This window comes from Pelagibacterium montanilacus (assembly GCF_003992665.1).
In the GTDB taxonomy this organism is placed as follows: Bacteria; Pseudomonadota; Alphaproteobacteria; order Rhizobiales; family Devosiaceae; genus Pelagibacterium; species Pelagibacterium montanilacus.
In genome coordinates this window covers 173,015-229,663 of sequence record NZ_RZMX01000059.1, presented here as the reverse complement: position 1 = coordinate 229,663, position 56,649 = coordinate 173,015, and the positions used below count along the sequence as shown (strand labels likewise).

The following is a 56,649-nucleotide window of genomic DNA, read 5'->3' as shown; positions in this document are numbered from 1 at the left end:
ATCATGATGTCCGCCCTCCCGCGCCAGACGGTGTTGGTCTATCTGAGCCGCCGGCTTGCGGTGCTGTCGGACTATCGGACCAATGTCGTCAGCGCCACCGGCAACGCCCGCTGGGCGGGCGAAAAGGCCCTCCCGCCCCATGTGGAGGCGCTGCTCAGCTACTGGATGCACCATTCGAGCTGTGCTTATGAATGGGTGTCGGACCTTTACGCGCGCATTGAAGGCGGGGCGTACGTCTTTGCGGACGAGACGTCCGACGCCTTCGGTGTGCCCGGGGCCTCAGTGTCGCGCGCCTGAGGCTCCCGCTCCCGGTGCCCTGTCGATCCTGTCGACGAGTGCGCAGGCCCGCATGCGGCAGGCTTCTGCGCCCTCGGACCGGCTGGCCACGACCTGATCCACCAGGGTGCGTGGCGTCACAGGCGGCCAGATGCGGATACGCCACTTGTCCTCGTAGACCGTGCGGATGCGATAACCCTTGTATTCGAATTCCGACATGATGGCCTCCCTGCCAGATCTGTCGAGCCCCTAAAGGGGCCTTGAGCGCCGTTGGGAAAAGTGGAAACACTTTTCCGGTTCCGCCTTAAAGCTCTTTTTCTGATTGGCTCAGAACGGGAGCTCCAGTGTGATGGATCGGCGCGACACTTCGATGTCCATGCCACGGCTCACCAAGGTTTTTTCGCCTTTTTTGGACCCGCCAGGGACCTGCCGACGCGCAGATCAGCGTGCGTTTGAATGAACGATCACGCCCTATCAACGCCGATCAGCGCCTCTTGGTCGCATATCGTTGCACCGATCTGTCGCAGGTTAATGAAAATCGCGTGATCGCGGCACGATGCGGGCATTGCGCGGGTGGTGCTCGCTGCGCGACCGTATGGGCCGCTTGACCTCGTCGGCGCGCGCCGGTTCGAAGGCCGCCTTGTGGGACATCGCCAGGCTTTCGATCCGGTCCGACAGGTCGTAAACCCCTGAGGCCATGACGTGAATCACCCCCTCGGGGCTTTTCTGGATCACTCCCTCGATCAGCGCCAGCCGCGCCGCCATCACCGCCCGGCGGTAGCGCTCGAACCTGTTGGCCCACAACAGCGCATTGGCCACCCCGGTTTCGTCCTCGAGGGTGATGAAGATCGCCTTGCCATTGCCCGGTCGCTGCCGGATCAGCACCACGCCCGCCACCTTCACCCTTGATCCGTCAGGCTTTTCCGCCAGTCCGGCGCAGGTGGCCACCCCTTCGCTGGCAAAGGTTTCGCGCAGGAAGGCCATGGGGTGCGCCTTGAGCGAGAGCCGCGTTGTCTGGTAATCGGCGATCACCTGCTCGGCCAGCGGCATCTCGGGCAGGTTCATGTCCGCTTCTTCCACGAATTCAGGGGCTTGGGCTGCGGCAAACAGCGGCAAGGGCTCGTCCTCGGGCAGGCGCCGTGCCGCCCAGGCCGCGGCCCTGCGGTCCAGCCCCACGGACCCGAACGCGTCCGCATCGGCCAGCAGCGCCATGGCGCGGCGCGGCAGGCCCGTGCGCTGCCAGAAATCCTCGAGACTGCTGTAAACCCTGGTTCTTCTGGCCACGATCCGGCTGGCCCATTCTTTCTTGAACCCGTCGATCTGGCGAAATCCCAGCCTCAGATCGCGATATTTGTCCCCGCCCGGCTCGAGCACATTATCCTGTGCGCTCGAATTGATGTCGACGGGCAGAACTCTCACATCGTGTTCGCGGGCATCGCGAACGATCTGGGCGGGGGCATAAAATCCCATCGGCTGGGAATTGAGCAGGGCGCAGGCAAAGACGTCGGGGTGGTGGCATTTGAGCCAGGCGGAGGCATAGACGAGCTTGGCAAAGCTCGCCGCGTGGCTTTCGGGAAACCCGTAATCGCCGAACCCCTTGATCTGGTCGAAGCACCGCTGGGCGAAATCGCGCCTGTAGCCGCGCGCCACCATGCGCTCGACCATCAGGGCCTCGAACCGGCCCATGGTCCCGTTGCGCCGGAAGGTTGCCATGGCCTTGCGCAACTGGTTGGCCTCCCCGGCGGTGAACTCGGCGGCGACCATGGCGATCTTCATGGCCTGCTCCTGAAAAAGCGGCACCCCGAGGGTGCGCAGCAGCACCTTTCTCAGTTCGTCCGGGTCATGGGGCGGCGCGGGCGAAGGCAGATCGACGGTTTCCTCGCCATTGCGACGGCGCAGATAGGGATGGACCATGTCCCCCTGGATCGGACCGGGCCGGACAATGGCGACCTGGATGACGAGGTCGTAGTACTCTTTTGGCTTGAGCCGGGGCAGCATGTTGATCTGGGCCCGGCTTTCCACCTGGAAGACCCCGATGGAATCGCCTTTCCGGAGCATGGCGTAAACCGCCGGATCGTCCCGCCCGATGCTCGCCAGATCATGGGCTTTTCCATAATGGGCGTAGAGCAGTTCGAAGCCCTTGCGGATGCAGGTGAGCATGCCGAGCGCCAGGATATCGACCTTCATCATCCCCAGCCGGTCGATGTCGTCCTTGTCCCATTCGATGAAGGTGCGGTCGGCCATGGCGGCGGGGGAAATGGGCACGTATTCGTCCAGCCGCCCCTGGGTGAGCACGAACCCGCCCACATGCTGGGAGAGGTGGCGCGGAAAGCCGATCAGCCGAGCTGCAAATTCCATGGCCTGGGTGATGCGGGGGTTGTCCGGATCGATGCCGGCCTGGCGCAGATGCCCGGCCAGCGGCTCTTTCCGGCTCCAGCTCCCCCACACGGTCGAGGCGATGCGCGAGGTGATGTCTTCTGAAAGCCCCAACGCCTTGCCCACTTCGCGAATGGCGCTTTTGGGCCGGTAGGTGATCACGGTCGCCGCGATTCCGGCCCGATGCCGGCCATAGACCTCGTAGATGTGCTGGATGACCTCCTCGCGGCGCTCGTGCTCGAAATCCACGTCGATATCGGGCGGCTCCCGGCGTTCCTTGGACAGGAACCGCTCGAACAGCAATTCGCTTTCCGCCGGGTTCACCGCGGTGATCCCCAGCGCATAGCAGACCGCCGAATTGGCCGCCGATCCCCTGCCCTGGCAAAGGATTCCCTTGTCTTCTGCAACCCGCACGATGTCGAAGATGGTGAGGAAATAGCAGGCGTAATCGAGCTCGGCGATCAGCCTGAGCTCGGCTTGGATCAACCCGCGGACCTTGTCGGGCACCCCGTCCGGGTAGCGCATTTCGGCCCGGCGCCAGGTCAGCTCCTCGAGCCAGGACTGGGGCGAAAGGCCCGGCGGGATGGGCTCTTCGGGATATTGGTAGCGCAACTGGGAGAGGGAGAAATCGATCTGGTCGAAGAACCGGCCGGTCTCCGCGATGGTTTCGGGCAGGTCGGCCAGAAGGTGCTCCATTTCCCGGGCCGATTTCAGGTGCCGCTCGGCATTGGCCTCGAGCAGCGGCCCCGCATTGCCGATGGTCACGCCCTCGCGGATGCAGGTGAGAATGTCCTGGAGGTCGCTCTGCCCGGCCGCGTGATAGAGCACGTCATTGGTGGCGATCAGCGGCACCCCGGTCGCAAGGCCCATCTGGTGGAGCAGCGCCAGCCGCCGACGGTCCGTGCCCCTCAGCCCCATCCTCGCGCCCAGCCAGACCGCCCCGCCCGTCCCGCTCCTGAGCCGGCCCATGATGGGGTCGAGCGATCCGATATCCTCGGGCGGCATCACGATCAGCGACAGCCCCGCGCACGAGAACAGCAGATCGGCAAACTCCAGGGTGCACCTGCCCTTGCCCGCCTTGAGCTTGCCCTTGGTCAGCAGGCGGCAGAGCCGCCCCCAGCCCGCCAGGTCCTGTGGATAGGCCACGATATCGGGCGTGCCGTCCGCAAAGACCAGCCGCGCGCCCACCGCCAGCCTGAAGGCCCTGGCCCGGGCCGCGATTTCCGCGGTCGAGACCGGAAGCGCGCTCCCGTCGTAGCGCTCGACGAGCACATATTCCCCCGGACCCGAGCCCTGGCGGAGCTTTTCGACCGGCATTATGCCCTCGCGCAGATCCTCGAGGGCCCCATGGGCCCTGACCACCCCCGCCACCGAATTGACGTCGGCGATCCCGATCCCCTCGAGCCCGAGCAGGATCGCGGACAACACCATATCCTCGGGATGGGAGGCGCCGCGCAGAAAGGAGAAATTGGTGGCCGCCACCGGCTCTGAAAACCCGCTCATGGAAAGAGCCCATGCATGAACCAGCGCCCGCTCTGGGGTTCCCGGTCATAAATCCCGTACCGGAACAGCCAGAAGCGATAGCCCTTTTGGTCCTCGACCCGAAAATAGTCCCGGCTCAGCCTGTCCCGGGTCTCGCGCCACCATTCGGGCGCTATGCGCTCAGGGCCTTCGACCAGCGCCACGTCATAGAGCACCTTGCGCCAGCGGAACCGCCGGGGCGGGCCGTGGGGGATCTCGGCGATCACCTCTATGGGTTCGGGCGGCGTAAGCAGCAGGAGCGGGCGCAGGCCGACTTTCGCGGTCGGGCTGTCCTTGCCCTTTTCGCGTCCCGGGGCCTCGATGGTCGAGGTGGTTTTTGCGGCACGCTCGGGAAGATGGCTGCCGGTAAAGACGAAGCTGCGCACCGCATCGGCCCCGAACCGGGCGCACAGCCGGTCGAGAAGATCCTGAACATCCTGCTCGGCGCTTCCCTCCCCGTCGAGCCGTTCCTGGGCCGGAGGCGCCCCGTCCCGTGAAAGGGCCGAGAGCCGGATCATGTCGAACCCGAAACCGGGATCGAGCGGGTCGGCAAGTGCGCCAAGGCGCATATCGATCAGCCGCGCGAGGGTGCCAGGCACCCGCAAGGGCTGGCCCGAGATCACCTCGAGCCGCCTTACCGCCCCGTCGGCCCGGAAGAAGCTGACCTCGAAGTGTCGGCCGCCCTGCCCTTGGTGCTCGAGCTTGCGGCAAAGCTCGGCGCACAGCGTCCCCAAAGCCGCATCGATGTCGTCCTTGAGCCCCAGCGGATCGGCAAACCGCATCTCGACGACGAAGTCGGGCGCAGGCCTGAGCGGGATGATGGGCTGATCCACCTCCCCAAGTACCTGGGCCAGCTTCCATGTCAGCGCGCTCGAGAACCGCGCGGCAAGGGGTTTGCGCGGCCGCTCTGCCAGATCGGCAAGGGTCGCGAGCCCGGCCCGGCCCATGGCCTGGGTGGTGTCCCGATCCATCTCGAGGGCCGACACCGGCAGCCCTGCCAGAAGCTCGCGCTCCTCTCCCGGCGGCACGATGCCGCCCGGCCCGAACCGACACAGTGCCCGTGCCGCCTGCGGCGTACCGGCAAGCGCTGTGCGCACCCGCAGCCCCGCCGCTTTCATGCGTCGGGCAAGATCGGCCATCAGGGCCTTCTCGCCCCCGAACAGATGGGTGCTGCCCGATATTTCAAGGATCAGCCCATGGTCCGGATCGGGCGCCAGGACAGGAGTATAGCGGTCGCACCACTCGGTCAGCTTGTCCATGAGCGCACCATCGGCTTCCGGGTCGTCCTCGACCACGTCGAGATCGGGAACGCGCGCACGGGCGTCGGCGAAGGCCAACCCGGGCAACAGCCCCAGCCTGCGGGCCCGCGGACAGGCCCCGGCAAGGCGCAATGCACCCCTGGTCCGCGCGACGGTGACGAGCGGGCGATCATCCGGCTTTTGCCCTTCCCTGATACGCAGGCCGGCCAAACGGTCGGTCGAAAGACAGGGGAACCACAGGGCCAGATAGCGCCTGCTCGAGGAACGCTTGTTCTTCATGATCCCATTCCACACGCCAGCGCCGCCCGGCCACGCCGAAGCGGTATTTGAGCAATTCGACTTCCACTGCAGGCGAACCGGGCAGCCCCAGGCCCGGAGAGCGCGAGGGCACGGCACGGATGCCCCACCGGGCCATCGCCGCACTCGCAGAAGGGCTTTCTCCGGTCCTGACCACGATCACCGGCGTGTTCTGCCGCCTTGCGGCCAGAGAAAGCCTGCGGGAGGCCTTGAGATCGAGCTCTTTTGCCTCCCCCATGGTTTCGAGCACGACCGCGGAAATGCTCCGTGTTCCCGCGCCCTCCTCGGCCGCCTTGAGCGCGGATTTGAGGTCGCGCACCGTGACCAGAAAGATGCGCGAAGGCTCCAGCCCCGCTGCGAAAAGCCCCTGTCCGTAAAGGGCGCCCGCTTCACGCCCCGAGCCCCGGCACCGGATCCAGATGCAGCTTTTCGCCCGCTTCCCCGAAGGCCCGGGCAGGAAAAGCGCAAAGCCGAGCGCTGCGGGAAGGTCGCGCACCGAGCGCGCGAAAACCTCCTGCACACCCCTTTGGGTGCGCACGGCTGCGAGAACCGAGCCGAGCTCGGTGGTGGACCCCGAGGGTCCGTTGATGACGGGCGCGCATGAGCCTTCCAGCCCGGAAAGCATCGTGCGCAACCTCTCGACTTGAGTGAGCGCCATGGGTCTGCACACCAAATGTTCCTATTTTGTTCTAAAGAAGCGTAGCTGGCTCCAAGAGTCAATTCACCTCTCGCAGAATCGGAAATCGGCTGCGGACAGGAGGGCACGGTGAATGGTGAGACCGGCTTGCACAGGCGCCCCGGTGAATGGCCGTTTACCTTAACCATTTACCACCGGAGTTGATTGCAAGCCGTCAATACCCTGTTAACCTTGTTGTCGCGCGTTACTCCGACCTATTAACGCCCTGTTAATCAGCGCAACGGGTGACGCGGCATGCCACCGAGCACGACCAGAGAGGAGAAACCGGACCAGACTCGCGCCAGCGAAGCTGTGGCCGCCCATAACGATGCCCCGGTTTTCTTCGATCCCACGCGCCGGCGCTGGTTCAGTTTCATCGGACTTTCCTTTCTGGCCCTGACGAGCCTTGCTCTCATGGGCACCACTCTGGGCATAGGCATCGTGCAGGCGCCGAACATGAAGGCGGTCACCCTCGCCCAGCCAGACGAAGTGATCCTGGTCACCCCGCTTCAGGACGATGGCTTCCAGATCGCCCAGACCGCTCCCCTTCCCGTGTCGGTTCCAGGGCCCGAGGACGCCGCCGAAAGCGCGCCGATCGAAATCGCCGAAGCTGGGCCCGTTGCACGCCCCCAGACGCAACCTCTCACCCCCGAACAACACGCGGCGCTGCGGGCCATGCCCGAGCCGCAGACGGTGGCGTCGGCCCCCTCTCCAAGCTCTGGGTACCCCGATCCGGTCGCGCGGACGGCCACATCGATCACCACGGCACCACCGCTTCCCCGCCCCCGCCCGGACCTGCCCGTCCAGCCCCAAGCCCCGGCCATGACCGCGGCGCATGACTATGTTGGCGGCATCCATGTGCTCAACGGACGCGCCCGCGGCCAGACGCGGATAGAGACCCTGACCGGCGCCCCGAGCATCCAGATCCTGACGACCGAGACCGATAGCTGGCAGACGCTCGGCGCCACATCCGTCCCGGGCCAGATGTCGGGCGCAGTGGAAGCCGGCCTTGCCGACCACCTGACTGCGCTTATCGGCCATCTGGGCGGGTTGCTGGTTTCTTCCGCGCATGCGCAGGAAGCGCCCGCGGCTCCGGAAACGCTTCCCACCTATGCTTTCCATGTGAACTGGAGCGGGGAAGCGATGTCCTCGCTGCACGAGAACATCCAGAAGATCGATGTCCTTCTGCCCCTTTGGGTCCATATCGCCGACGAGAGCGGGCGGCTGGGTTTCAACGACCCGCTCCAGACCGACGAAGTGCTGTCCCTCATCGATCGAGAACAGGCCGGGATGGAGATCGCCCCGGTCCTGTCGGATATGCAGGACGGGGAAAGCCAGAACCAGCGGCTGGCCAATCTGCTCACCTCCGCGTCCGCCCGCGACATGCTGGCGCGCAACCTTCTCGACTACGTGACCGGCAATGGCTTTCGCGGGATCACGATCGATTTCGGCGGCCTGACCGAGACGCTGGAAGAGGATCACTACGCCTTTCTTGAGACCCTCTCGCAGCTCTTTGGAGAGTCAGGCTTTTCGGTCCATCATGTCCTGCCCTTCTCTGGGGGCATCCTTGCACCCGAACAGGTATCCGAACGGGTGGATTCCATCATCGTGACCGGCATCGACCTGGCGCGGCTCGGTCAATCGGCAGGGCCTCTCGCGCCCCAGCCCTGGTTCGAGCAGCGCTGGAGCGAATGGACGGACGCGGTGGCGCCCGAGAAACTGATCTACAGCTTTTCCAACTCCGCAGTTCTATGGCAGGACGATGCGCCGGCCCGCAGACTGTCGGTTCTCGACGCCTTCAAGCGGGCCGGGCAGAACGATGCGGACGTGGTCTGGGACGCGGCCTCGGGCACTCCCACCTTCTCGATCACAACGGACGCCGGACGCGTCGAGACGGTCTGGATGCTGGACGCGACGACCGCATACAACCAATTGCAGGTGGTGCGGGATTCCGAACTCGCGGGCCTTGCGGTCAACCGGCTCGGCACCGAGGACCCTGCGGTGTGGAACCTGCTGTCCGCGCCCATGTCCGTGCTGCCCGAAACGCTAGAGCCAATCGACTACAGCTACCAGATCACCCGCGTGGGACAGGGCGAGATCACCCGGCTCGTCCACGAACCGCAACCGGGCCAGCGCGAAATCACCACCGCGCCCGAAAGCGGACGCATCACCGATGTCGCCATGACCACCTACCCCCAGGCCTACGAGATCGACCATTGGGGCGGCGGGGACCAACGGCGCGTCGTCCTGACCTTCGACGACGGGCCACACCCGGTCCATACCCCGCAGATCCTCGACATCCTCGCCAAATACGACGTGAAGGCCTCCTTTTTCGCGCTCGGCAGTGCGATGATGCGGCACCCCGAACTGGTCGAGCGGATCGTGGCCGAGGGTCACGAGATCGGCAATCACACCTTCTCCCATGTCAACGTGGCCAATGTCAGCCGGGACATGCTGCGGCTGGACCTCAACGCCACCCAGAGGGTCTTTGAATCGATCACCTCACGGAACATGGCGCTCTTTCGAGCGCCCTATGCGGCTGACGCCAATCCACGCACCCCCTCGGAGGTCGCACCGCTCGCGACGGTCGCCGAGCTGGGTTACCTCACCGTCAACATGAACATCGATCCCTTGGACTGGTGGGCCCCCAACGCCCAGCGGATCTCTTCGGCCGTGCTGCGCGGGGTGCGCTCCGGGCTGGGCAATGTGGTGCTTCTCCATGACGGCGGCGGAGATCGCAGCCAGACGGTCGAGGCGCTGCCGACGATCATCGAGACGATGCTCTCGGAAGGCTACGAGCTGGTTCCGGCCTCCGCGCTGGTGGGCCTTTCACCCGAGCAGGTCATGCCCGAAGCTCCGATCCAGTCGTCGGTCGGTTCCTCGCTGCAGGTCGCGGGATTTTCGACCCTGAGGGTCGGCGAGCAGGTGCTTGGCGCACTGTTCCTCGCGGCCATCGTGCTCGGGGTGAGCCGAGCGCTCCTGCTGATCGTTCTCTCGTGCCTGCGGCGCCCGCGCAGCTTTCTGCCCGCCTCCCAACGCGATCTCAAGGTCGGGGTCGTGGTGCCGGCCTATAACGAAGAAAAAGTCATTCTCAAGACGATTCATTCGCTGCTGGAATCCAACTACGCCAATATGACCATCGTGGTGGTCGACGATGGCTCCCGCGACAACACCTACGAGATCTGCGCCCGGCAATTTGCCGATCATCCGATGGTTTCGGTGTTCAGAAAACCCAATGGCGGCAAGGCAGCAGCGCTCAATTTCGGCTTCGAGAAACTCGACTGCGACGTGGTGGTGGCGCTCGATGCGGACACGGTCTTCCTGCCCGATACCGTGGCGCGTCTGGCCGCCCATTTCCGCGACCCGCGCGTGGCGGCGGTGGCCGGCAATGCCAAGGTGGGCAACCGGAACAATCTGCTCACTCGCTGGCAGGCGGTAGAATACATAACGGCGCAGAATCTGGACCGCAGGGCCTTCGAGATTCTGAACGCGATCACCGTGGTTCCCGGCGCGGTCGGCGCCTGGCGGCGCGATGCGGTCCTTGATGCGGGCGGGTTCACGACCGACACCCTGGCCGAAGATGCGGACCTCACGATCCGTCTGCTGCGCGCGGGATACCGGGTGTCCTACGAGCCGCGGGCGATCGCCCTGACCGAGGCCCCGGAGCGGACGGGACAGTTGTTCCGGCAGCGCTTCCGGTGGATGTTCGGGATGCTGCAGGTGGCCTTCAAGCACCGCAGCGCCATGAAGCTCCGGGATTCCAAAGGCGTGGGGCTGGCCGCCCTGCCCAACATCCTCATTTTCCAGATACTGTTCCCGCTCGTGGCTCCGGTCGCCGACCTGGTCGCCGTCCTCACCCTGGGCGACCTCATCTTCAAGGTCACGACGAACTCGGCCCTGCTGGACATGGAACGCACGCTGTTCGTGCTTGCTCTCTTCAGCGCCTTCATGCTGCTCGACTTCCTGTCCGCCGTGGTCGCGTTCGCGCATGAGCGCCGGGAGAACTGGTGGCTTCTGGCGCTGGTCATTCCCCAGCGCATCTACTACCGGCAGGTGCTCTACCTCGTCGCCATCAAGGCCACGCTGTCCGCAATCAGGGGATCGCTCGTCGGCTGGGGCACGCTTGCGCGGACCGATAGCGTCAAGCTCCCGGGCGTAAGCCGATAGATCAAGACGTGGCCGACGCGACGGCTACCGATCGTTGTTCTGGCCCAGGCCCAGGCGCACCGCGTGCCAGGAGGCCTCGGCCCGCGAGGAAATGCCAAGCTTGCGGTAGATGCTCTTGATGTATCCGGCCACAGTATTCTCGGTGAGCTCGAGCGCCTTGGCCACCTCGCCATTGCGCAAGCCCCGCCCGATCAGCGCCAGAACGTCCTTCTCGCGTGCCGTCAGGTCGACCTCGGGCGCCACGGGTCCGGTGAGCCGGAAATGGTTCATGATCCTGCGGGCAATCGAGGGCGAGAGGGCGGGAATGCCCTCCCCCATCTGGCGAAGCTGGCGCACGAGGACGTCGCGGGGCTGTTCCTTGAGAAGATAACCCTGCGCACCGGCCGACAAGGCCCCGACGATATGAGCGTCATCGCCCATCACGGTCGTCACCACGCAGATCGTCTCGGGCCTGAGAATCCGCAGGTTCCGCAAGACGTCGAGCCCTGTGCCGTCGGGCAGGCCGAGATCGATCAGCGCCACGTCGTAGTCGCGCGCCGCGGCCGCCGCCAGCCCGGCCCTCATACTGGCCGCTTCATGGGTCTGGGCGCCCTCCCCGAAGGCGTCGCGTGCAATGTCCACCAGCCAGCGGCGGGTTTCTGCAATGTCTTCGACGACCAGGATTTGGGTCATTGGGTTTCACCTCCGGCTGTGCCGGGAAACCGGCAGGACACGAGCGTACCTGTAGCACCGCTTGCAATCGCAAACTGCCCGCCGAGCGCTTCCACACGCGTTTGCATGTTGACCAGACCATTGCCCCTGTCCGCGGTCTCGGGGTCAAAGCCCCTGCCGTCATCGGTGATGGATACCGCGACATGACCATGGCGCGCTTCGATGCTCACCTTCACGCTGGCGGCGCCCGCATGACGCAGAACATTCTGGATCGCCTCGCGCACCATCGAACGCAGGGTGTGGGCCGCGCTGATTGAAATCACGATGTCCCCTTCCCCATCCAGGGCCCAGTGCAGGGCAATGTCTGCGGCGTCCAGATGCTCCGATATCTGGGATCGCAGGTCGGCCACCATGTCCTCGAGGCACAGTTCGGGACGCGATGCATTGTTGATGATGCCGCGCAGATCGGTCAGGGTTTCGCGGATCATCACGTCCTTGCGCTCGCTCTCCCGGCTGTGCAGAGCTCCGAGCAACTGCACCCCGATATTGTCGTGAATGTCACGTGCGATCCGTGCGCGTTCCTGTGCGACCCCCTTCTCGTAGGCACGCCGGCTTTCTATGGCGTTGGTCAGCATCGCATTGAGTTCGCCGGCCAGCCCCATGTCACGCGGGCCGAACAGCTTACGTCCCCCATGGGCATAGCCAAGCCGATAGCCGCTAAGACCATCAAAGCCAGGCACCGCCATTGCGATTCCATCTTCGATCAGTTCCAGTTTGCCGATGCCGGCTTGCGGCGCGATCTGTAGCGGCTCGAACACAGCGCGCAGCAAGGCCTCCCATCGCGCATTCTGATCCCTTCCCGGCGGCGTAAGCGCGACATCCACGACCTGCCCGAACAGCACGTCGCGGGGCGGCTCCCGCCGACGAAGGACCCGGCTGGCCAGAGTGTCGCGAAGCGGTAGATAGATCAAGGCCAGGATCACGAGAGACAAAGCAAAGGCGGGGGCCCGTTCATCGACGATGGTCATGACCAGAACCGCGTCGATGACCAGAAGCAGGAGAACGCCACCAACATAGAACAGCGTTCTGAAGGCCCAGTCCTCCAGTTGAAACAGCCGATAACGCGCCACGCCCAGCGCAACGCCGCCATAGATGAGCATGAAAAACAGGAAAGCCACGCCCTGAGGGATAACGGGGGTCATGCCGAAAAGGATGGGCCCGACAGTGGTGGCAACGAAGGCCCCCGTACCGACCAGAACAGACAGCCCCAGCCATTTGAGCGCGGCGCGGGCGCGCGGATCCGCCCTGGTTGCACCAAACTGCAGGGCGACCAGAACGGCGATCGTTGCCATCGCGGCGATCATGGGCAGGTGGGCGCCGAGGAGGGGGCCGGGCGCAAGATGCACGATGCCCGCGACTTGCCAAAGGGCCAGAACGGTCGCTGGAAACAGAGTCCAGATCGGGCCGGCGACCCGACGCGGATAGAGCATGAAAAGCCCGATCGTGCCTGCGGCGAAGACCGCGAGGCCGGCCTGCTTGAGCGCGTGAAGCGCGACGAACCAGTTGCCGTCGATGGCAAGTTCACGGGTGCTGTAGATAGCCGCAGGGAACGCGGCCAGCATCAGCCCCGTCCCGGCAACGGCGAGCAACCGGGTTTCGTAGGTGCTGGCCCGCATCGTCCAAACCCAAACCCCGGTCCAGAAGCCGGCAAGTCCCACCCCGAGCTGCACCCAGAATGCGGCAGGGAGCGAGGTGACCGCCCGCTGGTGCTCAGCCATCACCTCGAAGATTTCGGCGTCGCCGAAGGAGGTCTGCACCTCGAGCCTGACCGAATAGTTTTCCCGGATTATCCATGCAATGGCGCTCTGGCGCGCGAAGAACGCATTGAGGCTCTCGTAGCTGGCGAGGCCTGACGGATCCTCGATGAGATCCTCGGACACCAGCGATACCCGGTTGCCCGCGTCATCGGAGATCGCGGTGAGCATCAGCGGATAAGGCGGAAGGAACTCCGACGGCCCCGCGGGCGCAAAGCCGTTTATCCATACGCTTTCTACGCCCGCATCGAACCAATGATTGTCCGGCGTGCTGCTCAGATGCAGCCCGAGCCAGCGCTGGTCCATCGCGATGCCGATAACAAGCGCAGCCAGCACCACCCCCAGCGCAGCGGCAAGGGAGAGAACGATCGACGGTGCAAAGCGCGCTGCCAAATCCAACGACCTCCTCTCGCGATGCCGGCGCGACAAACCACAAGGGCAGCAAGCCGCAACCAAGCAGACCCTAGGCGCATCACCACGCCGGGTGAGCCCCCCGAACCGGGGGATGTTTGGGCCCGACAGCAGCGTCAGCATTGCGATGGACTTAAGGGAGTGCACGGGATGGCAATTGCAGCGAAAATCTCACTGGCCTGCGCGGCGCTGGCGCTCATCGTGACGCTGGTGCTGGCGGGCGATGCGCTCGTCCAGACGTGGGGCGACAAGACAGTGGATTGCGGTTCGGGTTGCCCGAGCCAGTTCTAGGCCGCCTGCCGGTCCCGTCCCCGGCCAAGGATCGCGTCGCACAGGGCAAGGCTGCCTAACGTGCCGAGCATCTGGGCCGCTAGCAGGCCCCACACCCAGGTCTGGCGGCCGATCTCGGTGGCGATCGTCGATCCTGAGAGGAGCGCCATAACTCCCCAGAGCACGACGGCGCATATCAGCGGCGCCACGAAGCGTGCCCTGCCGCTCCGGTGATGGGTGATCGCGGCCACCGTGCCGACGACGAGCGCGGGCCAAATGCCCAACATATAGGCAATGGGAAGACCGAAGACCGGACCGACCAGGAGGCCCGCGGACACGATCACTCGCAAATCCTGCCCGGTCGGGTTGTGCAACTCGACCGCAAGGGACACTGCGGTGATGATGGCCCAGACCCCGAAGAGGCCGAGCAGCGGCCCGAGAAGGGCAAACCGTGATGATCAGCACAGCAGAGGCCCAACCCGGCCGTGCCTGCGTCTGTTCGTGTCCCATAGTGCACCCCCGATCGTTTGCCAGGAGAGTGACAGGGACACATGAGAGCATCAGCCCCCGGAACGGGGGACTGTACCGCGGGTCAGGGAACGAATTTAAGCCCTTCGGAGATCTTGAGCAAATCTTCGCGGGCCGCCGGCGCGGCAGCGAAGACTTCATCGCCCTTGTGCAGATCGCCATGGGCCGCGAAATCGTTCACATAGCCACCGGCCTCCTCCACGATCAGGAGCGCGGCAAGGCAGTCCCAGGCGTTGATGTGGGATTCGTAATAGCCGGCCAGCTTGCCGGCGCCCACATAGGCGAGCATCAGAGCGCCGGAGCCATTGCGGTAGAACATGCCGCCAATGCCGATCAGCCGTTCCGCAAAGGTGGTGATCAGCGAAATGGGCAAGCGGTAATTGGCGCCCATGCCCGTCAATCCGTTGCGCAGCGACAGGTCGGGGTCCATCGCCAGCTTGCGCTCGTTGAGCCACGCCCCCTCCCCGCGCAGCGCGTGGTAGAGATCGTCCTGGCACGGAACGAAGATGGCACTGGCGACGGTGCGGGTCTCGTCGCGCACCGCAATGGAGACACACCAGTCCGGCAAACCGGCAACGAAGGGGCTGGTGCCGTCAATGGGATCGACGACCCAAGTATACCCGGACCGCGAAGGCACGTCGTCATGCTCCTCTCCGATCAAGCCGTCCTCGGGGAATGCGGCAAAGACGCGCTCGCGGATCAGCGTTTCCACATTCTTGTCTGCAATCGAAACCACGTCCTGCGCGTTCGCCTTGTTCTCGATGACGAGGGTGTCGCGGCGGTGGAAATAGTCCAGCGCCAGCGCACCGGCCTCCCGTGAGATAGAAACTGCGAGGTCATGCCTGGCGTTGTGATCTGATGGCGACACGTGAAGACTTCCTGATTGGCAAACTGGAACCGGGGCGGCGGGCCTGTCACCCGATGGGGGGCGAGCGCCTCATAGCAGAGAACCTGCCTGGGCGCGAACCTCCTCGGCGCGGGGGGGATTTGCCCCGTCCCGGCTGCAGGTGATCGCCGCCGCGGTGGCAGCGAACCGCCCGGCCCGCTCGAGTTCGTCACGACCGATGGACTCGAGCCACGATTTCCCGAGCAGGCCCATCTGATCGAGGGCATGGAGCAGCGCGCCATGGAAGCTGTCGCCCGCACCGATCGTGTCGCGCACCTCGCAAGGTGCGGCCATGATCTCTACATGCCCTGCCCGGCACCATATGATCGCGCCATCGGCACCGCGCGTGAGCGCGACGATGCTCGCGCCATTGCTCATGCAGTCTTCCGCGAACTGGTCTGGCGAGAGGCCTGGGTGGAGATAGGCCAGGTCTTCGTCGGAAAGCTTGACGATATCGCAGCACGCCATCATCGCGCCGATCCGCGCGCGATAATCATCCTCATCGACGACGAGGGAAGGTCGGCAATTGGGATCGAGCGAGATCACGGCGCCCGATCGCGTTGCAGCGATCAGGGCCATGGCCTGAGTAAACGCGCCCGGATCGATGAGTGCGATCGATCCCACATGCACTGCGGTCGGCAACTGGCTCCCGAGGGCCTCGGGATTGAACAACCAGTTCCGCATGGCGCTGTTCTCGTCGAAAAAGGCATAGCGCGACTTGCCCTCCTTGATCTGCGCGAAGGCCAGCGTCGTGCCGGCGGCCTGCCGCGTGACGAAGCGGACGTCGACCCCAGAGGCCGAAAGGTGCGTGAGGATCATGTCCCCGAAGAAATCGGCAGAGACGCCTCCCATGAACCCGACGGAGCTGCCCAGACGCCCGATCGCAACGGCAAAGTTGAGAACCGACCCGCCGGGATAGGGCTCGTAAACGGTATGCCCCTCGCTATCGCGCGTCACGAAATCGATTAGCGAATCTCCGCATGCAAGGATCATGCGCAACCTCCCCTTTGCGTCGCCATAGCGTACGGATGGCCTCACGGTCACCACCTACCAGTGAGCAACATTTGCTTATTCGGTTTGACAAATGTTGCAGCGTTTGACAAGGATTTTCAGAAATGCGCCGCAGGAGGATGCCATGCCCAAAACACTCGCAGTCGATCCCGAGAAGACAATGCAGCGGGGCGAAGTCGCCTTTGCGAGAGTCCCGGTCCATGCCTACGACACGCCTTTTGCCGACGAACGGCGCGCTTACGGCGACGAGGGCCTGCGCGCGGCGCTCCGGCACATGATCGTCATCCGCGAGTTCGAGACGATGCTGGGCACCTTCAAGGCGACTGGCGCCTATGAGGGCATCGCGTACACCTATAAGGGCCCGGCTCACCTCTCGCTCGGGCAGGAGGGCGCAGCAGTAGGGGCCGCCCTCGCGCTTGAACCGGACGATCACATTTTCGGCTCGCACCGCAGCCATGGCGAATTTCTCGCCAAGGGCCTGTCGGCCATCGACAAGATGGACGCTTCGCGGCTCGAGACGATCATGGACGAGCACAAGGGTGGCGCGCTCAAGCGGCTGGTCTCGGAACACGTCGGCGGCACGGGAAAGACGCTGGCCGAGAACTTCCTGCTGTTCGGTCTGCTGGCCGAAATCTTCATGCGCGAAAGCGGCTTCAATGGCGGCATGGGCGGCTCGATGCATGCCTTTTTCCCGCCCTTCGGGACCTATCCTAACAATGCGATCGTCGGCGCGTCGGCTGGTATCGCCACGGGGGCGGCGCTCCGTAAGAAACTCGCGGGCAATGGCGGAATCTGCGTCGCCAATGCCGGGGACGGTTCCACCGGGTGCGGGCCGGTCTGGGAGGCGATGAATTTTGCGGCCATGGCGCAGTACGACACGCTCTGGGACGACGCGGTAAAGGGTGGCCTGCCGGTCCTCTTTTTCTTCAATAACAATTTCTACGCGATGGGTGGCCAGACGAGCGGCGAAACCATGGGCTGGGAGCGCCTCTCCCGGATCGGGGCGGCGGTCAATCCCGCTTCGATGCATGCAGAGACGGTCGACGGCTCCAACCCGCTCGCGGTGGCCGATGCTGTACACCGCAAGCGAGCGCTTCTGCTCGAGGGCAAGGGCCCGGCCCTGCTAGACGTGGAATGCTACCGGATTTCCGGCCACTCCACGACCGATGCCAATGTCTACCGCACCCGCCAGGAACTCAAGGCCTGGGAGCGGTTCGATCCGATCTCGCGGTTCGGCACCCAGCTCGTCGAGGCCGGTGTGCTGGGCCAGGATGACGTCGAGCAGATGCGCGAAGAGGTTCGCCGCGCGATCACGGCCGTCACGCGCGCCGTAGTCGACCCCGAGATCGCACCGGTCATCGACATACCGGCCGATCCCACGGCGATCGGCAAGCTCATGTTCTCCAACACCGAGATCGATCTGCCTGAAGGCCAGGCACCGCTCCTCAAGCAACCCGAGGAATCCGCGCCCATCAGGCAAATTGCCCGCAAGGCAAGGACCGGCAAGGGCGAGGACGGCGAAGCGCTGTCTCCCATGCGGGCCGTGACGGTGCGCGATGGCCTCTTTGAGTCAGTGCTCGCTCATATGACCTGTGACGAACGGCTCGTGGCCTATGGCGAGGAATGCAGGGAATGGGGTGGCGCGTTCGGGGTCTATCGCGGCCTGTCCGACATCATGCCCTATCATCGGCTGTTCAACTCTCCGATTTCCGAAGCGGCGATCGTGGCCACGGCCGTGGGCTATGCGCTTGAAGGCGGGCGGGCGCTCGTGGAGTTGATGTATGGAGACTTCATCGGCCGCGCCGGCGACGAAATCTTCAACCAGATGGCCAAGTGGCAATCCATGTCGGCTGGCGAATTGCAGGTGCCGGTCGTCCTGCGTTGCTCGGTGGGCAGCAAGTACGGCGCCCAGCATTCCCAGGACTGGAGTGCGCTGATCTCGCACATGCCCGGCCTCAAGGTCCTCTATCCGGCCACCCCCTATGATGCCAAGGGGCTGATGGCCTCCGCGCTCGCAAGCAATGACCCGGTGGTCATGTTCGAGAGCCAGCGGCTCTACGATACGGTCGAACAGTTCCGCACCGACGGTGTCCCAGAGGACTATTACCGCATCCCCATGGGCGAGCCCGACATCAAGCGGCAAGGCAAGGACGTTACCGTTCTCACCATCGGCCCGGCGCTCTACACAGCCATCAAGGCGGCGGACACGCTCGAGGAAACCGCGAACCTTTCGTGCGAGGTCATCGACGTCCGCTCACTGGTGCCGTTCAACTACGAGAAGGTCCTGGAATCGGTCAAAAAGACCGGACATCTGCTGATCGTGACCGAGGCCTCCGAGCGCGGCAGCTTCGCGATGACGCTTTCAGCCAATGTCGCCCGGTTCGCCTTTGCCGACCTCAAGGCCGCACCGCGGGTTCTGGGCTCGCCGAACTGGATCGTGCCGGGCGCGGAAATGGAGCAGACCTACTTCCCTCAGCCCGCCGACATCATAGACATCGTGACCGGCGAGTTCTATCCCGAGCGCAGGTCCAACCGGCTCGGCATCCGAAACTGGGACGATATCGAACTCTCGAAACTGGGCATCTAATGCCTGTCCTGTCCTGATATGAACAAGAGCTCTACATCTTTTGATCTGTCGCACTTCCGACCCGGAATAGCCCTCAAGGAGGAGTCCCCGCATGAGCACGCCGATACTGGTGCCACAACTCGGCAATGAAATCACCGAAGCCGAAGTCACCGAATGGCTCAAATCGCCTGGCGATGCCATTGAACAGGGAGAGCTGATCGCCGTGATCACCACGACCAAGATGAGCATGGAAATCGAGGCTCCCGCCTCCGGCACACTGGGGGCGATCGTTGTGCCAGAGGGCGAGCTGGCTGAAGTCGGCGCGACCCTCGCGACCATCGAATAGGCTTGAAGGCAAGTTGATGAGCCAGCCCTCGGCGCTGCTGCACAGGCTGGGCGGCGACCTGTCCGCCCGCCCGGTCCTTTTCATCCACGGCTTCGGCGCAGACCGCTTCGGCTGGGCTGCAAATGCTCCCGCGCTGTTTGAGACCGCCAATGTCTTTGCGCTCGATCTGCCCGGTCACGGTGCGGCCCCGTCAGAGGTCGGCACCGGCGCGATCGCCGATTTGGTCGAGGCCGCCTACGAAGCTCTCGATCCGGCCATCGAGGGCTCGTGGCTTTTGGTTGGCCATTCGCTGGGCGGGGCCGTCACGCTCGGACTGGCAGCGCGCGTGCCGGACCGCGTCGGCTCGGTCGTGGCGATTGCTCCGGCCGGATATGGCACCGGTATAGACGAGAAATTCGTGGACTGCCTGCCCCGGCTCGAGAGCGAGGATGAGACCGAAGCTCTTCTCCAGACCCTTGTCTCCCGTCCGCGGCTCATCAACCGTCAAATGGCAGCCCATGTGCTCAACGGTCTCGAGACACCCGGGCGGCGTGAGGCCCTCTCGCGCATCGGCGATCAACTCAAGACCTTGCGAGCCCCGGCCCTTCCTGACTGCCCCGTTCTCTGGATCTGGGGGACGGACGATTCCATCAATCCGCCCTCGTCCGACTTCGCCGCGCGTTCGGGCGACAGTTACGAGCTGATCGAGGGTGCGCGGCACATGCCGCATGTGGAATATGCGAGCAAGGTCAACCGGCTGCTGGTGTCAGCCGCTGGCTCCGACTAGAGCGTTTTCAGAAAAAGTGGAATCACTTTTCCGGTTCGGAAACGCGATAAATCAAAGACTTAGAGCTCCCGTTCTGATTCAGTCAGAGCAGGATGTGCTCTAGGCCGAGGACGGGAGTACAGAACCCAATGGCTAGCATTCGTCCCGAGCCGGACCGGAAGTCGTCGCGGGCCGGTTCGCTGCGTCTGAGGGCCGCCTGGCTCTATTTCAACCAGAAGCTGACCCAGGTGGAGGTTGCCGAGCGGCTGGGTGTCTCCCGTGCAACCGTCATGCGCATGCTCGATGAGGCGCAGCGCCGTAATGAGGTTCGCGTCTGGGTCAGTGAAGGCATCGACGAGTGCATCGGACTGGCCATCGCGCTCGAAGAAGCCTTCGGGCTGGACGAGGCGATAGTGGTTCCCGCAAGCGTCGACCCGATGGGTGCGCATGTGCCGGTGGGCGCTGCGCTGGGGCGCTTCCTCTCGGAAACCCTGACAGACGAGATGACCGTGGGGGTGGGTTGGGGCCGGACCCTGACCGCATCTCTCGACACCTTCGTTCCGACGCGACGGCCCGATGTGCGCGTGGTGTCGCTGCTTGGCGGACTGATCCATCCCACCCACCTCAATCCCGTCGAATATTCCTGGCGGCTTGCCAGCCTGATGGACGCGGAGTGTTATCTGTTTCTCGCGCCGCTGATCGTGGATTCAACCGAAACCAAGGCGACCCTGTTCGAAAAGTGCGGGCTCGACAAACTGCTGGATATGGCCGGGCGGCTCGATCTGGCGGTGGTCAGTTGCGGCAACGTCCTGATCGAGGGCGCCTCGCTCGGCCGGGACTTTATCGACCCCGATGATCTCGATGCGCTGGTCGATGCCGGATGCATCTGCGACGTGATGTGCAATTTCCTCGATGCGGACGGGCGGTCGGTGGACCATCCGATCAATGCGCGGGTCATGTCGATCGATCTCGATACGGTGGCAAAGGCCAGGCATGTGGTGCTCGCAACTGGCGGGGCCGACCGCGCCCGGGCGATCCTGGCGTCCATGAAGCGGATGCATGTCGGCACGCTGATCACCGACGAGAGCGCAGCCAAAGCGATCCTCGAGATCGCAGGCGCCTGAAGCCATTTCGGTTCACCCGTCCTCGCCCATCCCCCCGGTCCAGGTCGGCTCATGTCCGTATTGGGCATCGCAGATATGGACGTCGCCGATCACATCCTCGATCGTCTCGGTGCCGTCCTCGAGAGCCTGCATGCGGGCGCGATAGCGCTCTTCGATTTCCTCGTCGATCCGATCGTTCGATAGCATCTCCTCCGGCGGCGTTTCCCGCCTGTACATGCGCTCCGCATAGCCTCCCCGGGGCGCAGCGACGAACATGACGAAAAAGCCCGGCAAGTAGGGCGAGCCCACGCTCAATGTCCGATAGGCCGCAGCGCAATCGAAATGGTTGATGGGCCCTCCCGGTTCTGTGGCCGCCTCATTTGCAAGACCGTGACCGACCGGCGCAATCGCCATAAGCACCATGGCCGCAATTCGGGGATGCCAACTGGAACTTTTCGACATCGGCATTCATTCCCTGCGCGAACAATGAGAAGACGCGGGGCAGTCTACTCTTTCGCCGCGCCTGCCTCATCCCCCGCTTCGGGGGAGTGCGAAACGCTTCTCACCCACGCGGCAACTTGCGTCGCTCGCCGGAATAGGGGACTATGGCCCCGACTGTTGAAGGTCTTGCCGATCATGGCATGGCGCCCTTGGCTTGGCCCCGTGATGGGGCTTGACGAGGGGCAACCGCCTTCGTACGGAAATGCGCATCCAGTGGCCGGAAAACGGCCATAACTTGTCCTCCAAGGAGAACGGACGATGAAAAGCTCTACCGTCATTACTGCCATTGTCGCCTTTATTGTCGGCGTGGCGGGGACCTATTTCTACATGCAAGGGTCCGTGGCGGATCTCGATGCGCAATACACGGAACTGAGCGGCCAGATCGAGAGTGAAGTGACCGCCCGCGAGACTGCGGAAGCCGACCGTGACACTGCCCAGACCGAACTCGAGGCTCTCCAGGAAGAAAACACCCAGCTGCAGGAAGAACTCGACACGGTTCGCACCGGACTGAACGAAGCGCAGACCACGATTTCCGAGCTTGAATCTGTTCTGACCAACTCGTCGTCTTCGAGCGCCTCCGCGGACGAGGAAGCCGCTGACGAGACCGATCCGTCCGCAGAGGCTGATGGTTCGGCCACCGAGGGCGAGGCAGAAGCCACCGATGCCGGGACCGAAGAACAGGCCGCAGATACCTCTGCTGCTGAAGACGAAACTGGCGAACAGCCTGGCGTGACAGTGATCGAACTCGACGAGCAGGCTGCCGACGAAGAGCCGGCAAACGGCGCCGCTCAGTAATTTCTGAGCCGCATCTTTCAAGGTAAAGGGCATGCCGATGGCGTGCCCTTTTTCTTTGTGCGCCGGCTCGCTCTGCCTTGCAGAACTTGTCCGGACAGGCATCTGCGCCTAAACCCCATTGGCGGGCCGCGGCCGAGTCGCCGACTGCGGAAACAGGAGGACCGATATGAACCAAAAAAGCGGACGTGAACGCGTTCTGGTCGTTGCCCTTGGGGGCACGATTTCGATGAAGCGCGATGCATCGGGCGGCATCGTGCCGGCCCTGTCGGGCGATGATCTCGTCGCGACCGTACCGGGTCTGGCCGAGGTCGCCGACATCATCGTGAACTCGCCCTTCCAGATTCCGGGCGCGTCGCTATCGCTGGGCCAGATCGCGGACGTCAGCCGTCTGATTGCCGACAGCCTCGCGGGAGATTTCTCCGGGGCCATCGTGGTGCAGGGCACCGACACCATCGAAGAGACCGCATTCCTCCTCGACTGCCTGCTCGACGCGGACAAGCCAGTCGTCGTGACAGGCGCCATGCGCGGTGCGGAGGCTGCCGGGGCCGACGGGCCTGCCAATCTGCTCGCGGCTGCTACAGTCGCGGCAAGCGGCGCCCGCGGCACAGGAACGATGGTCGTGCTCAACGACGAGGTGCATTCGGCCCGGTTCGTCCGGAAAGGCCATACCGGCCTGCCGTCTACCTTCACGTCCGCTCCGTATGGTCCCATCGGCCACGTTATGGAGGGCAGTTTCGTTCAGGGCATGCAGCCCCTGCCCGTTTCCCGAATTTCAGGACCCCATGCCGGGGACATTCCGCCGGTCGCACTGCTTCAGGTCGGGCTCGGCGATGATGGCCGCCTGATCGAGGCCGTGGAGCGCGCAGGGTTCAAGGGCGCGGTGGTGTCAGCGATGGGCGCGGGCCATGTCTCGAAAGACATGATCGTCCCCCTCGAGACGCTGGCCCGCACCATGCCGGTGATCCTGTCCACACGCGTTGTCACCGGACCGGTGTTTGAAAAGACCTATGGCTTTCCCGGCTCGGAGATCGACCTTCTGGGGCGCGGCCTGATCCGCGGCGGACGGCTGGGCCCGATCAAGGCACGCTTGCTGCTGCAGTTGCTTTTGGCGTCCGGCCAGACGGACACCGCCGAGATCGCTTCGGCGTTTGCGGCGCGGTAACCCCCGAGAACCAGCCGTCGATCATACGGTCAACGGCTGGTTCTCACTGCGCTTGTCTTCCACGGTGGTAAAACACAGCACCGTATCCCCGATATTTTCGAGATCATGGGTCATGAACTCGCCCTTGGCAAAGCTCATATGGCGGGTCATTCCGACTTCGTAGTCCATGTCCACGACCTTTCCATCCGCATAACGCGACCGGGCGCTGCCGGCCGTCGTCGCGACCCAGAAATAGTTCAGCACATGGGTGTGGAACGGCAGGCGTTCGCCCGGTGCCATCTCGATCAGCCAGACCCTGACGGTATCGGTCTCACTCACGAGCGAGGCGCCGACACGCCCGTTTGTGCGGGCCTCGGCCAGCTCATCGACCAGCTCGGGCGACCAGTGCGGCTGGGTGGCGAGGCGGCTCTTATCGATCGTTTCGGACATGGTTCTTCTCCTCCCGGGAACAGCTCGGTTGCGGCGATCATTATTTATAGTTCGATAAACAGGGTCAAGCCACCAATTGGGGGCCGTCGCCGCTCGGGCAAGATTGACGTTGCCGGCTTTACCTGAAAGATTAGCGGACGATAAACAGCCTGGTGCGTTGGGCCGGGCAGTCCAGCGAGCCTCTCCATGTCTCTATTCAATCCGGTTATTCTCGCTCTCCTGGCGGCGGTGTGCGCTGGTGCGCTGCTGGCCGTGCAGGCGCCCATAAACGCCACGCTCGCCCGCGCGACGGGAGACCCCGTTAGCGCTGCATGCCTGAACTTCCTCGTCGGATTTCTGGTGCTCGCCGTGATCTGGGCGTTCCGAGGCACGCCGCTGCCCAAGGGACTGTTCTCGAACACGCCGGTTTGGGTGTGGGTGGGCGGCACCATGGGGGCCTTCTACATCTCGGTGCTGATATGGAGCGTCCCGATCATCGGCGCGTTCACGGTCACCGCCGGCGTGGTGTTCGGCCAGCTCGTGGCGGCCCTGCTTCTTGACCGCTATGGCGCCATTGGCCTGCCAGTGCAGGAGATCACCTGGCCCCGGCTCGCCGGACTTGGCCTCGTCATGGCAGGGCTGTTCATGTCGAGGCTCTAGGGCACTTCGCTTGTCGCTTCTGAGGCGGAAAGCCGACGTAGCTTTCCTCCGGAGCGCTCGCGCACACGCAATTCATCTGGGAGGAGAAAAAGCGACATGTCGAATGCGCTGATTGGGTTGTGCGGCACCGGCCGCATGGGAAGTGCCATGGCCGAGCGGCTGATGGAGGCCGGCTACAGCATCATGGTGTGGAACCGCGACGGGGCCAAGGCTGCGCCGCTGGTCGAAAAGGGAGCAAAGCTGGCCGCGTCTCCCAAGGAACTGGCTGCCGCCTGCGATACCGTAATCACTATCCTTTTTGACCGCGCCGCGGTCGAGGCCGTATATCAGGGCTCCGATGGGCTTCTGGCTGGGGCAGGATCGCGCTCGCTCTTCGTCGAAATGTCGACCCTGGGCTCAGATGGGATCGGATGGCTCCAGGAAGCCATTGCCAGTAGCGGCGCGGCGCTCCTTGAGTGCCCGGTCGGTGGGTCTGTCGGACCGGCCCGCAAGGGACAGCTTCTTGCGCTTGTGGGCGGTGACGCGAAGGCCTTGGACCGAGCGCGTCCAGTGCTCGAAACCCTGTGCCGGCGCATTGAGCATGCCGGCCCCCTTGGGGCCGGAGCGCGGCTCAAGCTTGCGGTCAACCTGCCCTTGATGGTCTACTGGACAGCGCTCGGTGAGGCTCTCGCGCTGGTGTCCGACCTCGAGATCGCGCCCAATCGACTGATCGATCTCATGGCCGACACGTCCGGAACGGCGGCGGTCCTGCCGCGCAAGCAGGAGGCCGTGACCAGGCTGGTCGAGGGCGCGGATTTCCCGCCTGCAGAGTTCGAGATGCGCGGCGCCACCAAGGACCTCGCCTTCATGGTCGAGGCGGCTCGCGCACGGGGGATCGACCTCCCCGTCAGCAGCGCGGCCCGTTCGGTTTTCGAAGCCGCGGCGGCAGACGGCATGGCTGGCGAGGACGCTATCGTGATCGCAGCCCTCGCCTATCTAAAAAGCCGGAAGAGCTGATCGTCCTCGTATCCTGTTCTGATTGAACCAGAACAGGAGCTTTAAGCCCTTGATGCGTCGAACGGACAAGGGGCTCGCACCAACCGGTCCGAGCCCCTTATGTTTTCAAGAAACGCTGATCCTCAGGACGCTACCATGGAAAGTGGAAGCACTTATCCGGTTCGGGAGCGCCACTGAGCCAAGACCTGGGCGCCTGATCCGAGTGCATCAGATCAGGACAGGCTTTAGTCGATGCCAAGCAACTTGCGGGCGTTGCCGCCGGCAATCATCTCGCGCTGTTCGTCGGTCAGGTCCGAGCTGACGATGTGCTCTACCGGATCGTAGTCGCACATGTCGTAGGGGTAGTCGGTGCCGAGCATGATGTGGTCGGCGCCGAACACCTTCACGAGGTATTCGAGCTGGTGCGGCGTAAAGACCACGTTGTCGAAATAGACCTTCCGCAGATAGTGGGTCGGCGGCTTGGGCAGACCGGCATTGCTGTCCTTGCGTGCGCCCCAGGCATGGTCTATGCGGCCCGAATAGGCCGGCAAAAACCCGCCGCCGTGCACGGCGAGGATCTTGAGGTCGGGCATGCGCTCGAGCGTGCCCGAGAAGATCAGGTGATGCAGCGCAACCGAGGTGTCGAGCGGATTGCCGATGACGTTGGAGAAGTAATAGTCCTGGAAACGTTCGCCCTGCGTGTAGCCATTGGGGTGAATCATGACCAGGGCGCCCAGTTCTTCGGCCTTCTTCCAGAAGGGCTCAAAGGCCGGGTCGGCCAGTTCGGCGCCATTGACGTTGGTCAGGACCTGAACGCCCTTCATGCCGAGTTCGGTCATGCAGCGCTCGAGTTCACGCGCGGCTTCCTGCCCGCCCTGAAGCGGTACACTGCCCATGGCGGCAAGCCGATCAGGGCGCGCAGCCGCGAATGCAGCCATGCCGTCATTGACGAGTTGGGTTCCCTTGACGGCGATCTCGAGCGGCACGGTGTAGTAGCACTGCGGCGGGGGCGGTGCGACGACCTGAACGTCGATGCCCATGGCATCGAGAACGCGGATACGGTCCTCCACATCGACCATGGCCGTGGCGCGATCCTGCTCCTGAAGCCTGTTGATGCCGCGCGTCTCGTCATTGGAGTAGCGCATCATGGGGATATCCATGGCCTGGATATGCGGCCCCACAAAATCCTGGGCTTCCTTTACGAAGACGTGGGCGTGCACGTCCACGGTCTTGCTCTTGAGCCGCCGTGGCTCGCTGGGAAAGTCGCGGGCAGCGGTAGGGCCGTAGCGGTTGTGGCTGTCACCGCGCTCCCTTGTATCGATGACACTGTGATCCTTGATTGTCTGATCCATGTACGGCGTTCCTTGATGGTCTAATTGTCGTTGAGCTGAAAAACAGGGCCGACTGAGGCCGGCCCTGTTTCCGAATACTGAGCGCCGCAGGGACGCCACAGATGTTACATGTTGGATTCGCGCCAGGCAGCCACGTCGGCTTCCACGTCCTCACGGGTCCAGTCGTTGGCCGGCTCGATGAACGAGTTGTCGAGGAACTCGGCGGGATCGATCAACTCGTCGATCGCTCCAACCGACTGCATGCGGGGCTGGATTTCTTCCCACAAGCCTTCCTGCAGATCGCCGGCGTTTTCGGTGATCGACACGTTCATGGGGATCGAGGCGTCGAGGAATTCCTGACCGAACTCCTCATTCTCCCACTCCTCGGGAACCGCGCGCTTGGCCATCTCGGTCACGACGCCATGGTCCACTTCGGCCACGTACATGCCCTTGGACCAGGCGCGCAGGAAGCCTTCCACGATATCCGCGATCTCGTCCTTGCGGGCATTGCTGATCACGAAGTTATTGGCCGGGACCTGCGAGATTTCCGGGGGCGAGATCATCTTGATGTCGATGCCGATCGCCTGGACGGCAAGCCAGTCGGGAACCGACCCGACGATGGCCGAGACCGAGCCATTCTGAAGCGCGTTGGCCAGGGTCGGCCCGGCTTCGCCTACGATCACGGTCTGGACGTCGTCGAGCGTCATGTCGACGGTGCCCAACGCGATTGCGAGCGTGTTGGCGTCACGGTCCGAAACGAGGCCGACGGTGGTTCCGGCCAGATCGGCGACGTTTTCGACTTCGCTGTCACCGAGCACGGCAATGCCTTCGGGCGCGTTCTGCATCACTTCGTAGACCACCGAAATGCCGGCTCCGGCGGCGGTTGCGTTGATGACTTCGGAGTGGTCCAGCATGGCCACGTCGGCTTGGCCGTTCTGTACGAAGGCCACGTAGGGAACCGACGTCGCCGATGGCAGCAGATTGACCTCGATACCTTCTTCCTCGAAATAGCCGAGCGCTTCGCCGGCGATCAGGGGGTAGAAGTTGGCTGACCGGGGCAACGGCTTGATGACGTTGATGGTCTGCAGATCCTGGGCGTAGAGCGCCGAGGGCGACAGCAGTGCTGTTGCAATTAGAAGTGTCTTGAGATGTTTCACGGTATTCCTCCCTTTGTGAAACCGAATTCAGGCTTTGACGACCGAGCCCGCTTTGAGCGCACGGACCCTTGCGCTTCTCCGGCGCCCGACACGAGCCATGCCCGAGTCCTTGCGCCAGAAGATCAGCCGATCATCGAGAAGCTCCATTGCGTAATAGAGCGTCACCCCCATGATCGACATCGTGAGGAGCACGGCGACCGAAGACGCCATGTTGAGCTGGAAAGAGAACCGCTGCATGAGCACGCCCACCCCTTCGGTGGCCTGGGCGAACTCGGCCACAACCGCGCCGATCAGCGCCGTTGTCATGCCGATCTTGAGCCCGGCAAACGTTATCGGGAGGGCCGAGGGAACCTGCAACTTCCAGAACCGCTGGGACGCATTGGCTCCCAGCGAGCGGAACAACTCGTTGCGATCGGGATCGGAATTGGTCAGCCCCGAGAGCGTGTTCACAAAGATCGGAAAGAACGAGATCACGGCGGCAAGCGCGATCTTGGATCCGATGCCGAACCCGAACCATGCGATGATGATAGGGGTCAGTGCCAGGCCCGGAGTCACGTTCAGCACAATGGCGTAAGGCGACACATAGCGCCGGAACGTTTCGTTGACGGCAGAGGCGACAGCCAGCGAAATGCCGACCGAGGCACCGATCGCGAACCCGAAGACCGCCTCGGTCATGGTGATGGCGAAGTGCCGATAAATCGTCTGCTCGGTAACATAGAGCCGGATGAAGGAGTCGAAGACTGCCGTGGGACGGGGCACCATGAACGCATTGACCCAGCTCCGGGCGACAGCGACTTCCCAGAACACCAACACAAGGGCAAGCAGCACCATATGCGGAATGAAGCGCCCGAGCCTGTAGATGACAGGATATTTCATCACTTCGCTCCCTTCATTTGTACACGCTTGCGTGCGCTTATGCGCGCCATGGCATCATCGTTGCGCCAGTAGATCAGCTTGGCCTCCAGCCATTCCATGCTCTTGAAGATCGTGAAGCCCAGAAGTGTGAGGGACAGAAGCGTGGCGAACGCAGAGCCCATGTTGAGCGAGCCCGTGTAGCGATCGAGCAGCACGCCCATGCCTTCGTTTGACGAGATGAACTCCGCGACCAAAGCGCCGCTCAGCGCGGAGGCCATGGCCAGACGCAGGCCGGCCATGATGGTCGGCGCCGCATCGGGCAGCATCAGCTTTCTGAAGGTCTGCCACTTATTCGCCCGCAACGATCGGAAGAGCTCGAGTGCGGACCGATCGACATTGACCATTCCGGCCAGCGTGTTGACGAACGGCGCAAAGAAGCACACGAGCATGACAATCGCGATCTTGGCGGTGAACCCGAAACCGAGCGCGGCGATGATCAGTGGCCCGACCGCGATGCGGGGCGTGGCTTCCAGAACGATGATGTAGGGCTGCAGGAACCGCCGCACGATTGGATTGAGCCCGACCACCACCGCAAGGGAAATCCCGAGGATAGACCCGGCCAAGAAGCCGATGAACACTTCGGTCAGCGTGATGTAGAGGTGGTACCAGGCATTTCCGGTCCCGATATAGATCACGTAGAACGACTGCACGATCGCGCTGGGGCGCGGAAACATGAGGGGGTTGAGCCAGCCTGCGCGGGCGCTGATTTCCCAAAGGGCAATGAGCCCCACAAAGATCGCCAGGTGCTTGGCTACCCGGTCCATGTCCAGGCCCGCGCGCTTGGCGCCCGGCATCTGCACCGATATGTCTTCTGCCAGTGCCATCAATGGTCTCCGAGAACGGCGCGCACTTCGGCAACCAGAGCATTGAACTCCGGGGTGAGCTGCAGCTCTGCGGTGCGGGGACGCTCAAAGGGTACATCCACGATACGCGCCAGCCGCCCGGGCCTCGGTGTCATGACCATCACCTTGTCAGCCAGGAAGATCGCCTCACCGATATTGTGGGTGACAAACAGCGTCGTTGCGCCGACATCAGCCACAATGCGCATCAATTCGAGGTTGAGGTGCTCGCGGGTGAACTCGTCGAGAGCGCCGAACGGCTCATCGAGCAGAAGGATATCCGCGCCGGTCTTGAGAAGGCGCGCAAGCGCCACACGCTGCTGCATACCGCCCGAAAGCTGGCTGGGGAATGTGAAGGTGAAATCCTGTAGCCCCACCATGGCGAGCAATTCCTCGGCATGGTCGTAATCGGCCGAGGTCAGCTTGCGCGACAATTCGGTCGGCAGCAGCACGTTGTCCAGCGCGGTGCGCCATTCGAGAAGCGTCGCGCGCTGGAACATCAGGCCCACATCGCTGCGCGGGCCCTTGACCGTGTCTCCGTGGACCGCCAGCTTGCCCGAACTGCGCTCTATAAGGCCGGCCACCATGCGCAGAAGCGTCGATTTTCCGCACCCGCTCGGACCGACGAGAGAAACGAATTCTCCTCGCTTGATCTCGAAGTCCGCGCCTTCCAGGGCCACGACCGACCCATTACCGAACGTCTTGCCGACGCCCTCTCCCTTGATGACGATATCGCCTTGCTGCTGCGTATGCGCACCAGACCGCGCATTCGCATTGCTCATAGCGTTCATGACTGTCCTCTCCCATATTCCAGTCATTCCACCGCCCAACGATTTGGGCGACGTCAGTCGACGATTGGCCGCCTGTCCAGCCCACGCATGATCGAAGTCCGAGACTTCTCGATATGCTTGGACACCAGGACAGAAGCCTTTTTTCCATTGCGCGTCTGAAGCGCATCGATGATCGCCCTGTGGTCCTTGAGCGGACCGCTGAAACGGTCCCTGCCCGCCGGATTGTTGAGCGAAACAACGCAAAGCCGGTCGTAATTCTCCATGACGATCCGGATCTGCTCCTCGAGCCGCGCATTGCGCGACAGCTCGCTCACACGCTGGTGAAAGCTGTGATTGTACTTGGTGAAGGCAGCGATCGAGGTGGTATCGGCCTCCCGGAACGTATCCAGCTCAGCGAGGTCGGCATCGGTTGCCCGCTCTGCGACGCTCCGCAGTGCTCCACATTCCAGGATGATGCGCAGATCGATCAGGTCCTGCGCATCGGCAATCGAGATCGGCTTTACCCGATGTCCGCGACGCGGCTCGATCTCGATCAGGCCTTCGTACTCGAGCTTCTGCATGGCATCGCGGATCGGGGATTTGGATACGCCAAACCGCTGCGCGAGCTCGTTTTCGCGCAATTCCTCTCCCGGCATAAGCTGGCAGGCAAGTATCTCACGGCGCACCGTATTGAACACTCGCGTTCTGACCAGATCCATCCAGAACTCCTCCCTCTGATATCTCACCGATTACGTCACAGGATTCAGATTGGGTCAATACACCCGATTATCGAACGATAACGGTATGGGCACAATCATGCTTTAGAGTGCTGATTTTGCTGCATAAAAAAATGCAAGGAAAACTTCAGATCTGGCTCGCTGAGGCAGATCGGTGTGGCAGAGCAATCGTTACGAATGCGCAGAAAATCCACATTTTTGCATCCGCTTAAAAGGTCAATAATGCTTACTTTGGAGCCCAAAACGAATCTTAAGTTGGGCAGATTTGTGCCATTTTCGCGTAAAGAATGCGACGCGGAGGCCCCTTCGGCGGACCAACATCTTGGGTTGGAGCGCCGGAAGTGCGGGGCGCAGGGCGCGCCCTCGCAGCGATTATGCTCAAGAGTCTTGGCCGGACGCGCGGGCGACCGGCGGCTTGCAGCGCGGGCTCAGCCCTCGATGCGCATTTCTCGCTTGTACCATTCGGCGATTTCCTCGCCGGTCATCCAGGCGACGCCGGAATGGCCCTGGATATAATCGAGGATTTTCTCGAAATATCCGAACCGATGCGGCACCCCGGTGAGGTAAGGGTGAAGACTGATGGCCATCACCCGGGCATTGGTCTCGCCGTCCTTGTAGAGCTGATCGAACTGGTCGATGCAGCGCTTCATGAACGCGTCGGACGGGAGCTGCTGGACCGCGTGCACCACGATATCGTTGGTCTCCACGGTATAGGGCACCTGCAGCATGGTGCCTTCCCGGGTCTTGAGCACTGATGGCAGGTCGTCCATCGGCCAGTTTGCCACGTATTTGACCCCTTCTCTCTGCAGGAAGTCGAGGGTCGCCTCCGTCTCGGTCATGCCCGGACTTTCCCAGCCGCGAGGCCCCTGCCCTGTGAATTCCCGGATCGTCTCCACCGTCTTGCGGATGGCCGCGTGCTGGTCGTCGAGCTGGTGCATGGGACGCTGCACGAAACCATGGCCCATGAACTCCCAGCCGGCATCGAGCGCAGCTTGCGCGACGGGACGGTAGCTGTTGATGACATTGCCGTTGAGGGCGAACGTCGCCTTGAGATTTCTGGACTTGAGCGCCTCGAGTATGCGCCAGAAACCAACACGCATCCCGTACTCGTGCCAAGACCAATTCGGCAAATCCGGCTGAAGCGGCGCTCCCATGGGCGGGGTGATGACCGTGCGCGGCATGGCGCGGTCGATGCTCCACTCCTCGACATTTACGATGAACCACACCGCAACGCGGGCATCGCCCGGCAAATTCAGGCGGGGCCGATCAATGAAAGGCTCATAGGGTGCGCGATCGCTCAGACGTGACATGGCCGTTTCTCCAATCCCCAGGCATCGTGGAGCCTTTGGTATCGGCTCCTTTGATCCTGCCGTGCTTCGATACAATGACGTCGACCGCAAGACTATAGCTATCGATCGATAAACATGAAAACAGATTTGCTGATAACCGCGATCAGCGCTCGCGATAGGACGGGCAATGGGCTAGCGACGGGTCATCCAGTCACCGAGCTCGACCTCGGCCTGCTCAAGCGCACTCACGTTCAGGAGCTTGCGCAGCAGTGCAACCGAAACCGCCCGGGCCCTGAGATTGTAGGTCGCGGTATCGGCCTCGGGCGATGTTGCGCGGTAGATGTCGAGTTTTTCGTAAAGCTGCTGGAGCCGGTTCTGGACCGATCTCAGCGAGAGGTTCCGCCGCCGGGCGATGGCTCGATCGGTGAGGCCCAGGGCGATATCCACGAGCACCTCGTATTCGGAATCAGTGAACCCGCCGCGCTGGCCGAGGCTCTTTTGCTGCAGTCCGCGCACTTCCCGATCGATGACGCACTGACCTTCGATGAAGATGCCGCGCAGGGCCAGTTTCAGGCGGCCTTCCGATGCGGTCTTGAGCACATATCCATAGGCCGCACCCTCAGGGACGATCCGCGAAACGCCCCGGACATAGGCCTCGTCGGAGTAATTCGACCAGAACAGGATCGCCGTTTCGGGCCGCTCGCGCCAGATGGTGCGGGCAGCTTCGATGCCGGTGCGTGTGCTCATCTGGAGGTCCATGACGATGTGGGTCGCCGTATGCTCGCGCGCCAGCTTTTCCCCCGCCAGCCCGTTGTCGGCCTCGATGACGAGGTCGCATTCGGGCAGCGCTTCGGTGATGGCGTCGCGCAGGTAGACCCGGTGCAAGGGGTCGTCTTCAATAATGAGGATTTTCATCGTGCCCCCGCCTCCGATGCCGCTCGCACCTCCGCCTCATTGGAGACACCCATGCGCGGGACCTTTATGGTAACGGAGGTGCCCCGCCCCTCCATGCCTGCTGCCACGTCGAGGTCCGCGCCAATCAGGCGAGCCCGCGTGGCGATATTGTCGAGCCCACCTCCAGCTCGCGCGCGGGCCGAGACGAGGCCGCAACCGTCATCGCTCACCAGAGCGACCACACGCGTGTCCTCCAGGCGCAGGGTCACATGGATGGTGCGGCATCGCGAGTGCAGGACGGCGTTATTGATGGTTTCCTGAAGCATGCGGAAAAGCGCAATGCGCACGGTGGGCTCTAAGAGATCGACGGCGCCTGCCGTTTCATCCACGAGGTAAGACGCGATCCGTGCCCCGCTGTCACGGATCGAGCGTTCCAGATGGTTTTCCACCGCCGGAGCGAAGCCGAAAAGCTGCAGCACGGAGGGTGTCGCGTGCTCGATGATGCCGCGCAATTCCTGCATGCAGCGCTGGAGCGACCGCGAAATCGGCTCAAGGCTCTGGCCATCCACCTGCGGGCGTTCGGCAAGACGCTCCACCTGCCGGGTGAGCCGGGTCAGATCGGCCAGAGTCTGGTCGTGAAGGTCCATCCCTATACGCTGGCGCTCGCGTTCCAGGGCTTCGGTGAGGTTGAGGGCTCCCTGCCGCAGGCCTTCCTCCCGCGCCCTGGCCTCGGCTTCCACGATGGCCGAGTGCTGGGCGAGCTGGGCCGCGCGGAGCGAAAAGAAATAGGGTGAGAGCAGATCGGCAATCGCCTGGGCGTTGGCGACGTCTTCCCGGGTATAGACGTCGGCCTCATGGCACGAACAGCTCAGCGCCCCGATGATCTCGCCCTGCACGATCATCGGGACGTGCAGCCGGCTGCGCAAGATCTGATCGAAGATCGGCGTGTCGAAGGCGCCCTCGAAATGGAACCGCGGGTCGAGACTGGCGTCGGCGGTCAGGATGTAGGGGTCCTGACCCCAAAGGAGCGAGCGGATCGGACTGCGCGAGATCAGAGCCGAACTCAGGCTGCCCCAGGCGGTGACGAGGCCGGATTCAAAGGCGCTGTGGTATTTGCCGTCCACCATGGTGATGCAGACGTCGATGTGGTCGTGCGGCAGGAACTGGCCGATCTCGGCAGCGACGGCCTTGATCGCCGACGGGAAATCAAGCTGCCCGGCCAGGACGCGCGAAATCCCGGCATAGTGCTTGAGCAACTCGGCCGGCCGGATCCGTTTCCGCATAGTCACATCCTCCCAGCCCGATCATAGCTGCATGACCGAACAATTGCGACGCAGGGGACCCGCCACATATTGCGGTTTCCCGCACTTCATTGGTGCGGGCCCGCACGCGTGGTGCTTTTCACGTCCTACCGCATCGTGCAGCATGGCTTCAGTCTGGCAAAGGTTCGATTGTGCCTTGGTGCGCAGGCGGGCCGAATGGCCGCGACCGGGAGGGTCCGGCTCCAAAGGGAGAGAGAAATGAAATTCACCCAGATGCTCCTGGCATCTGCGGCGATTGCCGCCGCTGCCATCCCCACCGCGACATTCGCGCAGACCGAAGACGCGCGTATCGCGCTGTCGAACAATTATGCCGGCAATTCCTGGCGCCAGGCCATGCTCACGAGCTGGGAAACCGTGACCGCGCCCGCCGTCGATGAAGGCATTGTCGCTGCGGCGGACGCCTTTACCACCGCGGAAAACCAGGCCACAGAGCAGGCCGCCCAGATCCAGAACCTCATCTTGCAGGGCTATGATGCGATCGTGGTCAATGCCGCATCGCCCACCGCGCTCAATGGCGCCGTACGTGAAGCCTGCGATGCCGGGGTCACCGTCGTCTCGTTCGATGGCGTGGTCACCGAACCGTGTGCCTGGCGCATTGCGGTCGACTTCCAGCAGATGGGCCGCGACCAAGTGGCCTATCTCGCCCAGCGGCTGCCCGACGGCGGCAATCTTCTCGAAATCCGGGGACTGGCCGGTGTATTTGTCGATGACGAAATCCATGCTGGCATTACCGCGGGCGTTGAAGCCAATTCTCAGTTCGACGTCGTCGGGTCGGTGAACGGTGACTGGGCGCAGGACGTCGCGCAGCGCGCGGTGGCTGGGCTGCTTCCGAGCCTTCCCGAGATTGACGGTGTGGTGACGCAGGGCGGTGACGGCTACGGCGCCGCACAGGCCATCGAGGCTGCAGGCCGCGACATTCCCATCATCATCATGGGCAACCGTCAGGACGAAATGGCCTGGTGGCGCGACCAGCGCGACGCGAACGGATACGAGACCATCTCGCTTTCGATCGCACCGGGCGTATCGACCCTCGCCTTCTGGGTGGCCCAGCAGATCCTTGCCGGCGAAGAGGTTCCCCAAGACCTGGTGGTGCCGTTCCTGACGGTCACCCAGGACACGCTGGACGAAGCCCTTGAGACGACGCCAGAAGGCGGTGTCGCCAATGTCGAGTACAGCCTCGAGGACGCACAGGCCGTCATCGCCGCCGCCCAGTGAGTGATCGGACCTCCCAAGCATGAACGATGAATCGCAACTTCCGGCGGTCATCGCCGTCGACGGCGCCAGAAAGTCCTTTGGCGCCGTCAAGGCACTCGACGGCGTGGATTTCACGGTGGCTCCGGGCCAATGCATCGGCCTTGTGGGCCACAATGGCGCGGGCAAATCCACGCTCGTCAATGTCATCAATGGCGGCATCACGCTCGACCAAGGCACCATTGCGCTCGCGGGCCAGAACCACTCCTCCGGCCACTCGATCGCCAGGGCGCGGTCGGGCGGCATACGGTGCGTGTTCCAGGAGCTTTCGCTCTGCCCCAATCTCACCGTGCTCGAAAACGTGCGGATTGCGCACCGGACCCTGACGGGTTTCGGGTGGCGTACGCGGGCAGCAAAGCTGATATCCGCCCAGCTCGACACGATCTTTCCCGGGCACGGCATCTCGGCGGGCAGCGTTGTCGGTGACCTCTCGATCGCACAGCGCCAGATGGTGGAAATCGCCACCGCCTTTTCGCGCGACAGCGATCCGGTGGCGCTCGTCATTCTCGACGAGCCGACCTCTTCGCTCGATGCTTCGCGGGCCCATCAGCTGATCGAATACGTCAAGACGTTCACGGCCGAGGGTGGGGCGGTGATCTTCATCTCCCATATCCTGGGCGAAATTCTCGAGGCCGCGCACAGGGTGATCGTGATGCGGGACGGCAAGGTCGTGGGCGACCGGCCGGCCTCCGAATTCACCGTTCCGGGGCTCGTGCAGGCCATGGGAAGCGTGGCGGCCAAACGCCAGGCGCGCCGGGAAACCGACGCCCGCGCCTCGGGCGAGGCGCCCGTGGTCGCGCGCCCTCAGCACACCGACGCGGTGGCTTTCCGCGCGTTTCGCGGCGAACTGGTCGGACTGGCCGGGCTGAGCGGGCATGGCCAGACCGAGACGCTGGTCGATCTCTACAAATCCCTGTCCAGCGACTGGCGCGCCGCCCGCGACCCCAAGGCCGCGTTCGTAGCCGGGGACCGGTTGATCGACGGCATCTTTCCGATCTGGAGCATCCTGCGCAACATGAGCATCACCGTCCTTGCTGACTGGTCCCGGCGCGGCTTTGTGGATGTCGCGCGCGAGATCGGGTTCGGCGGGGACTGGAAGCAGCGGATCGGCATCCGGTCCGACGATCTGGAGAACCCGATCCTGTCTCTATCGGGCGGGAACCAACAAAAAGCGCTGTTTGCGCGGGCTCTTGGCTCCCGGGCCGAAGTTGTTCTCATGGACGATCCCATGCGCGGGGTCGATATCGGGACCAAGCAGGACGTCTATGCCATGCTCCGCCAGGAAGCCGACAAGGGGCGCACCTTTGTCTGGTACTCCACGGAAATGGACGAAGTGAGCGTCTGCGACCGGGTCTATGTGTTCCGCGACGGCCGGATCGTGGCCGAGCTGGCCGGGGACGCGGTAAGCGAGGACGCGATCCTCGCCGCATCGTTCGGGGAGCGGGCCGCATGAGACGACTGGTTTCTGCGGACGCCCTCCGGGTTCTCGTGCCGGCGATGTCGCTGGCCGTGCTGCTGGGGGCGGTGTTCTACCTCCAGCCCCGCACCATGAGCTATACCGGGCTGAACCTGTTGTTCAACCTGGCGGTGCCGATCGCGCTGGCTACGCTCGCCCAGATGCTGATCATGGCGGTGAACGACCTCGACCTGTCGATGGGCGCATTCGTGAGCTTTGCCGCGTGCGTGACCGCCACCTTCCTGCAATCGGCACCATTGCTGGGCCTTCTGATCCTTGCGGCGGCGGTGGCGGTCTATGCCGGGCTGGGGGTGATCATCCATCTGCGCAACTTGCCCGCGATCGTCGTGACGCTGGGCATGAGCTTTGTCTGGTCGGGCCTTGCGGTGCTGATCCTGCCCTCTCCGGGAGGGGCGGCGCCCGAGTGGATTCGGGCGATCATGACCGTGCGCCCGCCTTTCGCACCCATGGCAATTGTCGCCAGCGTGCTCATTGCGGTCATTGCCCATCTGATCGTCATGCGCTCTTCCCTTGGGGTGGTGTTGAGGGGTGTTGGGGGCAACCGACGCTCGGTCGAGCGGGCCGGGTGGTCGGTGGTGCGCGTGCGCGCTATGACCTATGCGCTTGCCGCGGTCTTTGCGATCCTTGCGGGCATATCGCTCGTGGGGCTGACCACGGCAGCCGACGCCAATATCGCCATGCGCTACACCCTTCTTTCGATCGCAGGAGTGATCCTGGGGGGCGGTGAGTTCGTCGGGGGGCGAGTATCGCCCATCGGCGCGGTGATCGGGGCCCTGACGCTGACGCTCGCGGCGTCCTTTCTCTCTTTTTTGCGCATCTCGCCCGATTGGCAGATCGGCGCCCAGGGGGCGATCCTGATCCTTGTTCTGGCCATAAGGCTGGTTCTCAACCGCCGCGAAAACAAGGAGAAGCGCGCATGACCGCCCTCTCCCGCATGCCCTGGATCTGGTCGTTCCTCGCCGCTGGCATCGTCTGGGTCATCACCTTGATGTTCACCGGCGGCGCGAGCATTGTCGGGCTGACCCAGGCAACCCTGACCTTCGCGGCGTTCTCGGTGATCGTGGGCACCGGCCAGATGTTCGTCATCACGCTGGGCCCAGGCAATATCGACCTGTCGATCCCCGCGACCATGACGCTGGCCGGGACCGTCGCGCTCAAGCTGATGGGCGGGGATTCCGGGCTGATCGTGCCCGGGTTCCTCGTTGCCATCGCCATCGGTCTCGGGGTCGGGGTGGCCAATTACGCCCTGATCAAGCTGCTGCGCATCCCGCCGATCATCGCGACGCTGGCCATGAGCTTCATCATCCAGTCGGCGGCGATCTGGTCCAATCGCGGGCTGCGCATCCGACCCCCCGAAATTCTGGGCGACTTCGCGATCGGCAGTGTGCTGGGCGTGCCCAATGTCGCGATCCTGGCGCTGGTCGTGACGGTGCTGGCCTATGTCGCGCTTGAGAAGAGCCTTTACGGGCGCTGGATCCTTGCAATCGGCCAGAACATCCGTGCGGCGCGCATGGCCGGGATACCGGTGGACGGGGTGCGGTGCGGCACCTATGTGCTGTGTGCGGTGCTCGCCTCGCTGGGCGGCTATTTCCTGGCGAGCTTTTCGGGGGGCGCGGCGCTGAACATGGGGGCCGAATATCTCCTGATGTCGATCGCAGTCGTCGTGATCGGGGGCACTTCGGTCGCCGGCGGGGATTCCAACGTCCCCGGCATCTGGGGCGCATCGCTGTTCATGTTCCTCGTGGTCTCGATGCTCAATACCTATGGGTTCGACGCCGGGTTCAGGATGATCATGACGGGGCTGATCATCATCGGGGTCATCGTGACCGCCGGTGGCCGGACCGTCAGGTTCTAGAGGTTCGTTTTTCCGGTTTCCGCAGCACGAGACCGGGCTTTTCGATGTTTTTTTTGCGCCTCCCGCGGGGGAAGCGCTGCGGGGGGACGGTGATGTTTTCCGACACACTCTATGAAGTTCACGACCGGCGGTTCCGCGACCTGCTGGTACTCAATGCCGAACTCGAGGAAATCCACTCTGGCTGCATGTGGGCCGAGGGCCCGGTCTGGTGCGGGGACTGGGGTCAGCTCCTCTGGAGCGACATTCCCAACCAGCGCATCCTGCGCTGGAGTCCCGATACCGGATCAGGGGTTTTCCGTACGGGCTCGAATTTCGCCAATGGCAACACGCGGGACCGGCAGGGGCGCATTCTGACCTGCGAGCATGGCACCCGCCGGGTGACGCGCACCGAGCCGGACGGGTCGATCACTGTGTTAGCCGACCAGTACAATGGCGGGCGTCTCAACTCTCCCAACGATCTCGTCGTGCATTCGGACGGCGCGGTTTGGTTCACCGACCCCACCTACGGTATCATCTCGGACTATGAGGGGTACAAGTCCGCGTCCGAGCAGGATCGCCAGCGGGTTTACCGCATTGCGCAGGACGGGACGATCGAGGCGATGGTGGAGGATTTCGCACAGCCCAACGGGCTGGCCTTCTCGCCCAATGAAAGCCGGCTTTATATCGCTGATTCCGGCGCCAGCCATGACGAAAGCGTGCCGCGCCATGTGCGCGTGTTCGACGTGGTGGACGGCAGGCGGCTGTCGGGCGGACGGGTTTTCGCGCAGATCGACAAGGGCGTGCCCGACGGGCTGCGCGTGGACACCGACGGCAGGGTGTGGTGCAGCGCGGCGGACGGCGTGCATTGCTTTGACAGCGACGGCACGCTGCTCGGCAAGATCCGCATTCCCCAGACGGTGGCGAACCTGACCTTTGGCGGGCCGCGGCGGAACAGGCTGTTCATCACCGCGACGCGCTCGGTCTATGCGCTTTATGTCAACGTCAACGGGGCGGCGCGGCCCTAGCAGCCTCCCCCCATCTATAGCGAGGCGGTGATGCCGCCATCCACAAAGAGGGTGTGGCCGTTCACGAAACTTGAAGCATCCGACGAGAGGAAGATGCACGCGCCTACCAGTTCGTCGACCTGCCCCCAACGGCCCGCCGGGGTGCGCTTTTCCAGCCAGGCGTTGAATTCGGGATCGGCGATCAGCGCGGCATTGAGCGGGGTTTCGAAATAGCCCGGGGCGATGGCGTTGCACTGCATGCCGTGGCGCGCCCAGTCGGTGGCCATGCCCTTGGTGAGGTTGGAGATGGCGCCCTTGCTGGCCACATAGGGCGCGATGCCGGGCCGCGCGAGGGCCGACTGCACCGAGGCGATGTTGATGATCTTGCCGCGCCCGCGGTCGATCATGTGCCTGGCCACGGCCTGGCCGACATAAAAGGCGCTGTGCAGATTGGTGCGGATGAGGGTGTCGAACATCTCGACGGGGAATTCCTCGAGCGGCGCACGGTGCTGCATGCCCGCATTGTTGACCAGAATATCGATGGGCCCGGTCTCGGCCTCGAAGGCGTCGATGGCCGTCCGGATCGCCGCGTGGTCGGTAGCGTCGAACACCAGCTCGTGGACGACTGCCCCCGCCTCGCGCAACTCGCGGGCCGCGAGCGCGAGCTTGTCGGCAGTGCGTCCGTTGACGACAACCTCGGCGCCCGCGCGGGCGAGGCCCGCGGCCAGCGCCTTGCCGATGCCCTGGGACGAGCCGGTTATGAGCGCGCGGCGGCCGGAGAGATCGAAAAGGTCCGTGCTCATGGCTTGCCCTTCCCCTTGGTTGCGGCGCGTTTGTCGAGCCAGAGATAATAGCCCGCGTGATCGATGTCGGCGCCCTCGTGATTGTCCACGAAGTCGGTGAAGGCGTCGGTGACCGTCTCTGCCAGCGGCAGGTCGGCGCCCGCTTCGCGCGCGGCGCTCATGACATTCCTCAGGTCCTTGAGCTGGGCCGATGACTTGCCGCCGGGGACGAAATTGCCCTCCACCATGCGCTGGCCGTGCAGATCGAGGATCCGGCTGTCGGCAAAGCCGCCGCGCAAGGCATTGCGCAGGGTGCCGATATCGCAGCCGCATTCCCGCGCGAGGTGGAACGCCTCGGCCACCGCGCCCACTGTGGTGGCGACGATGAGCTGGTTGGCGAGCTTGGCGACCTGGCCGGTGCCAACGGGCCCCATATGGCTGGGCCGGCCCATGGCCTCGAACACCGGGCGCATGGCCTCGGCATCCTCTGCCTCACCGCCCACAAAGATCGAAAGCGTGGCCTGCTCGGCGCCGACGGTGCCGCCCGAGACCGGGGCATCGAGATAGCGCAGGCCCCTGGCGCGCGCCATGCCCGCCATCTCGATATCGGACGCCGGTTCTACCGACGCCATGTCGATGATGGTGGCGCCGGACGCCAGCGCCTCGAGAACGCCGCCCTCCTCGAGCACCGCGCGGTTGGCGGTCGCGTCGAACATCATCATCACCACAACATCGGCGCCCGCTGCCGCTTGCGCCGGGCTTGCGGCGACCGAGGCGACATCGGCCAGCGCCTGGGCCTTGTCGGCAGACCGGTTCCACACCTTGACGTCGAACCGACCGGCGAGGTTGCGCGCCATGGGCGCCCCCATCAGGCCCGTACCAAGAAAAGCAATCTTCATCCCAGGTCTCTCCCATTGTTCTTGTTGTCCTGCTTAGCAGACTGGGCCGGAAACCGGAACGGCGCGGGAAGAATCGTTTGCTGGCGAGCGGTGCCTTGTCGCGCTAAGATGGCGGAACTGGCAGAGAAACCGGGGGAACGCAGGCGTTGAGGATATTGCAAACCATGTCCGTCTCTGCGCTGGCGATTGCGGCTCCGGGCGCGAGCCTTGCCATGGACCATTCTCTGCGGCTGGGCACGGTGGTGCAGTCGGGCGTTTTCGGGGTCAGCCACGATGCCTCGGACTATGACCCGCAGTACGGCGACCCCACGAGCGTCCTCGATTTCGCACCCGTCCAGAGCATGGCGCTCGAGCTCGGGCTTTCAGGGGTCTGGGGTGCGGGGAGCTGGTACGATCTGACCGCGCGCGCAGGGATCCTCAGCGGTGGGCAGTTCCGGGACAGCGACTATTATTCCGGGCAGGTGACGTTCTCGGACACGCTGAGCGATGTGGCCCTGGAGGGCAGTTTTTCGCTGGCGCTGCGAGGCGCGGATGGAGGCTGGGGGAGCTGGGCCGTGGGCAGTTTCCAGGCCAGCCCCTACGTTGTGGGAAGCCTTGGATACCGGCAGTTCGACGCGGTCGGCCTCGACTGTTCGGTGGGCTGCACCCAGCCCGATTTTTCGGTGTTCGACGACGTGGTCGTCATCACGCAGGATGTCTTTGACGTGCAGGCAGGGCCCGGGATCCGGCTGGTCCAGCAGATCGACGCCGACCAGCGGGTCGAGATCCATGGCGAGGTGATGGCCGGATATCGACATGTGGCCGACAGCCATCATTTCCGCAACGATCTGGGCCCCACGCCCAACATCCTTTTCGACTTCGCGGTGGCGAGCGCATCGATCGACGTGGCCTATATGCGGCAGATCAGCGAAGGGGCCGAAATCAGCCTGGGGGCCTTTGCCGATGGCGGGCTCGGATACGGACAGGCGACCTTCTGGGCGCAGTCCGACGAGCCGGTATCGGGCCTTCCGGCGTTGAACTGGCAGGGCAACGCCGGACTGCGGTTGGGGCTGGGCGTCGCCTTTTAGGTCAGCGAACGGTATCGACCGCCCGAGGCAGCTTTTCATTGCGTTCGTGGGCGAAGGTGGCCGGGGCGAGGGGATCGCGGCCGCGGATCATGTCGCTGGCCTTTTCGCCGACCATGATCGTCGGAGCGTTGGTGTTGCAACTGGGCACCCGGGGCATAACCGAGCTGTCACAGACGCGCAGGCCTTCCAGCCCGTGGACCTTGAGATCGAGCCCGACCACAGCATCCGGGCCGGTGCCCATGCGGCAGGTGCCGACCGGGTGGTGGTCGGTCTTGGCGTTGGCGCAGGCGTAGTCGAAAAGCTCCTCGTCGGTCTGGAGGGACGGTCCGGGCAGCCGCTCGGCCAGCACATAGGGCTTGAGGGCGTTCTGGGCCATGATCTCGCGCGCCAGCCGCAGGCCCTCGATGGACATCTGGCGGTCGTGGGGATCGGAGAAATAGTTGGGATCGATGAGCGGGGCTGCGGCAGGGTCGGACGAGCCCAGGCGCACCGTGCCCCGCGACCGTGGGTGGAGATAGGCGGAATTGAGCGTGACCCCGGCGTTCTTGAGGCGCTCCACGCCTGCCTCGATGCCCGAGCCGAGCCCGAGATGGAACTGGATATCGGGCGAGCGGGCCCCGGGATCGGCATACCAGAAGCCGCCGGTTTCAAAGAGGCTGGACGCGACCGGACCACTCCGGAAAAGCAAGTATTGAAGGCCCGCCCAGACGGTGCGGTGGAGCCTGGCGACGTTGTCGTAGGTGTGGTCGCCGGTGCACTCGCAGATGACGAAGAGATCGAGGTGGTCCGAGAGGTTCTCGCCCACCCCTTTGAGCTCGTGCCGGACGTCGATGCCGACGGCGCGCAGATGGTGTGCTGGTCCGATACCAGACTGCAACAAAAGTTTCGGCGATCCGATGGCGCCCGAGGTGACCAGAACCTCTCGGTCGGCGCGGATGATTTCGGTGCCGTTCCGGGTCGCGATCTCGACGCCGACGGCGCGTTTCCCCTCGAGAACCACCCGCAGGACTGTTGCGCCTTTGCGAACAGTGAGATTGGCGCGGTCGGCGATGGGCGCGAGATAGGCCATGGACGCCGAGGAGCGACGGCGGTCGCGCTGGGTGAGCTGGTAGAACCCGAGCCCGCCCTGCTGGCGGCCGTTGAAATCGTGATTGTAGGGGATGCCGAGCTCCTGGCCCGCGCGAATATAGGCGTCGCAGATCGGCAGGGCCGAGACGGGCATCGAGACCCCGAGCGGGCCGCCGTAGGAATGGTAATCGTCGGCAAAGCGCTGATTGTCCTCGGCCCTTTTGAAATAGGGAAGCACGGAGCGGTAGTCCCAGCCCGTGCCGCCCTCCTGGTTTGCCCAGAGATCATAATCGAGCGCGTTGCCGCGCGTATAAAGCTGGGCGTTTATGGTGGAGCCGCCGCCCAGGACCTTGGCCTGGGTATAGCGCAGGACGCGGTCCTTCATGTGCTTTTGGGGCACGGTCGACCAGCCCCAGCTCGCCACGCCCTTGGTCATTTTCGCAAACCCGGCGGGCATGTGAAACAGCGGGTGGCCGTCTCCGCCGCCCGCTTCGAGCAGGAGGACGCTTGTGTCGGGGTCCTCGGTCAGGCGGTTGGCGAGCACGCAGCCGGCAGGCCCGGCGCCGGTGATGATGTAGTCATAAGTCATTGGAATGCTTTTCTCCCGGGCCGGCAATAATCAGAGCCGGCCTATGCTGAGCCCGCCATCGGCATTGATGACCGAGCCCGTGGCGAAGGCGAACCGACCGCTGGCCAGATCGGCAACGATCGTCCCGATGTCCTCGGGCTCGCCCCAGCGGCGCATGGGCACGAGGCCGTCGGCAATCAGGGTGTCGTAGCGATCCGCTACGCCGGCGGTCATGCCCGTGCGGATGATGCCGGGCCGGACCTCGAAGACGGCAATGGCTTCGTCGGCAAGGCGCAGGGCGAGGCCTTTCGAGAAGCTCGCGAGGGCGGCCTTGGACATGCAATACTCCAGCCGCTCCGGCGAACTCAGGGTGGCCGAGACCGAGCCGATGGTGACGATGGTACGCGGGCCCGGGGCCCGATTGGCGAGCATTTCGCGAACAATGGCCTGGGTGAAGAACACGGTGCCGCGCAAATTGGTATCGAGCACCGCGTCGAAGCTTTCGACCGTGAGATCGAGCAGATCGCCACGCTTCACGGCGCCCCGTCCAGCGTTGTTGATAAGGCATGATATCGGTGTTGATCGGGCCCTGATCGCGTCCAGTACAGCCTCGTGGGAGGACTGATCGGAGAGGTCGAAGGGCACGAATGCCACATTTGCCCCCTCCCCTGCCACATTTGCCAGAGCGTGGGCGGCTTCGGCCTCCGATCCGAGGTCGGCGATGAGCAGATCGTGCCCGGCGCGGGCCAGCGCGGTGGCGATGGCCAGGCCGATGCCGCGCTTCGCCCCGGTGACGATGGCGAGGGGGCGTTCGGCGCTCATGACACACGCTCCGTGGTGGCGATGTGGTCGGCGACCCGCAAGGCCTGGGCGGCGATGGTGAGCGAGGGATTGACCGCCGCGGAGGTGGGTAGAAAGCTTGCGTCCATGACAAAGAGGTTCGGGTGGTCGTGGGCCCGGCACCAGATGTCGAGCGGGGATGTCGCGGGGTCGGACCCCATGCGCACCGTGCCGCATTGGTGCGAAGGGGTGCGCTTGTCGAAGGCCTGGGAGACGACCAGCGGGAAGCCGGCCCGGCGCAGGACAGATTTCAGCCGCGCGACGAGATCGAGATGGGCCTGCCAGTTGGTGCGGGTCCAGTGCAGGACGATGCGCTGGCCATCGAGTGTAACGCGGCTTTCGGGCGAGGGGATATCCTCGCTCATGGCGTAGAAATCGATACCGTGGCGCGAGATCTGGTCGAGCAGCCAGCCGGGCGCCGAGGGCATGGAGGATTTCAGGATCGGTCCGGAGACCCGGCCCAGAAGCTGGACATTGCCCAGCGGGGGACCGCCCTCCCCGTCCGAGAGGTAGAAATCGTTGAACCCGAAGGTCTTCTGGTAGACGGAATCATTGGTGTACCAGGGTGCGGTGGCGATGACGGCACTGGCGTTGTGGTTCATGAAATTGCGCCCGACCTGTCCCGAGCGGTTGGCAAGGCCATCGGGGTTGGCGTTGTCGGCGGAGGCCAGAAGCAAGGCTGCGGATTTGACCGCGCCCGCCGAGAGTACCACGAGCGCCGGGCGGACGACCTTGTCTTCCCCGTTCTGGCGATAGTGAACCGCGGCGATGGCCTTGCCGTCGGGCGCGGTCTCGAGCCGGGTGACGCGGGCGCCGGTCTCGAGTCGGACATTGTCGTGGGCGAGCGCTTTGGAAAGCGCGGCGGTCTCGGCGTCCATCTTGCCGTCATTGGACGAGGGATGGGCGTCCCACGGGGTCTGGCCGCCCGCAAGCCAGGCGTCGATATCGACCCCCAGCGGCAGGCTGTAGGGATGGAGCCCGAGCTCCGAGAGGCGGGCCCGCACCCGGGCGATGGCCGGCTCATCGGGCACGGGGGGATGGGCGTAGACGCCCGAATGGGACGGCTCGGTGGGATCCTCGCCCAGCATGCCGCGCACCGCGTAAAGCTGTTCGGCGCGGGTGTACCAGGGCTCGAGCGTCTCGTAGGGGAACGGCCAGGCCGGGGAGACGCCTTCCCGATGGACGATCTCGCCGAAATCCTCGGCACGGTAACGGGCGAGAACCGCGCCGTAGAATTTGGAATTGCCCCCGACATAGTAGTAATTGCCCGGGCTGAAGCCCTTGCCGGTGCTGTCGTACCAGAGCTCGCTGGAGTGGAAATGGCGGCGCTGGAAGATCGCCACCTGATCGCGATTGGCGGGCGATGCCGACAGGTGCCCACCGGCCTCCAGGATGAGGATCGAGGCCCCGCCCGGCGCAATGCCGGACGCCAGGGTCGCGCCCCCGATGCCCGAGCCGATGATGACGATATCGGGGGACGACGCCATGGCGCTCAGACGATCCGGGTCTGGGTCTTGGGATCGAAGAAGACCGCCTTGTCGAGGTTGAACGACAGGCGGGCCGTGGTGCCCGGATCGATGCTGGCATCGGCGCGCAGGCGCGCGACCACTTCCTTGCCGCCCAGCCGGGTGACCGCGAAAGTGTCGGACCCTGCGGGCTCGACCACGTCGATCAGGCAGTCTCCCTCCACCAGCATGCGGGCGTTGCGGTCCCCGCCATCGGGATCGGTGAGCGCTTCGGGGCGGATACCGAAGATGACCTGCTTGCCGTGATGGGCGGCGAGCGCATCGGAATGGGCCGCATAATTGAGCACCAGCGGTTCGCCCCCGGGCCGATCGAGCACGATGGAATGCCCGGTCTCGGCCTGCTCGATCCGGGCATCGAGCAGGTTCATGGCCGGCGAGCCCATGAAATCGGCGACAAAGAGATTGGCGGGATTGTTGTAGATTTCGGAGGGCGAGCCGAACTGCTGGAGCACGCCATCCTTGAGCACGGCGATCTTTGTGGCGAGCGTCATGGCCTCGATCTGGTCGTGGGTGACGTACACGATGGTGGTGCCCAGACGCTGGTGCAGGCGCTTGATCTCGGTGCGCATGTCGACGCGAAGCTTGGCATCAAGGTTCGAGAGCGGTTCGTCAAAGAGGAAGACCTGGGGCTTGCGCACCAGCGCCCGGCCCATGGCAACGCGCTGGCGCTGGCCGCCCGAAAGCTGGCTCGGCTTGCGCTTGAGGAGATGGCCGATCTGGAGCGTGTCGGCGACCTCGGCGATGGCCTTGTCGCGTTCGGGCTTGGGCACCCCCCGCACCTCCATGCCGAAGGCGATGTTTCCGGCCACGGTCATGTTGGGGTAGAGCGCGTAGGACTGGAACACCATGGCGATGTCGCGCTTGGAGGGGTGCAGGCCCTCGACCGAGCGCTCGCGAATCTCGATGGTGCCCGAGGTGATGGGCTCGAGCCCGGCGATGGTGTTGAGCAGGGTGGACTTGCCGCAGCCCGAGGGTCCGACGAGGACGAGAAAGCCCCCCTCCTCGATCTCGAGATTGATGTCCTTGAGCACTTCGACCGAGCCGAACGCCTTGTTGAGGTTCTTGATGGCGAGAAATGACATGGCTTACCCCTTGACCGCGCCCGACATCAGACCGCGCACGAAATAGCGGCCCGAGACGATGTAGACGATCAGCGTTGGAAGGGCGGCCAGAATGGCGCCCGCGAAATGGACGTTGTATTCCCGGACACCGGTCGAGGAACTCACGAGGTTGTTGAGCGCAACGGTCATCGGGGTCGAGGTGAAGCCCGAAAAGGAGGCCCCGAACAGGAAGTCGTTCCAGATGTTGGTGAACTGCCAGATGACCGACACCACGATGATGGGGCCCGATGACGGCAGCATGATCCTGAAGAATATCTGGAAGAACCCCGCCCCGTCGATCTGCGCGGCGCGCACCAGCTCGGTGGGGAACGCCGCGTAATAGTTGCGGAAGTAGAGCGTGGTGAAGCCCAGCCCGTAAACGATGTGGACGAGGATGAGCCCCTGGAGCGTGCCGGCCATGCCCAGCATGCCCAGGACGCGGGCCATGGGGATGAGCACGATCTGGAAGGGAATGAAGCAGGCCAGAAGCAGCATGCCGAAGACGATGTTGTGCCCGCGGAACTGCCATTTGGTCAGCACATAGCCGTTGAAGGCCCCGAGGATCGTCGAGATGGTGACGGCGGGCACCACCATCATGATCGAGTTGAGGAAATAGGGGCGCAGGCCGGTGGCCTCCACACCCACCTGGGCGGAGGACCACGCGGTGAGCCAGGGCGCAATCGTCCACTGCTCGGGCAGCGAGAGCATGCCCCCGCTCTGGATTTCGCTCAAGGGTTTGAGCGAGTTGACGACCATGACGTAGAGCGGCAGCAGGTAGAAGCTCGCAAACAGCAGCAGGGCCGCGTAGATGAGGCCCCGGGTCAGCCGGGAATGGGAAATCGCGACGCCGGAACTCATCGTTTGTCCTCCCCGCGCAGCTCGGCATAGAGGTAGGGGATGATGATGGAGAACACCATGATCATCATGATGATGGCCGAGGATGCGCCGATGCCCATCTGGTTGCGGGTGAATGTGTAGGAATACATGAAGGTCGCCGGCAATTCGGTTGCCTGGCCGGGGCCGCCGCCGGTGAGCGCGATCACAAGGTCATAGGACTTGATCGCGAGGTGGGCGAGCACCACGAAGGCCGAGAGGAACACGGGCCGCATCAGCGGGATGACGATGCGGCGATAGATGGTGAAACTGGACGCACCATCGATCTGGGCGGCCTTTATGATCTCGTTGTCGACCCCGCGCAGGCCAGCCAGGAACATGGCCATGACAAAGCCCGAGGACTGCCAGACCGCAGCAAGAACAACGGTGTAGATCGCAAAGGTGCGATCGTGAATCCAGTTGAACCGGAAGCTTTCCCAGCCCCACAGATGCATGGTGTTTTCCAGCCCCACGCCGGGATCGAGGAACCATTTCCAGGCGGTGCCGGTGACGATGAACGAAAGCGCCATGGGGTAGAGATAGATCGGGCGCAGGATGCCCTCGGCGCGGATCTTCTGGTCGAGCAGGATCGCGAGCCCCAGACCGATCACCGTGCACAGCCCGATATAGAGCGTGCCGAAGATGGCGAGATTCATGACCGCCCGGTTCCAGTGCGGCAGCGACCAGAGGCGGATGTAGTTGTCAAACCCCACCAGCCCGTTGGACGGCAGCATGCGGCTGTCGGTGAACGAGAGGTAAGCCGTGTAGGCGATAAAGCCGTACACAAAGAAAAGGATCAGAAAGAAGCTCGGACTCAAGACCAGCTTGGGCAGGAAGTCCTGTAGGCGGCTGCGCGTATCCATGCCGTGGGTTCCTCAACCATGCAGCGACCACGGCCGGCGAAAACGCTCTCGTCCGGACGGAGGGCGAGCGTGGCCACTGGGGCGTAGTCTGCGGGAGGGACGCCCGGAGGACCGGGCGCCCCGTGCCTGTCGATTACATTGCGAACTCGACGGCGTTGGCGAGTTCCTCGGCGGCTTCCTCGGACGTGTACTCACCGTTGAAGTGGGCGGTGATCACGTCGTACATGGCGTTCTTGACGCCGGCCGGGTTGGCGTGACCATGGGCCATGGAGCCAAGCAGGGTGCCGTTCTCGGAGGCTTCGGCGAGGTCGGCCATGGCCTTCTGGCCGCAGGCGTCGAACTCTTCGTCCGAGATGTCGGTGCGGGCCGGAGCCGAGCCCTTGACCGTGTTGAACGCGACCTGGAACTCAGGGCTCATGATCGAGGAGGCCATGGCGAGCTGGGCCGGGACCTGCTCTTCGGCGACAGAGAACATGGCGAACTGGTCGGCGTTGAACGTCACCGCGCCCTGGGTGCCGGGATAGCGGGCGCACTGGAAGTCCACGCCCGGCTCGAGGCCGGCATTGAGGAATTCACCCTTGGCCCAGTCACCCATGAACTGGACGCCGGCCTCCCCGTTGATGACCATGGCCGAAGCCAGGTTCCAGTCACGGCCCGAGAAGTTGTCGTCCACATAGCCGCGCAGGATTTCCATGCGGTCGAACACGTCGACCATGGTTTCGGACCGCAGCGCCTCGAGATCGAGGTCGATCATGGTCTGCTGGTAGAAATCGGTGCCCATGGACAGGACGACGGCGTCAAAGATGGTGGCATCCTGCCAGTCCTGGCCGCCATGGCCGATCGGGGTGATGCCCTGCTCGCGGAAATTGTCGAGCATGGCGATGAGGTCTTCCCAGGTTTCGGGAATCTCGCCGCCGGCCGCTTCGAGCGCGTCGTTGTTGATCCACATCCAGTTGGTGGAGTGCACATTGACCGGCGCGGCGATCCAGTGATCCTCATAGCGCGAGAAGGCTTGGAGCGCTTCGGGGACGACCTCGTCCCAGCCCTGCTCGCTGGCGATCTCGTCGAGATTGCCCAGCGAACCCTCGCGGGCCCAGTCGAGAATGTCAAAGCCGAGCATCTGGACGGCGGTGGGGGCGTTGCCGCCGGTGACACGGGCGCGCAGCACGGTCATGGCGTCCGAGCCGCCACCGCCGGCGACGGGCATGTCCTGCCAGCCGATGCCCTGGGTCTCGAGGTCGGCGCGCAGCACGTCGAGCGCGGCGGCTTCACCGCCGGACGTCCACCAGTGCAGAACCTCCACCTGACCGTTCTCCTGGGCAAAGCCGGGAGAGGCGATCATCAGCGCGGCGAGCGCCGTGCCTGCAAAAAGCTTATTCATAACAATGGTCCTCCCAATGGATCCATGACGAGACATTCGGTCCCGTCGCTTGCACCGCAGCGGCATGATTGCCGTGCGGAATTCCTCCTCACCCCCCGGGCCTTCCGGGCATTCCGCCAGTGCGGTCCTCCGCCCGATGCGCGGCCCTATTGGGGGGTACGACTATAGTCTAATCCGCCGTGCATTGGCTGCCCAGCGGGTATTGTCGGTGCGCGCTACCATTCCCCCCTGAAATCCGGCGCGCGCTTTCCGGTGAAAGCGGCGACGCCTTCCTTGAGATCAGCGGTGCCCGCAACCAGCATCGAGCCGAGCGCCTCGACAGCCGCTCCTGCATCCTCCCCGGAGGCGGCGGCGATCATGAGCTTGGCGGTTTCGGTGGCGGCAGGGCCGCGCGCGGCGATGGCCTCGGCGTAGGCGATCGCGGCAGAGCGCGCCTCTCCGGGCTCCACGACCTTGTCCACGATCCCCAGCGCCAGCGCCTCCTCGGCGGAAAAGACCTCCCCGCCCAGCGCCATGCGGCGCACGAGTCGGGCGCCGAAGCGCGTGACCAGCCGCTGGGTGCCCGACCAGCCCGGGACCATGCCCAACCCGGTTTCGGGCAGGCCGATCTTGATCCCGGTCTGGGCGATGCGGATATCGGCGGCCGCCGCGATCTCGAGGCCCCCGCCCAGAGCGTGGCCGTTGAGCGCGGCAACCACCGGCATGCGCAGGCCGGCGAGCCGGGAGAGCACACGGTGTCCCATGCGCACCCAGTCGTGGCCAAAGGCGTTGGGCGCCATGGCGGCCCAGGCGGTGATGTCCCCGCCCGCGGAAAACGCCTTGCCCGAGCCGGTGAGGACGAGCGCGCGGGCGGAGCTCGCTTCGGCCGCGTCGCAGGCCTCGGAAAGGGCGCGCAGCATGTCGAGGTCGAAGGCGTTGAGCTTGTCGGGGCGCGCGAAGGTGAGGATCGCGATGTGGCCCTCGAGGGAAAGCCCGATGCGGGGATCAGCCATTGACCACCCTCCGCGGCTTTTGCGGCAGGGAGAGGCCCATGGGCCCGGGCGCAAAGAGCGCCGCGTCCATGGTCTTGAGGTCGTCGGCGACCAGAAGCGGGAACGCGGCCTGATCGAGAATGTGGGTCTGGAGGTCTGCGCCCGGGGCGATCTCGGTGACAATGACGCCGGCGTCGGTCAGCTTCATCACGCAGCGTTCGGTGACATAGGTCACGTCCTGGCCCTGGCGCACGGCGCGGGGACCCGAAAAGGTGACGTGCTCGACCTCCTCGACCAGTTTTTTGAGCTTGCCTTCCTTGTCGATAACGAGCCTTCCGTCCTCGGCACGGACCTTGGCGCCGGCATTGAACAGCCCCGAAAAGACGATTTTGCGGGCCCGCGCGGTGATATCGACGAACCCGCCGGCGCCGGCGGTGACGTGGGGGCGGAAGGAAAGCCTCGAGACGTTGACCGAGCCGTCCCGGCCGATCTCAAGGAACGAGAGCAGCGCGGCGTCGAACCCGGCGCCCTGGAAATAGGTGAACTGGTGGGGCGAGGGCACGAAGGCCTCGGCGTTCGCTGCGCAGCCGAAGGCGAAATCGAGAAGCGGAACGCCACCCACCGGGCCCTGCTCGATGACCCAGGTGACCGCGCCGTGCAGCCCTTCCTCGATCAGGATGCGGGGGACGTTGGCGGAGATGCCAAAGCCCAGATTGACCGCCGAGCCGGCCTCGAGCTCCTGGGCGACGCGGCGGGCAATGACCTTCTGGATGGAAAATTCGGGCAGACGGAAGCTGTCCTCGGGCCGGAAGATTTCCCCGGAGATGGCGGGATCGTACTGGGTCTGGGTGGTCTGCTTCTGGTCGGGGTCGACCACGACATAATCGACCAGGATGCCGGGGATACGCACGTCGTGGGGCTTGAGGGTGCCGGCCCTGGCGACCCTTTTGACCTGGGCGATGACGATGCCGCCATTGTTGCGGGCCGCCAGCGCCTGATCGAAGCCGCCCAGATAGGCGCCTTCATGCTCATAGGTGAGATTGCCGCGCTCATCGGCGGAGGTGGCACGGATGATGGCGACCTTTGGCGCGATGGAGCGGAAATAGAGCCATTGCTCGCCATCGAAGGGGACCTTCTCGACAATGGGCCGGGCGGCGGCGGCGGCGTTCATGGCGCAGCCCTCCCGGTCGGGATCCACGAAGGTTTCCAGCCCCACCTTGGTGAGAACCCCGGGGCGCATGGCGGCGGCTTCCCGGTGCATGTCGAACAGGATGCCCGAGGGCACGTTGTAGGCCGCGACGCGGTTTTCGCCCAGCATGGTCCAGATGGCGGGAGGTTCCGCGCTCGAGGGGCCCGAGGGGTACGACCCCGCGATGATGGTGGAGAGCAGGCCATCGCGCGCGATGTGGTCGATGCCCTTGATCCCGCTCATGTCGCCGGCGGCGATGGGGTGCAGGGTGGTGAGGTCGCGCGGGTGGCCGCTCGTCTCGAAGCGTTCACCGATGGCCCTGAGCATGGCATCGGGACAGCCGAGCCCGCTCGAGGACGAGATGGTGACGACCGCCCCGTCGGGGATCAATTCGGCTGCCTGGGCGAGGGAAATCTGCTTGGTCATGGGTGCGGTCAAAGCTTGGGGTCTATTCTGACGGCACGGCCGGTGCGGGTGGATTGAAGCGCGGCGAGCCCCGAGGCGAGCGACCAGATGCCATCTTCGAGCGTGGCGGCGGGCTCGCCCTTGCCGGCAATGGCCGCGTGGAATCTGGCGACCCCGCGCTCATAGAGCCCGACCCGGTCGATCTCGATTGGGGCCTGCCCCTCCTCATTGCGCAGCACCACGTCACCGACGGCGCGCTGGGTCATGCAATCGCTGGCGATCAGCGAGCCCTCGGTGCCGTGGACCTCAAACCCTGTGCGCGCGTAGCGGATGGTGAAGGCGTCGTGGAACTGGGCGATGAGCCCGGAGCGGAAGCGGAAGGTGCCCATGACCCCGTCTTCGATACCTTCGGCACTCATGCCGCCGGACTGGGCAAAGGCGATGACCTCCTCGGGATCCTCACCCAGAACGAAGCGCAGGGTATCGAGATCGTGGACGGTGATATCGAGAATGACCCCGCCGCCGGCATCGGCGCGCTGGAGGCGCCAGCCCTGGAGATGCTCGGGGAGATAGACCGCGTGGAAAACCCGCGCGGCGAGCGGGCGCCCGATCCGGCCCTCGGCGATGGCGGCGCGCATGGCGCGGTGGGTGGCGGCGTTGCGCAGATGATGATTGGTGGCCATGACGACGCCGGTTTTCGCGGCCTCGTCGCGCATGGCGATGGCGTCCTCAAGCCGGGTGGCCAGCGGCTTTTCGCACAACACGTGCTTGCCGGCGCGGGCGGCGGCGACCGCCTGCTCGCGGTGAAGCTCATTGGTGGTCGAGATGTAGACCGCGTCGATATCGGGATCCGAGACGATCTCATCGAGGCTGGTGGTGGAGCGGGCGATGCCGTTTTCCGCCGTATAGGCCGCGCCGCGCGCCGCATCGGAACTCATGACCGCGGCGACCTCGCCGCTGTTGGCGCGGATGGCGCCGATGACCCATTCGCGCGCAATGGTGCTGGCTCCGATGAGGCCCCATCTGGTCATGCCGATATCTCCTGAATTCTGGTATTGGCCTGCCCTGCCCCGCAGCTTGCGCGGACCACGAGGCGGACGGGGGTAACGATGTGCTCGGGCGCAGGCGCGGACCCGATCTGGCGCAAAAGCAGTTGCGCGGCTTTCTGGCCCATGCCGTGGGGATCGACCGAAATGGTGGTGAGCGCGGGCACGGTTGACGCGGCCTCGATGACGTTGTCGAAGCCCGTGACGGCAACGTCACGGCCCGGTTCGAGCCCGGCAGCGCGCAGCCCGTCACAGACGCCGAAGGCCACCGCGTCGTTGAACGCGGCGATGGCCGTGGGGCGCTGGGCCGAGGCGAGCAGCGCGCCGACCGCTTCGCGCCCGCCGGCGCGCGAGGGCAGCGCGGGAAACACCCATTGATCGCGGACCGCAAGGCCAGCCTCGTCCATGCCCCGGCGGAACCCGCCGAGCCGTTCGGTGAAAATCGAGATGTCGGGGCGTCCGCCCACAAAGGCGATGTCGCGATGCCCCATCCCTGCAAGGTGGCGCACCACCATGGCAAGGCCCGCCGCATTGTCGGAAACCAGCGAGGAGAGGTGCGGGCCCGAGACGTAACGCGCGGCAAAGACCACGGGAATGCCCGCATCGACCAGCGGCTGGAAATCATCGGGGTCCGTGCCGTGCGCGGGCGAGACGATGAGTCCGGCGATGCCGTGTTCGTGCATGGTGGAGATGACGGCGCGCTGGCGGTCGAGGTTTTCCCCGGTGTGGGCCAGGAACTGGATGTAGCCCGCGGACTCCACGATGTTGTCCATGCCCACGGCCATTTCGGCGAAAAAGCTGTTGGTCAGATCGTTGACGACGATGCCGATGATCCGGGAGCGGGACTGGCGCAGATTGGCCGCGCCGCGGTTGTAGACATAGCCCAGCGAGCGGATGACCGAATTGACCTTGATGCGCGTGGCCTCGCTGACCAGCGGCGAGCCCTGGAGCACCAGCGACACCGTGGATTTGGACACCCCGGCGGCACGCGCAATGTCGATGACGGTCACCTTGCCCTTGCCAGCCATTGCCGAAATGACGCTCCTCCCGCCCCGCCTTTTCCGGGGGCTGTTGGGGCGCAATTTATTGGAACGATCCAAATTGTCAATGCGGGGCGACGTGGGGTTGAAGGGGATTCTGCCGGACAGTGGAAACGCGGGTTCCGGGGCCCAGATTATTAGATTGATTATATTGATTTTTCTACGAAGCCAATGGCACTCAAGTTTTGCCTGGACGGGGGCTGCAGGGGCTGCTGCTTCTGTTCCAGCGGGCACCTATAAATGGAACGTTCCAAATCTGATGGGTTTGCCCCATGTCAGTTTTGCCCGGCCTTGAAGGGGATCGGGAGCCTGTGCGAGGGTAAGGGCACCCTACCGATCCCGCCCGCTTTTGCCCCAGATGGACACCAAGGCCTCCCCATGACCGATGGACACCGCCCGCGACTCGGCATCGTGATGCCGGACGATCCGATCGCCTCGGAGTTGCATTCCCCATCCATATGGCTGGCCGGGCGCGGCCGGACCGACGTGGATGCGCTGACGCTGCTTTCGCCCATGTGCGGGGGGCATTTCGAGGACGATCTGCTGGCCACCGGGGACATCGAGCGGATCGGCCCGGTGGGACGTGAGCTGGCCGCGCAGGGGTGCGACGCGGTGATCTGGGCATGCACAAGCGGCAGCTTCATCGGCGGGCTCGACTGGGCCAAGCGCCAGCGCGACGACCTGGCGCGGTCGGCGGACCGGCCCGCGAGCTCGACGACGCTCGCCTTCATCGCAGCGCTCAAGGCGCTGGGAGCGACCCGCGCGCATCTTCTGGGCGCCTATCCCGAGCCGGTGACCTCGGCTTTC

51 protein-coding genes and 1 pseudogene (2 of these 52 only partly in view) are annotated in these 56,649 nt (G+C 64.3%); 19 read left to right on the top strand and 33 right to left on the bottom strand.

Annotated elements, in window-relative coordinates; all coding sequences use genetic code 11:
* A protein-coding gene (locus EO136_RS17085) for a PadR family transcriptional regulator (RefSeq protein WP_127145600.1) crosses the window boundary here: on the top strand, positions 1-297 show its 3' end. It extends 315 nt beyond the left edge of the window; only the last 297 of its 612 coding nucleotides appear in the window; the start codon falls outside the window, past its left edge; the stop codon is at positions 295-297.
* On the opposite strand, the gene EO136_RS17080 is transcribed toward EO136_RS17085, so the two are convergent.
* The 4 genes from EO136_RS17080 to EO136_RS17065 form a co-directional block, all read right to left on the bottom strand.
* Positions 280-495, bottom strand: a complete 216-nt coding sequence (locus tag EO136_RS17080; protein WP_127145599.1) for a hypothetical protein — start codon at positions 493-495, stop codon at positions 280-282. The genes EO136_RS17085 and EO136_RS17080 overlap by 18 nt on opposite strands.
* A gap of 309 nt (positions 496-804) precedes the next feature.
* Entirely contained in the window at positions 805-4,155 is a 3,351-nt protein-coding gene (locus EO136_RS17075) for an error-prone DNA polymerase (RefSeq protein WP_127145598.1), read from the bottom strand.
* A complete protein-coding gene (locus tag EO136_RS17070) occupies positions 4,152-5,711 on the bottom strand; it encodes a DUF6504 family protein (RefSeq protein WP_246018429.1) in 1,560 nt (519 codons plus the stop codon). Before EO136_RS17070 ends, EO136_RS17075 begins: the two co-directional genes overlap by 4 nt.
* Positions 5,602-6,387 carry an ImuA family protein gene (locus EO136_RS17065; protein WP_127145597.1) on the bottom strand — a complete coding sequence of 262 codons (786 nt, stop codon included), beginning with the start codon at positions 6,385-6,387 and terminating at the stop codon, positions 5,602-5,604. The genes EO136_RS17070 and EO136_RS17065 overlap by 110 nt, the downstream gene beginning before the upstream one ends.
* Before the next feature lie 273 nt (positions 6,388-6,660).
* On the opposite strand from EO136_RS17065, the gene EO136_RS17060 reads away from it, so the two are divergent.
* Positions 6,661-10,572 carry a trifunctional glycoside hydrolase family 18/polysaccharide deacetylase/glycosyltransferase family 2 protein gene (locus EO136_RS17060; protein WP_127145596.1) on the top strand — a complete coding sequence of 1,304 codons (3,912 nt, stop codon included), beginning with the start codon at positions 6,661-6,663 and terminating at the stop codon, positions 10,570-10,572.
* Positions 10,573-10,596: 24 nt separating this feature from the next.
* On the opposite strand, the gene EO136_RS17055 is transcribed toward EO136_RS17060, so the two are convergent.
* Positions 10,597-11,244, bottom strand: a complete 648-nt coding sequence (locus EO136_RS17055) for a response regulator transcription factor (RefSeq protein WP_127145595.1) — start codon at positions 11,242-11,244, stop codon at positions 10,597-10,599.
* A complete protein-coding gene (locus tag EO136_RS17050; protein ID WP_164730663.1) occupies positions 11,241-13,430 on the bottom strand; it encodes a sensor histidine kinase in 2,190 nt (729 codons plus the stop codon). The genes EO136_RS17055 and EO136_RS17050 overlap by 4 nt, the downstream gene beginning before the upstream one ends.
* A 168-nt stretch (positions 13,431-13,598) precedes the next feature.
* Here EO136_RS17050 and EO136_RS18675 point away from each other — a divergent pair, with 168 nt between their 5' ends.
* Positions 13,599-13,739 carry a hypothetical protein gene (locus EO136_RS18675; protein ID WP_164730662.1) on the top strand — a complete coding sequence of 47 codons (141 nt, stop codon included), beginning with the start codon at positions 13,599-13,601 and terminating at the stop codon, positions 13,737-13,739.
* Here EO136_RS18675 and EO136_RS17045 read toward each other — a convergent pair.
* The 3 genes from EO136_RS17045 to EO136_RS17035 form a co-directional block, all read right to left on the bottom strand.
* Positions 13,736-14,056: a hypothetical protein gene (locus EO136_RS17045; protein ID WP_127145593.1), complete on the bottom strand. Its 321-nt coding sequence runs from the start codon at positions 14,054-14,056 to the stop codon at positions 13,736-13,738. The genes EO136_RS18675 and EO136_RS17045 overlap by 4 nt on opposite strands.
* 254 nt (positions 14,057-14,310) lie before the next feature.
* Complete coding sequence (locus EO136_RS17040; RefSeq protein ID WP_127145592.1) at positions 14,311-15,114, bottom strand: inositol monophosphatase family protein; 804 nt, start codon at positions 15,112-15,114, stop codon at positions 14,311-14,313.
* 69 nt (positions 15,115-15,183) lie between these two features.
* Positions 15,184-16,125 (bottom strand): carbohydrate kinase family protein, encoded by a 942-nt coding sequence (locus EO136_RS17035; protein ID WP_127145591.1) that lies wholly within the window; start codon positions 16,123-16,125, stop codon positions 15,184-15,186.
* A 142-nt stretch (positions 16,126-16,267) separates the two neighbouring features.
* Between EO136_RS17035 and EO136_RS17030 the strand changes: the two genes are divergently transcribed.
* The 4 genes from EO136_RS17030 (at position 16,268) to EO136_RS17015 (ending at position 20,924) form a co-directional block, all read left to right on the top strand.
* On the top strand, positions 16,268-18,730 hold the full coding sequence (locus EO136_RS17030; protein WP_127145590.1) for an alpha-ketoacid dehydrogenase subunit alpha/beta: 2,463 nt from the start codon (positions 16,268-16,270) through the stop codon (positions 18,728-18,730).
* A 91-nt stretch (positions 18,731-18,821) separates the two neighbouring features.
* The gene (locus tag EO136_RS17025) at positions 18,822-19,055 is read left to right on the top strand and encodes a biotin/lipoyl-containing protein (protein WP_127145589.1); all 234 of its coding nucleotides are present in this window, start codon (positions 18,822-18,824) and stop codon (positions 19,053-19,055) included.
* Positions 19,056-19,071: 16 nt separating this feature from the next.
* Positions 19,072-19,821, top strand: a complete 750-nt coding sequence (locus EO136_RS17020) for an alpha/beta fold hydrolase (RefSeq protein ID WP_127145588.1) — start codon at positions 19,072-19,074, stop codon at positions 19,819-19,821.
* Positions 19,822-19,949: 128 nt separating this feature from the next.
* Positions 19,950-20,924, top strand: a complete 975-nt coding sequence (locus tag EO136_RS17015) for a sugar-binding transcriptional regulator (RefSeq protein ID WP_127145587.1) — start codon at positions 19,950-19,952, stop codon at positions 20,922-20,924.
* Positions 20,925-20,936: 12 nt separating this feature from the next.
* Here EO136_RS17015 and EO136_RS17010 read toward each other — a convergent pair whose 3' ends face one another.
* A complete protein-coding gene (locus EO136_RS17010) occupies positions 20,937-21,365 on the bottom strand; it encodes a hypothetical protein (RefSeq protein WP_127145586.1) in 429 nt (142 codons plus the stop codon).
* A gap of 297 nt (positions 21,366-21,662) precedes the next feature.
* Between EO136_RS17010 and EO136_RS17005 the strand changes: the two genes are divergently transcribed.
* Both EO136_RS17005 and EO136_RS17000 read left to right on the top strand, forming a co-directional pair.
* Positions 21,663-22,199 (top strand): hypothetical protein, encoded by a 537-nt coding sequence (locus EO136_RS17005; protein WP_127145585.1) that lies wholly within the window; start codon positions 21,663-21,665, stop codon positions 22,197-22,199.
* Between the two features lie 166 nt (positions 22,200-22,365).
* The gene (locus tag EO136_RS17000) at positions 22,366-23,361 is read left to right on the top strand and encodes an asparaginase (protein WP_127145584.1); all 996 of its coding nucleotides are present in this window, start codon (positions 22,366-22,368) and stop codon (positions 23,359-23,361) included.
* A 21-nt stretch (positions 23,362-23,382) separates the two neighbouring features.
* Here EO136_RS17000 and EO136_RS16995 read toward each other — a convergent pair whose 3' ends face one another.
* On the bottom strand, positions 23,383-23,790 hold the full coding sequence (locus EO136_RS16995; RefSeq protein WP_127145583.1) for a hypothetical protein: 408 nt from the start codon (positions 23,788-23,790) through the stop codon (positions 23,383-23,385).
* A gap of 186 nt (positions 23,791-23,976) precedes the next feature.
* On the opposite strand from EO136_RS16995, the gene EO136_RS16990 reads away from it, so the two are divergent.
* The 3 genes and pseudogenes from EO136_RS16990 (at position 23,977) to EO136_RS19005 (ending at position 25,425) form a co-directional block, all read left to right on the top strand.
* Positions 23,977-24,429, top strand: a complete 453-nt coding sequence (locus EO136_RS16990; RefSeq protein WP_127145582.1) for a DMT family transporter — start codon at positions 23,977-23,979, stop codon at positions 24,427-24,429.
* Between the two features lie 81 nt (positions 24,430-24,510).
* Positions 24,511-24,999 (top strand): annotated as a pseudogene (locus tag EO136_RS19010) (NAD(P)-dependent oxidoreductase); the annotation flags it as partial.
* Entirely contained in the window at positions 24,979-25,425 is a 447-nt protein-coding gene (locus tag EO136_RS19005; protein WP_281280389.1) for an NAD-binding protein, read from the top strand. The pseudogene EO136_RS19010 and the gene EO136_RS19005, both read left to right, overlap by 21 nt.
* 224 nt (positions 25,426-25,649) lie before the next feature.
* Here EO136_RS19005 and EO136_RS16980 read toward each other — a convergent pair whose 3' ends face one another.
* The 9 genes from EO136_RS16980 to EO136_RS16940 all read right to left on the bottom strand — a co-directional run bounded on the left by EO136_RS16980 (position 25,650) and on the right by EO136_RS16940 (position 34,619).
* Positions 25,650-26,756, bottom strand: a complete 1,107-nt coding sequence (locus EO136_RS16980) for an amidohydrolase family protein (protein ID WP_127145580.1) — start codon at positions 26,754-26,756, stop codon at positions 25,650-25,652.
* Between the two features lie 104 nt (positions 26,757-26,860).
* Positions 26,861-27,892, bottom strand: a complete 1,032-nt coding sequence (locus EO136_RS16975; protein ID WP_164730661.1) for an ABC transporter substrate-binding protein — start codon at positions 27,890-27,892, stop codon at positions 26,861-26,863.
* 27 nt (positions 27,893-27,919) lie between these two features.
* Positions 27,920-28,768, bottom strand: a complete 849-nt coding sequence (locus EO136_RS16970; RefSeq protein WP_127145578.1) for an ABC transporter permease — start codon at positions 28,766-28,768, stop codon at positions 27,920-27,922.
* A complete protein-coding gene (locus tag EO136_RS16965; protein WP_127145577.1) occupies positions 28,768-29,631 on the bottom strand; it encodes an ABC transporter permease in 864 nt (287 codons plus the stop codon). The genes EO136_RS16970 and EO136_RS16965 overlap by 1 nt, the downstream gene beginning before the upstream one ends.
* Positions 29,631-30,437: an ABC transporter ATP-binding protein gene (locus EO136_RS16960; protein WP_127145576.1), complete on the bottom strand. Its 807-nt coding sequence runs from the start codon at positions 30,435-30,437 to the stop codon at positions 29,631-29,633. Before EO136_RS16960 ends, EO136_RS16965 begins: the two co-directional genes overlap by 1 nt.
* Before the next feature lie 53 nt (positions 30,438-30,490).
* A complete protein-coding gene (locus EO136_RS16955; RefSeq protein ID WP_127145575.1) occupies positions 30,491-31,135 on the bottom strand; it encodes a GntR family transcriptional regulator in 645 nt (214 codons plus the stop codon).
* A gap of 446 nt (positions 31,136-31,581) precedes the next feature.
* Complete coding sequence (locus EO136_RS16950) at positions 31,582-32,463, bottom strand: polysaccharide deacetylase family protein (protein WP_127145574.1); 882 nt, start codon at positions 32,461-32,463, stop codon at positions 31,582-31,584.
* Positions 32,464-32,634: 171 nt separating this feature from the next.
* Entirely contained in the window at positions 32,635-33,357 is a 723-nt protein-coding gene (locus EO136_RS16945; protein ID WP_127145573.1) for a response regulator transcription factor, read from the bottom strand.
* Positions 33,354-34,619, bottom strand: a complete 1,266-nt coding sequence (locus tag EO136_RS16940; RefSeq protein ID WP_127145572.1) for a GAF domain-containing sensor histidine kinase — start codon at positions 34,617-34,619, stop codon at positions 33,354-33,356. The genes EO136_RS16945 and EO136_RS16940 overlap by 4 nt, the downstream gene beginning before the upstream one ends.
* A 237-nt stretch (positions 34,620-34,856) precedes the next feature.
* On the opposite strand from EO136_RS16940, the gene EO136_RS16935 reads away from it, so the two are divergent.
* The 5 genes from EO136_RS16935 (at position 34,857) to EO136_RS16915 (ending at position 40,245) form a co-directional block, all read left to right on the top strand.
* Positions 34,857-35,873 carry an ABC transporter substrate-binding protein gene (locus tag EO136_RS16935; RefSeq protein WP_127145571.1) on the top strand — a complete coding sequence of 339 codons (1,017 nt, stop codon included), beginning with the start codon at positions 34,857-34,859 and terminating at the stop codon, positions 35,871-35,873.
* A 19-nt stretch (positions 35,874-35,892) separates the two neighbouring features.
* Positions 35,893-37,362, top strand: coding sequence for a sugar ABC transporter ATP-binding protein (locus EO136_RS16930; protein ID WP_127145570.1), 1,470 nt, complete (start codon positions 35,893-35,895; stop codon positions 37,360-37,362).
* The gene (locus tag EO136_RS16925; RefSeq protein WP_127145569.1) at positions 37,359-38,306 is read left to right on the top strand and encodes an ABC transporter permease; all 948 of its coding nucleotides are present in this window, start codon (positions 37,359-37,361) and stop codon (positions 38,304-38,306) included. Before EO136_RS16930 ends, EO136_RS16925 begins: the two co-directional genes overlap by 4 nt.
* Complete coding sequence (locus tag EO136_RS16920; protein ID WP_127145568.1) at positions 38,303-39,241, top strand: ABC transporter permease; 939 nt, start codon at positions 38,303-38,305, stop codon at positions 39,239-39,241. Before EO136_RS16925 ends, EO136_RS16920 begins: the two co-directional genes overlap by 4 nt.
* Before the next feature lie 92 nt (positions 39,242-39,333).
* Positions 39,334-40,245 carry an SMP-30/gluconolactonase/LRE family protein gene (locus EO136_RS16915; RefSeq protein WP_127145567.1) on the top strand — a complete coding sequence of 304 codons (912 nt, stop codon included), beginning with the start codon at positions 39,334-39,336 and terminating at the stop codon, positions 40,243-40,245.
* Between the two features lie 14 nt (positions 40,246-40,259).
* On the opposite strand, the gene EO136_RS16910 is transcribed toward EO136_RS16915, so the two are convergent.
* Together EO136_RS16910 and EO136_RS16905 are read right to left on the bottom strand one after the other, a co-directional pair.
* Positions 40,260-41,027 carry an SDR family oxidoreductase gene (locus EO136_RS16910; protein ID WP_127145566.1) on the bottom strand — a complete coding sequence of 256 codons (768 nt, stop codon included), beginning with the start codon at positions 41,025-41,027 and terminating at the stop codon, positions 40,260-40,262.
* Positions 41,024-41,905, bottom strand: coding sequence for an NAD(P)-dependent oxidoreductase (locus tag EO136_RS16905; protein ID WP_127145565.1), 882 nt, complete (start codon positions 41,903-41,905; stop codon positions 41,024-41,026). The genes EO136_RS16910 and EO136_RS16905 overlap by 4 nt, the downstream gene beginning before the upstream one ends.
* A gap of 164 nt (positions 41,906-42,069) precedes the next feature.
* Here EO136_RS16905 and EO136_RS16900 point away from each other — a divergent pair, with 164 nt between their 5' ends.
* Positions 42,070-42,972, top strand: coding sequence for a hypothetical protein (locus EO136_RS16900; protein ID WP_127145564.1), 903 nt, complete (start codon positions 42,070-42,072; stop codon positions 42,970-42,972).
* A gap of 1 nt (position 42,973) precedes the next feature.
* Here EO136_RS16900 and EO136_RS16895 read toward each other — a convergent pair whose 3' ends face one another.
* The 11 genes from EO136_RS16895 to EO136_RS16845 form a co-directional block, all read right to left on the bottom strand.
* A complete protein-coding gene (locus tag EO136_RS16895; protein ID WP_127145563.1) occupies positions 42,974-44,629 on the bottom strand; it encodes a GMC family oxidoreductase in 1,656 nt (551 codons plus the stop codon).
* Positions 44,630-44,659: 30 nt separating this feature from the next.
* Positions 44,660-45,430: a 3-ketoacyl-ACP reductase gene (locus EO136_RS16890; RefSeq protein WP_127145562.1), complete on the bottom strand. Its 771-nt coding sequence runs from the start codon at positions 45,428-45,430 to the stop codon at positions 44,660-44,662.
* Complete coding sequence (locus EO136_RS16885; RefSeq protein WP_127145561.1) at positions 45,427-46,935, bottom strand: GMC oxidoreductase; 1,509 nt, start codon at positions 46,933-46,935, stop codon at positions 45,427-45,429. The genes EO136_RS16890 and EO136_RS16885 overlap by 4 nt, the downstream gene beginning before the upstream one ends.
* 5 nt (positions 46,936-46,940) lie before the next feature.
* Positions 46,941-48,056, bottom strand: a complete 1,116-nt coding sequence (locus tag EO136_RS16880) for an ABC transporter ATP-binding protein (RefSeq protein WP_127145560.1) — start codon at positions 48,054-48,056, stop codon at positions 46,941-46,943.
* Positions 48,057-48,059: 3 nt separating this feature from the next.
* Positions 48,060-48,932 (bottom strand): carbohydrate ABC transporter permease, encoded by an 873-nt coding sequence (locus EO136_RS16875; protein ID WP_127145559.1) that lies wholly within the window; start codon positions 48,930-48,932, stop codon positions 48,060-48,062.
* Positions 48,929-49,810 carry a carbohydrate ABC transporter permease gene (locus EO136_RS16870; RefSeq protein WP_127145558.1) on the bottom strand — a complete coding sequence of 294 codons (882 nt, stop codon included), beginning with the start codon at positions 49,808-49,810 and terminating at the stop codon, positions 48,929-48,931. Before EO136_RS16870 ends, EO136_RS16875 begins: the two co-directional genes overlap by 4 nt.
* A gap of 133 nt (positions 49,811-49,943) precedes the next feature.
* Positions 49,944-51,191 (bottom strand): ABC transporter substrate-binding protein, encoded by a 1,248-nt coding sequence (locus EO136_RS16865; protein WP_127145557.1) that lies wholly within the window; start codon positions 51,189-51,191, stop codon positions 49,944-49,946.
* A 215-nt stretch (positions 51,192-51,406) separates the two neighbouring features.
* The gene (locus EO136_RS16860; RefSeq protein WP_127145556.1) at positions 51,407-52,183 is read right to left on the bottom strand and encodes an enoyl-CoA hydratase/isomerase family protein; all 777 of its coding nucleotides are present in this window, start codon (positions 52,181-52,183) and stop codon (positions 51,407-51,409) included.
* Positions 52,176-53,777 carry an acyl CoA:acetate/3-ketoacid CoA transferase gene (locus EO136_RS16855; RefSeq protein WP_127145555.1) on the bottom strand — a complete coding sequence of 534 codons (1,602 nt, stop codon included), beginning with the start codon at positions 53,775-53,777 and terminating at the stop codon, positions 52,176-52,178. The genes EO136_RS16860 and EO136_RS16855 overlap by 8 nt, the downstream gene beginning before the upstream one ends.
* An 8-nt stretch (positions 53,778-53,785) precedes the next feature.
* Complete coding sequence (locus EO136_RS16850; RefSeq protein WP_127145554.1) at positions 53,786-54,787, bottom strand: Gfo/Idh/MocA family protein; 1,002 nt, start codon at positions 54,785-54,787, stop codon at positions 53,786-53,788.
* Positions 54,784-55,830, bottom strand: coding sequence for a LacI family DNA-binding transcriptional regulator (locus EO136_RS16845; RefSeq protein ID WP_127145553.1), 1,047 nt, complete (start codon positions 55,828-55,830; stop codon positions 54,784-54,786). Before EO136_RS16845 ends, EO136_RS16850 begins: the two co-directional genes overlap by 4 nt.
* Positions 55,831-56,220: 390 nt before the next feature.
* Between EO136_RS16845 and EO136_RS16840 the strand changes: the two genes are divergently transcribed.
* On the top strand, positions 56,221-56,649 hold the 5' portion of the coding sequence (locus EO136_RS16840) for a maleate cis-trans isomerase family protein (protein ID WP_127145552.1). 351 nt of this gene lie beyond the right edge of the window; the window shows 429 of its 780 coding nt (coding positions 1-429); the start codon lies at positions 56,221-56,223; the stop codon falls past the right edge of the window.

What these genes read in the sequence shown, in the direction of transcription:
- EO136_RS16990 (WP_127145582.1), top strand. Translation starts at nt 23,977, where the DNA reads ATGTCTCTATTCAATCCGGTTATTCTCGCTCTCCTGGCGGCGGTGTGC.
- EO136_RS16960 (WP_127145576.1), bottom strand. Translation starts at nt 30,437, where the DNA reads ATGAACGCTATGAGCAATGCGAATGCGCGGTCTGGTGCGCATACGCAG.
- EO136_RS17030 (WP_127145590.1), top strand. Translation starts at nt 16,268, where the DNA reads ATGCCCAAAACACTCGCAGTCGATCCCGAGAAGACAATGCAGCGGGGC.
- EO136_RS16955 (WP_127145575.1), bottom strand. Translation starts at nt 31,135, where the DNA reads ATGGATCTGGTCAGAACGCGAGTGTTCAATACGGTGCGCCGTGAGATA.
- EO136_RS16870 (WP_127145558.1), bottom strand. Translation starts at nt 49,810, where the DNA reads ATGGATACGCGCAGCCGCCTACAGGACTTCCTGCCCAAGCTGGTCTTG.
- EO136_RS17015 (WP_127145587.1), top strand. Translation starts at nt 19,950, where the DNA reads ATGGCTAGCATTCGTCCCGAGCCGGACCGGAAGTCGTCGCGGGCCGGT.
- EO136_RS16880 (WP_127145560.1), bottom strand. Translation starts at nt 48,056, where the DNA reads ATGTCATTTCTCGCCATCAAGAACCTCAACAAGGCGTTCGGCTCGGTC.
- EO136_RS16925 (WP_127145569.1), top strand. Translation starts at nt 37,359, where the DNA reads ATGAGACGACTGGTTTCTGCGGACGCCCTCCGGGTTCTCGTGCCGGCG.
- EO136_RS17055 (WP_127145595.1), bottom strand. Translation starts at nt 11,244, where the DNA reads ATGACCCAAATCCTGGTCGTCGAAGACATTGCAGAAACCCGCCGCTGG.
- EO136_RS16850 (WP_127145554.1), bottom strand. Translation starts at nt 54,787, where the DNA reads ATGACCAGATGGGGCCTCATCGGAGCCAGCACCATTGCGCGCGAATGG.
- EO136_RS16875 (WP_127145559.1), bottom strand. Translation starts at nt 48,932, where the DNA reads ATGAGTTCCGGCGTCGCGATTTCCCATTCCCGGCTGACCCGGGGCCTC.
- EO136_RS16895 (WP_127145563.1), bottom strand. Translation starts at nt 44,629, where the DNA reads ATGACTTATGACTACATCATCACCGGCGCCGGGCCTGCCGGCTGCGTG.
- EO136_RS17065 (WP_127145597.1), bottom strand. Translation starts at nt 6,387, where the DNA reads ATGGCGCTCACTCAAGTCGAGAGGTTGCGCACGATGCTTTCCGGGCTG.
- EO136_RS17075 (WP_127145598.1), bottom strand. Translation starts at nt 4,155, where the DNA reads ATGAGCGGGTTTTCAGAGCCGGTGGCGGCCACCAATTTCTCCTTTCTG.
- EO136_RS16890 (WP_127145562.1), bottom strand. Translation starts at nt 45,430, where the DNA reads ATGAGCGCCGAACGCCCCCTCGCCATCGTCACCGGGGCGAAGCGCGGC.
- EO136_RS17070 (WP_246018429.1), bottom strand. Translation starts at nt 5,711, where the DNA reads ATGAAGAACAAGCGTTCCTCGAGCAGGCGCTATCTGGCCCTGTGGTTC.
- EO136_RS16855 (WP_127145555.1), bottom strand. Translation starts at nt 53,777, where the DNA reads ATGACCAAGCAGATTTCCCTCGCCCAGGCAGCCGAATTGATCCCCGAC.
- EO136_RS16915 (WP_127145567.1), top strand. Translation starts at nt 39,334, where the DNA reads ATGTTTTCCGACACACTCTATGAAGTTCACGACCGGCGGTTCCGCGAC.
- EO136_RS16930 (WP_127145570.1), top strand. Translation starts at nt 35,893, where the DNA reads ATGAACGATGAATCGCAACTTCCGGCGGTCATCGCCGTCGACGGCGCC.
- EO136_RS16980 (WP_127145580.1), bottom strand. Translation starts at nt 26,756, where the DNA reads ATGGATCAGACAATCAAGGATCACAGTGTCATCGATACAAGGGAGCGC.
- EO136_RS16935 (WP_127145571.1), top strand. Translation starts at nt 34,857, where the DNA reads ATGAAATTCACCCAGATGCTCCTGGCATCTGCGGCGATTGCCGCCGCT.
- EO136_RS17080 (WP_127145599.1), bottom strand. Translation starts at nt 495, where the DNA reads ATGTCGGAATTCGAATACAAGGGTTATCGCATCCGCACGGTCTACGAG.
- EO136_RS17020 (WP_127145588.1), top strand. Translation starts at nt 19,072, where the DNA reads ATGAGCCAGCCCTCGGCGCTGCTGCACAGGCTGGGCGGCGACCTGTCC.
- EO136_RS16995 (WP_127145583.1), bottom strand. Translation starts at nt 23,790, where the DNA reads ATGTCCGAAACGATCGATAAGAGCCGCCTCGCCACCCAGCCGCACTGG.
- EO136_RS16865 (WP_127145557.1), bottom strand. Translation starts at nt 51,191, where the DNA reads ATGAATAAGCTTTTTGCAGGCACGGCGCTCGCCGCGCTGATGATCGCC.
- EO136_RS16885 (WP_127145561.1), bottom strand. Translation starts at nt 46,935, where the DNA reads ATGGCGTCGTCCCCCGATATCGTCATCATCGGCTCGGGCATCGGGGGC.
- EO136_RS16970 (WP_127145578.1), bottom strand. Translation starts at nt 28,768, where the DNA reads ATGAAATATCCTGTCATCTACAGGCTCGGGCGCTTCATTCCGCATATG.
- EO136_RS16940 (WP_127145572.1), bottom strand. Translation starts at nt 34,619, where the DNA reads ATGCGGAAACGGATCCGGCCGGCCGAGTTGCTCAAGCACTATGCCGGG.
- EO136_RS16900 (WP_127145564.1), top strand. Translation starts at nt 42,070, where the DNA reads ATGTCCGTCTCTGCGCTGGCGATTGCGGCTCCGGGCGCGAGCCTTGCC.
- EO136_RS16845 (WP_127145553.1), bottom strand. Translation starts at nt 55,830, where the DNA reads ATGGCTGGCAAGGGCAAGGTGACCGTCATCGACATTGCGCGTGCCGCC.
- EO136_RS16950 (WP_127145574.1), bottom strand. Translation starts at nt 32,463, where the DNA reads ATGTCACGTCTGAGCGATCGCGCACCCTATGAGCCTTTCATTGATCGG.
- EO136_RS16860 (WP_127145556.1), bottom strand. Translation starts at nt 52,183, where the DNA reads ATGGCTGATCCCCGCATCGGGCTTTCCCTCGAGGGCCACATCGCGATC.
- EO136_RS16920 (WP_127145568.1), top strand. Translation starts at nt 38,303, where the DNA reads ATGACCGCCCTCTCCCGCATGCCCTGGATCTGGTCGTTCCTCGCCGCT.
- EO136_RS17000 (WP_127145584.1), top strand. Translation starts at nt 22,366, where the DNA reads ATGAACCAAAAAAGCGGACGTGAACGCGTTCTGGTCGTTGCCCTTGGG.
- EO136_RS16910 (WP_127145566.1), bottom strand. Translation starts at nt 41,027, where the DNA reads ATGAGCACGGACCTTTTCGATCTCTCCGGCCGCCGCGCGCTCATAACC.
- EO136_RS18675 (WP_164730662.1), top strand. Translation starts at nt 13,599, where the DNA reads ATGGCAATTGCAGCGAAAATCTCACTGGCCTGCGCGGCGCTGGCGCTC.
- EO136_RS17060 (WP_127145596.1), top strand. Translation starts at nt 6,661, where the DNA reads ATGCCACCGAGCACGACCAGAGAGGAGAAACCGGACCAGACTCGCGCC.
- EO136_RS17005 (WP_127145585.1), top strand. Translation starts at nt 21,663, where the DNA reads ATGAAAAGCTCTACCGTCATTACTGCCATTGTCGCCTTTATTGTCGGC.
- EO136_RS16945 (WP_127145573.1), bottom strand. Translation starts at nt 33,357, where the DNA reads ATGAAAATCCTCATTATTGAAGACGACCCCTTGCACCGGGTCTACCTG.
- EO136_RS17025 (WP_127145589.1), top strand. Translation starts at nt 18,822, where the DNA reads ATGAGCACGCCGATACTGGTGCCACAACTCGGCAATGAAATCACCGAA.
- EO136_RS16965 (WP_127145577.1), bottom strand. Translation starts at nt 29,631, where the DNA reads ATGGCACTGGCAGAAGACATATCGGTGCAGATGCCGGGCGCCAAGCGC.
- EO136_RS16905 (WP_127145565.1), bottom strand. Translation starts at nt 41,905, where the DNA reads ATGAAGATTGCTTTTCTTGGTACGGGCCTGATGGGGGCGCCCATGGCG.
- EO136_RS17035 (WP_127145591.1), bottom strand. Translation starts at nt 16,125, where the DNA reads ATGATCCTTGCATGCGGAGATTCGCTAATCGATTTCGTGACGCGCGAT.
- EO136_RS17010 (WP_127145586.1), bottom strand. Translation starts at nt 21,365, where the DNA reads ATGTCGAAAAGTTCCAGTTGGCATCCCCGAATTGCGGCCATGGTGCTT.